General features: G+C 52.9%; 51 protein-coding genes, 2 tRNA genes, 1 pseudogene and 1 riboswitch (1 of these 55 running past the window's edge). Of the genes and pseudogenes, 26 read left to right on the forward strand and 28 right to left on the reverse strand.

Going from position 1 to position 57173, the window contains the following annotated elements; all coding sequences use genetic code 11:
- The first annotated feature begins 511 nt into the window (after window positions 1-511).
- On the forward strand, window positions 512-2143 hold the full coding sequence (locus ACF8D4_RS02815; protein ID WP_392464643.1) for a hypothetical protein: 1632 nt from the start codon (window positions 512-514) through the stop codon (window positions 2141-2143).
- Between the two features lie 397 nt (window positions 2144-2540).
- Here ACF8D4_RS02815 and ACF8D4_RS02820 read toward each other — a convergent pair whose 3' ends face one another.
- The 3 genes from ACF8D4_RS02820 to rtcR all read right to left on the reverse strand — a co-directional run bounded on the left by ACF8D4_RS02820 (window position 2541) and on the right by rtcR (window position 5843).
- Window positions 2541-2954: a hypothetical protein gene (locus ACF8D4_RS02820; RefSeq protein ID WP_096140938.1), complete on the reverse strand. Its 414-nt coding sequence runs from the start codon at window positions 2952-2954 to the stop codon at window positions 2541-2543.
- Window positions 2955-2966: 12 nt separating this feature from the next.
- A complete protein-coding gene (locus tag ACF8D4_RS02825; RefSeq protein ID WP_144215811.1) occupies window positions 2967-3518 on the reverse strand; it encodes a hypothetical protein in 552 nt (183 codons plus the stop codon).
- 711 nt (window positions 3519-4229) lie between these two features.
- A complete protein-coding gene (gene rtcR / locus ACF8D4_RS02830; protein ID WP_129978746.1) occupies window positions 4230-5843 on the reverse strand; it encodes an RNA repair transcriptional activator RtcR in 1614 nt (537 codons plus the stop codon).
- 260 nt (window positions 5844-6103) lie between these two features.
- Between rtcR and ACF8D4_RS02835 the strand changes: the two genes are divergently transcribed.
- The 8 genes from ACF8D4_RS02835 to ACF8D4_RS02870 all read left to right on the forward strand — a co-directional run bounded on the left by ACF8D4_RS02835 (window position 6104) and on the right by ACF8D4_RS02870 (window position 12416).
- A tRNA-Pro gene (locus ACF8D4_RS02835) sits at window positions 6104-6174 on the forward strand.
- Between the two features lies 1 nt (window position 6175).
- Window positions 6176-6245 (forward strand) — tRNA-Leu (locus ACF8D4_RS02840).
- 258 nt (window positions 6246-6503) lie between these two features.
- Window positions 6504-7673, forward strand: a complete 1170-nt coding sequence (locus ACF8D4_RS02845; protein WP_025009018.1) for a slipin family protein — start codon at window positions 6504-6506, stop codon at window positions 7671-7673.
- Window positions 7674-7742: 69 nt separating this feature from the next.
- Entirely contained in the window at window positions 7743-8969 is a 1227-nt protein-coding gene (locus ACF8D4_RS02850; RefSeq protein ID WP_025009019.1) for an RtcB family protein, read from the forward strand.
- A 3-nt stretch (window positions 8970-8972) separates the two neighbouring features.
- On the forward strand, window positions 8973-10010 hold the full coding sequence (gene rtcA / locus ACF8D4_RS02855) for an RNA 3'-terminal phosphate cyclase (RefSeq protein WP_208156624.1): 1038 nt from the start codon (window positions 8973-8975) through the stop codon (window positions 10008-10010).
- Between the two features lie 53 nt (window positions 10011-10063).
- On the forward strand, window positions 10064-10276 hold the full coding sequence (locus tag ACF8D4_RS02860; RefSeq protein WP_101059382.1) for a hypothetical protein: 213 nt from the start codon (window positions 10064-10066) through the stop codon (window positions 10274-10276).
- A 182-nt stretch (window positions 10277-10458) separates the two neighbouring features.
- Window positions 10459-11733 carry a serine hydrolase gene (locus ACF8D4_RS02865; RefSeq protein ID WP_208161384.1) on the forward strand — a complete coding sequence of 425 codons (1275 nt, stop codon included), beginning with the start codon at window positions 10459-10461 and terminating at the stop codon, window positions 11731-11733.
- 227 nt (window positions 11734-11960) lie between these two features.
- Window positions 11961-12416, forward strand: a complete 456-nt coding sequence (locus tag ACF8D4_RS02870; RefSeq protein ID WP_392466356.1) for a hypothetical protein — start codon at window positions 11961-11963, stop codon at window positions 12414-12416.
- A 119-nt stretch (window positions 12417-12535) separates the two neighbouring features.
- On the opposite strand, the gene ACF8D4_RS02875 is transcribed toward ACF8D4_RS02870, so the two are convergent.
- Window positions 12536-12934, reverse strand: coding sequence for a cupin domain-containing protein (locus ACF8D4_RS02875; RefSeq protein WP_345884881.1), 399 nt, complete (start codon window positions 12932-12934; stop codon window positions 12536-12538).
- Between the two features lie 102 nt (window positions 12935-13036).
- On the opposite strand from ACF8D4_RS02875, the gene ACF8D4_RS02880 reads away from it, so the two are divergent.
- Window positions 13037-13933 (forward strand): LysR family transcriptional regulator, encoded by an 897-nt coding sequence (locus ACF8D4_RS02880; RefSeq protein ID WP_392466353.1) that lies wholly within the window; start codon window positions 13037-13039, stop codon window positions 13931-13933.
- 66 nt (window positions 13934-13999) lie between these two features.
- Here ACF8D4_RS02880 and ACF8D4_RS02885 read toward each other — a convergent pair whose 3' ends face one another.
- Complete coding sequence (locus tag ACF8D4_RS02885) at window positions 14000-14935, reverse strand: LysR family transcriptional regulator (protein WP_167717125.1); 936 nt, start codon at window positions 14933-14935, stop codon at window positions 14000-14002.
- Window positions 14936-15107: 172 nt separating this feature from the next.
- On the opposite strand from ACF8D4_RS02885, the gene ACF8D4_RS02890 reads away from it, so the two are divergent.
- Together ACF8D4_RS02890 and ACF8D4_RS02895 are read left to right on the forward strand one after the other, a co-directional pair.
- A complete protein-coding gene (locus ACF8D4_RS02890) occupies window positions 15108-16397 on the forward strand; it encodes a DUF2254 domain-containing protein (protein ID WP_392466350.1) in 1290 nt (429 codons plus the stop codon).
- A 60-nt stretch (window positions 16398-16457) separates the two neighbouring features.
- Window positions 16458-17033 (forward strand): hypothetical protein, encoded by a 576-nt coding sequence (locus tag ACF8D4_RS02895; protein WP_045282972.1) that lies wholly within the window; start codon window positions 16458-16460, stop codon window positions 17031-17033.
- 83 nt (window positions 17034-17116) lie between these two features.
- Here ACF8D4_RS02895 and ACF8D4_RS02900 read toward each other — a convergent pair whose 3' ends face one another.
- A complete protein-coding gene (locus ACF8D4_RS02900; RefSeq protein WP_025009029.1) occupies window positions 17117-17353 on the reverse strand; it encodes a YdcH family protein in 237 nt (78 codons plus the stop codon).
- 1057 nt (window positions 17354-18410) lie between these two features.
- Window positions 18411-18878 carry an azurin gene (azu, locus tag ACF8D4_RS02905; protein WP_392466346.1) on the reverse strand — a complete coding sequence of 156 codons (468 nt, stop codon included), beginning with the start codon at window positions 18876-18878 and terminating at the stop codon, window positions 18411-18413.
- Window positions 18879-19086: 208 nt separating this feature from the next.
- On the opposite strand from azu, the gene ACF8D4_RS02910 reads away from it, so the two are divergent.
- On the forward strand, window positions 19087-19608 hold the full coding sequence (locus ACF8D4_RS02910; protein WP_051472831.1) for a DUF2059 domain-containing protein: 522 nt from the start codon (window positions 19087-19089) through the stop codon (window positions 19606-19608).
- Window positions 19609-19675: 67 nt separating this feature from the next.
- Here the strand turns inward: ACF8D4_RS02910 and rbsK are convergent, their stop codons facing one another.
- Window positions 19676-20581 carry a ribokinase gene (gene rbsK, locus ACF8D4_RS02915; RefSeq protein ID WP_392466343.1) on the reverse strand — a complete coding sequence of 302 codons (906 nt, stop codon included), beginning with the start codon at window positions 20579-20581 and terminating at the stop codon, window positions 19676-19678.
- A 3-nt stretch (window positions 20582-20584) separates the two neighbouring features.
- A complete protein-coding gene (gene rihA / locus ACF8D4_RS02920; protein ID WP_392466340.1) occupies window positions 20585-21523 on the reverse strand; it encodes a pyrimidine-specific ribonucleoside hydrolase RihA in 939 nt (312 codons plus the stop codon).
- A gap of 147 nt (window positions 21524-21670) precedes the next feature.
- Here rihA and ACF8D4_RS02925 point away from each other — a divergent pair, with 147 nt between their 5' ends.
- The 5 genes from ACF8D4_RS02925 (at window position 21671) to ACF8D4_RS02945 (ending at window position 27508) form a co-directional block, all read left to right on the forward strand.
- Complete coding sequence (locus tag ACF8D4_RS02925) at window positions 21671-22927, forward strand: DUF3592 domain-containing protein (protein ID WP_208134841.1); 1257 nt, start codon at window positions 21671-21673, stop codon at window positions 22925-22927.
- Between the two features lie 273 nt (window positions 22928-23200).
- Window positions 23201-23548, forward strand: a complete 348-nt coding sequence (locus tag ACF8D4_RS02930; RefSeq protein WP_025009034.1) for a DUF805 domain-containing protein — start codon at window positions 23201-23203, stop codon at window positions 23546-23548.
- Window positions 23549-23688: 140 nt separating this feature from the next.
- Window positions 23689-23882, forward strand: a riboswitch (cobalamin riboswitch).
- 91 nt (window positions 23883-23973) lie between these two features.
- Window positions 23974-25923: a TonB-dependent receptor gene (locus tag ACF8D4_RS02935; RefSeq protein ID WP_028780897.1), complete on the forward strand. Its 1950-nt coding sequence runs from the start codon at window positions 23974-23976 to the stop codon at window positions 25921-25923.
- Window positions 25924-26020: 97 nt separating this feature from the next.
- Window positions 26021-26641 carry a GDSL-type esterase/lipase family protein gene (locus ACF8D4_RS02940; RefSeq protein ID WP_037475231.1) on the forward strand — a complete coding sequence of 207 codons (621 nt, stop codon included), beginning with the start codon at window positions 26021-26023 and terminating at the stop codon, window positions 26639-26641.
- A 144-nt stretch (window positions 26642-26785) separates the two neighbouring features.
- Window positions 26786-27508 carry an HDOD domain-containing protein gene (locus ACF8D4_RS02945; RefSeq protein WP_123116846.1) on the forward strand — a complete coding sequence of 241 codons (723 nt, stop codon included), beginning with the start codon at window positions 26786-26788 and terminating at the stop codon, window positions 27506-27508.
- Between the two features lie 48 nt (window positions 27509-27556).
- Here ACF8D4_RS02945 and ACF8D4_RS02950 read toward each other — a convergent pair whose 3' ends face one another.
- Window positions 27557-28459, reverse strand: a complete 903-nt coding sequence (locus ACF8D4_RS02950) for a LysR family transcriptional regulator (RefSeq protein WP_025009037.1) — start codon at window positions 28457-28459, stop codon at window positions 27557-27559.
- 165 nt (window positions 28460-28624) lie between these two features.
- Here ACF8D4_RS02950 and metE point away from each other — a divergent pair, with 165 nt between their 5' ends.
- Entirely contained in the window at window positions 28625-30895 is a 2271-nt protein-coding gene (gene metE / locus ACF8D4_RS02955) for a 5-methyltetrahydropteroyltriglutamate--homocysteine S-methyltransferase (RefSeq protein ID WP_392466336.1), read from the forward strand.
- 74 nt (window positions 30896-30969) lie between these two features.
- Here the strand turns inward: metE and ACF8D4_RS02960 are convergent, their stop codons facing one another.
- Complete coding sequence (locus tag ACF8D4_RS02960; RefSeq protein WP_096140927.1) at window positions 30970-31296, reverse strand: hypothetical protein; 327 nt, start codon at window positions 31294-31296, stop codon at window positions 30970-30972.
- Between the two features lie 132 nt (window positions 31297-31428).
- Between ACF8D4_RS02960 and ACF8D4_RS02965 the strand changes: the two genes are divergently transcribed.
- Window positions 31429-31632: a dodecin gene (locus tag ACF8D4_RS02965; RefSeq protein ID WP_025009040.1), complete on the forward strand. Its 204-nt coding sequence runs from the start codon at window positions 31429-31431 to the stop codon at window positions 31630-31632.
- A gap of 8 nt (window positions 31633-31640) precedes the next feature.
- Here ACF8D4_RS02965 and queG read toward each other — a convergent pair whose 3' ends face one another.
- Window positions 31641-32822 carry a tRNA epoxyqueuosine(34) reductase QueG gene (gene queG / locus ACF8D4_RS02970; RefSeq protein ID WP_342197373.1) on the reverse strand — a complete coding sequence of 394 codons (1182 nt, stop codon included), beginning with the start codon at window positions 32820-32822 and terminating at the stop codon, window positions 31641-31643.
- 125 nt (window positions 32823-32947) lie between these two features.
- Here queG and ACF8D4_RS02975 point away from each other — a divergent pair, with 125 nt between their 5' ends.
- Window positions 32948-33769: a substrate-binding periplasmic protein gene (locus ACF8D4_RS02975; RefSeq protein ID WP_392466332.1), complete on the forward strand. Its 822-nt coding sequence runs from the start codon at window positions 32948-32950 to the stop codon at window positions 33767-33769.
- 23 nt (window positions 33770-33792) lie between these two features.
- Here the strand turns inward: ACF8D4_RS02975 and ACF8D4_RS02980 are convergent, their stop codons facing one another.
- Window positions 33793-35664 (reverse strand): tetratricopeptide repeat-containing diguanylate cyclase, encoded by a 1872-nt coding sequence (locus ACF8D4_RS02980; RefSeq protein ID WP_301560821.1) that lies wholly within the window; start codon window positions 35662-35664, stop codon window positions 33793-33795.
- A 249-nt stretch (window positions 35665-35913) separates the two neighbouring features.
- Here ACF8D4_RS02980 and ACF8D4_RS02985 point away from each other — a divergent pair, with 249 nt between their 5' ends.
- Window positions 35914-36351 (forward strand): DUF3069 domain-containing protein, encoded by a 438-nt coding sequence (locus tag ACF8D4_RS02985; RefSeq protein WP_301560820.1) that lies wholly within the window; start codon window positions 35914-35916, stop codon window positions 36349-36351.
- 45 nt (window positions 36352-36396) lie between these two features.
- On the opposite strand, the gene ACF8D4_RS02990 is transcribed toward ACF8D4_RS02985, so the two are convergent.
- From ACF8D4_RS02990 to ACF8D4_RS03010, 5 genes are all read right to left on the reverse strand, one after another.
- On the reverse strand, window positions 36397-38085 hold the full coding sequence (locus tag ACF8D4_RS02990) for an NAD-dependent malic enzyme (RefSeq protein WP_144132812.1): 1689 nt from the start codon (window positions 38083-38085) through the stop codon (window positions 36397-36399).
- A 225-nt stretch (window positions 38086-38310) separates the two neighbouring features.
- Window positions 38311-38775: a DUF1456 family protein gene (locus ACF8D4_RS02995; RefSeq protein WP_025009045.1), complete on the reverse strand. Its 465-nt coding sequence runs from the start codon at window positions 38773-38775 to the stop codon at window positions 38311-38313.
- A gap of 104 nt (window positions 38776-38879) precedes the next feature.
- Window positions 38880-40037, reverse strand: coding sequence for a serine hydrolase domain-containing protein (locus ACF8D4_RS03000; RefSeq protein WP_392466328.1), 1158 nt, complete (start codon window positions 40035-40037; stop codon window positions 38880-38882).
- Between the two features lie 9 nt (window positions 40038-40046).
- A complete protein-coding gene (locus ACF8D4_RS03005; RefSeq protein WP_345851284.1) occupies window positions 40047-41315 on the reverse strand; it encodes an Nramp family divalent metal transporter in 1269 nt (422 codons plus the stop codon).
- 8 nt (window positions 41316-41323) lie between these two features.
- Window positions 41324-41866, reverse strand: a complete 543-nt coding sequence (locus ACF8D4_RS03010) for a PH domain-containing protein (protein WP_345871253.1) — start codon at window positions 41864-41866, stop codon at window positions 41324-41326.
- A 434-nt stretch (window positions 41867-42300) separates the two neighbouring features.
- Between ACF8D4_RS03010 and ACF8D4_RS03015 the strand changes: the two are divergent.
- Together ACF8D4_RS03015 and ACF8D4_RS03020 are read left to right on the forward strand one after the other, a co-directional pair.
- A pseudogene (locus ACF8D4_RS03015) lies at window positions 42301-44883 on the forward strand (TonB-dependent receptor).
- Window positions 44884-45112: 229 nt separating this feature from the next.
- Entirely contained in the window at window positions 45113-45739 is a 627-nt protein-coding gene (locus tag ACF8D4_RS03020) for a glutathione S-transferase family protein (protein WP_392468301.1), read from the forward strand.
- 46 nt (window positions 45740-45785) lie between these two features.
- Here the strand turns inward: ACF8D4_RS03020 and ACF8D4_RS03025 are convergent, their stop codons facing one another.
- From ACF8D4_RS03025 to ACF8D4_RS03045, 5 genes are all read right to left on the reverse strand, one after another.
- A complete protein-coding gene (locus ACF8D4_RS03025) occupies window positions 45786-46289 on the reverse strand; it encodes a DUF4447 family protein (protein WP_025009049.1) in 504 nt (167 codons plus the stop codon).
- Between the two features lie 60 nt (window positions 46290-46349).
- Window positions 46350-46754 carry an SMI1/KNR4 family protein gene (locus tag ACF8D4_RS03030; RefSeq protein WP_025888807.1) on the reverse strand — a complete coding sequence of 135 codons (405 nt, stop codon included), beginning with the start codon at window positions 46752-46754 and terminating at the stop codon, window positions 46350-46352.
- Between the two features lie 68 nt (window positions 46755-46822).
- Complete coding sequence (locus ACF8D4_RS03035; protein ID WP_392468303.1) at window positions 46823-47605, reverse strand: RelA/SpoT domain-containing protein; 783 nt, start codon at window positions 47603-47605, stop codon at window positions 46823-46825.
- A gap of 142 nt (window positions 47606-47747) precedes the next feature.
- The gene (locus ACF8D4_RS03040) at window positions 47748-49847 is read right to left on the reverse strand and encodes a M13 family metallopeptidase (RefSeq protein WP_071237054.1); all 2100 of its coding nucleotides are present in this window, start codon (window positions 49845-49847) and stop codon (window positions 47748-47750) included.
- 190 nt (window positions 49848-50037) lie between these two features.
- On the reverse strand, window positions 50038-50556 hold the full coding sequence (locus ACF8D4_RS03045) for a sugar O-acetyltransferase (RefSeq protein WP_243757334.1): 519 nt from the start codon (window positions 50554-50556) through the stop codon (window positions 50038-50040).
- A 236-nt stretch (window positions 50557-50792) separates the two neighbouring features.
- On the opposite strand from ACF8D4_RS03045, the gene rsuA reads away from it, so the two are divergent.
- Window positions 50793-51485: a 16S rRNA pseudouridine(516) synthase RsuA gene (gene rsuA / locus ACF8D4_RS03050; protein WP_145839670.1), complete on the forward strand. Its 693-nt coding sequence runs from the start codon at window positions 50793-50795 to the stop codon at window positions 51483-51485.
- A 42-nt stretch (window positions 51486-51527) separates the two neighbouring features.
- On the opposite strand, the gene ACF8D4_RS03055 is transcribed toward rsuA, so the two are convergent.
- From ACF8D4_RS03055 to ACF8D4_RS03070, 4 genes are all read right to left on the reverse strand, one after another.
- Window positions 51528-52466: a DUF4097 domain-containing protein gene (locus ACF8D4_RS03055; protein WP_392466322.1), complete on the reverse strand. Its 939-nt coding sequence runs from the start codon at window positions 52464-52466 to the stop codon at window positions 51528-51530.
- Complete coding sequence (locus tag ACF8D4_RS03060) at window positions 52463-52984, reverse strand: hypothetical protein (protein WP_115389865.1); 522 nt, start codon at window positions 52982-52984, stop codon at window positions 52463-52465. The genes ACF8D4_RS03055 and ACF8D4_RS03060 overlap by 4 nt, the downstream gene beginning before the upstream one ends.
- Window positions 52981-53538 (reverse strand): RNA polymerase sigma factor, encoded by a 558-nt coding sequence (locus ACF8D4_RS03065; RefSeq protein WP_371873330.1) that lies wholly within the window; start codon window positions 53536-53538, stop codon window positions 52981-52983. The genes ACF8D4_RS03060 and ACF8D4_RS03065 overlap by 4 nt, the downstream gene beginning before the upstream one ends.
- A gap of 237 nt (window positions 53539-53775) precedes the next feature.
- Complete coding sequence (locus tag ACF8D4_RS03070; protein WP_261752792.1) at window positions 53776-54732, reverse strand: ornithine cyclodeaminase family protein; 957 nt, start codon at window positions 54730-54732, stop codon at window positions 53776-53778.
- Window positions 54733-55025: 293 nt separating this feature from the next.
- Here ACF8D4_RS03070 and ACF8D4_RS03075 point away from each other — a divergent pair, with 293 nt between their 5' ends.
- The gene (locus tag ACF8D4_RS03075; RefSeq protein WP_392468306.1) at window positions 55026-56888 is read left to right on the forward strand and encodes a methyl-accepting chemotaxis protein; all 1863 of its coding nucleotides are present in this window, start codon (window positions 55026-55028) and stop codon (window positions 56886-56888) included.
- 209 nt (window positions 56889-57097) lie between these two features.
- Here ACF8D4_RS03075 and ACF8D4_RS03080 read toward each other — a convergent pair whose 3' ends face one another.
- On the reverse strand, window positions 57098-57173 hold the 3' portion of the coding sequence (locus tag ACF8D4_RS03080) for a methyl-accepting chemotaxis protein (protein WP_071237049.1). 1547 nt of this gene lie beyond the right edge of the window; the window shows 76 of its 1623 coding nt (coding positions 1548-1623); the start codon falls outside the window, past its right edge — the gene reads right to left on this strand; its stop codon occupies window positions 57098-57100.

Here is a 57173-nt window from a genome sequence, read left to right on the forward strand (position 1 = left end):
ACCAGTAGAGTTCGAGAACCGATACCAAGAACGGCTGGGAAGTGTCTAGTTTATTGGTGGCGATTCACTTTACGGTAATCGCTTAGCTTAAAGAACTGAAAAATTTTGACCTTTCACCGAGATTAGTACCAGGGAGCCTCGGAGATTCAGCTAAAAAGCTTCCGACAATGCCTTCGCCGTCGTTGCAGATCCACAGCTCTGGCTTTACAAAGCGCTGTAAGTGGCTCCTGCGTACCATCCGGCCCTTTGAATACATGGCTAAAGTCGGTCGTCAGCTTGAGCCTGTTATCGATGGGTAAGCAGTTCAATATGGCTGCTGTTGTCATGGCAGACACCCGGTAGAACCTGTAGGACACAGAGGCAGGATTGATGATGTCGTTTGAGTTCATACTTTTGTTAAGAAAGCATTGCAGGGGGCTGCTTGCTGCACTTATCCTTGTTCTTACTCAAATTATATCAATACGTTACATAGCTATGTATTGAGCAAGGTTTTATACAAGGAACAGGATAAATGGAAACAGATGTGCTGGAGATTTTGCAGAACTTCCACTCTGATGGGCTTTTTGTTGCGCCCAACATACCCAGCAAGAAAGCTAAAAATGCAAGTGCATGTTATGGCATGTCATCATCGGTCGATATTTATGCCATAGTCGATTCTACGGTGTTTGGTTCTGCAAAAAATGGTCTGGCATTTACATCTGAAGGATTGTTTTGGAAAAATGACTGGACAACAACTTCTGCAAAAAACCACATGTCGTGGGAAGAGTTGATAAACACCAGTCAAGAGCATGCTGTTGACGGTTCAGATCTGTTGTTGGGGCAAGGCTGTGCTTTTGGTATGGCGGGTTCCGGTATGAAGCCCGCGGTTTTATTGAAACTATTGGAAAAACTGGCCCAAAAGATACAAGGCAATACAGGGGCGGCAGAAACTGCTGAAGTTTCGAATGTGGCACAAGCCTGCGTTACTGCTGAAAATCTTCCCCCTGAAGGCGTTACAACCGAGAGTGTTATTCCGGCAGCAGATGCAAATGGTGGCGTATCTATCACCAATACAACTCCGGCCAGTAATACAGCACCGGCGAGCGACAAAGCTGAAAGCGCTGCACCCGAAAGCCTTAAGCCTGACAAGCCGGAGCAGGAATCCAGTCCCAAGCCCGCTTTTGAAGGTAGCTATCAGCGGGAATACTTGGATATAGTTAACGCCGTGGCCAAGAGGCATCGTCTATCCCAACAAATCCAAATCGCGCCGGCTATCAAAGTCCACAAAGTCAGAAAAGTCATCGAAATATCAGAGGGTAAAATCGAACCTTACGATATCCTGATGATTGTGGATAACACCTTTATGCAAACAACCAAAGATTTTTTGGTTGTGACTCCTCATGCTATTTGGGCTAAAGGTACGCTGAGAAAGGTAGAGAGTTTTTCCTTAAGTGAAATTCGTAGTATTCGCTGTGATAAAAAAACTCTCTTTATTAATGACTATGACTTCCAGTACTTGGATCAGTTCTCTGAAAACGAAGTTTTGATACTGACGAATATGCTCGAAGAGCTAGTGGTCGCATTGCGTAAGTCCGACTCTGTATCGGCTGCTGACGAGCAGCTTCAATTACCTGCTGCTTTGGATACTTTGTTGTCCAACATATACGAAGTTGTATTGGATGATGTTGTTTCCGGCTTGAGGGATAAGGGATACCCTGAAAATAAGCAGTTGGTTACTTCGATGGTGGAATGTTGTTTTAGTATCTTTTTCATTGTTGACTCCCACTTAAAATATCGAAATCAGGATACAGCTGAATTGGTGGGGCAATATTTGCTTGCTCAAACTTTGTCTGGCTTATTTGCGTTAATGAGCATAGAACAGTTATGGAGCAATACAGAAGCGAAGTCCACCTATGTGATGATGCAATGCTCTGTGATCATTCGAACATGCCAGTACTTTGAAAGACAAGGAGCAGCGTTAAGGCCGAACCAAAACTGGTATTTGCAGCTTTTCCAAACCGTGATAGAAGCCAATACCCTGGAACAGGGGGCTGAACTCATTGACCAGGAGATGGGTAACCTCAGTGCCGATAGACAATTAGCCATTGATTGTGCGTTCAAGAGTGGTCAAGGTGTTAGGGAAATGTTTTGCGATGCTCTTTGATTATTTGGCTCCAGCTATCATAAATAGGTGTGATTAAAGCCTGGATGTGAAGCGGACAGGGCTGTTGAAATCGGCGTACAGCATTAGGTTTTTAGTGCTGTATGCTTTTTCAGGAGAGAAGGGGTATGGGAGGTCGTTCGAGACTAAACATACCTCATTACTGCTTTGGATAAACATATCGAGCTGGGAACTGAGCATGTTGTTTATCAGTCCAGGTGGTAGCCCATCAGAAAATTTGCCCGTCAAGCCGTGTTAAATGTGTGAGACAGGAATACTCAGTTGGTGCATAGCCAATAATCTGGGGCTGGGAGATGATAGCGTCAGGGCGCGGATAAAACGGAAACTGGGCCAGATTCGTGTGGCAGACCCAGAGTTCCAGGGTTAGGAGGTGGGTGAGCTAGTACAGCTTATCAAACCAAATATCGACCGCCCCCGCCTGTTGCAGTCCAGCCAAGAAATTGGTGTTGATAACAAGTTCTTTTTTATCCCACGCCAGTGGCGTGCCTTTTGCCGTGTGCTCATCCAGTGATGCCAGCTCAGGTAACAGTGCAAAATCAATGAAGGTATACTCAGTGCACACTTTATCCAGGTCATGCTCGGTATTAGGCGCGTTAAAATCCAATTCCCCCCACCAATGGGTGAGTTGCTCGAGCCATTTGTCATCGAGGTCTTCGATGATGTCGTCATAAATATACAGTGTTTTGATTTCACCAAAATGCATATAAACATCCGGTTGTGTGAACACCAATTTCGCTCGGTTTTCAGGTAGCACGGCCTCTACGGCGGCTTTTTCAAAAGGAATGAATGTCATACTGCATCCTTGTTAGGCAAACTGTTCGCAGGGTTTAAAGGTGGTGTTGATTGGGTTGGTGGCCATGATACGTTCGACGATGGAGCGATGGAACAGAATGCGTGCGGATTCTGCCATCATAAAAATGAGTCGCTGATTGAGCGGGGTTTGTGCGAGCAGAGCTTCATCCAGAACCAGTTTCTCCAATCCCGTCAGCCCACCCATTGAATCTATGTATGAGTACTCGGATTTTTCAACATCGGCGCATTTAAGTTCTTGCAGATAGTTGATAAACAGATAATCGCGGCGTCCGTTGGCATTAGTTATGTGCGCAGGCACCCAGTTGATACCATAGAGATATTGCAGACCCGCTTCCATCACTACGCGCTTGGACAGCGCGATCACTTTGGTGCGCACAAATTCAGGGGTTTGATATTCGTCTTCCGGTTTGTAGGTTTCATAGATACGAATGGGTTCAATCGGCGGGCGGGCGCACTCTTTATAATTGATATACCGCTTATCGTGATCACTCACCTCAGTCATCGCACAGGGACCACTGCTGGTAATTAAATAATATTCACTCATTTCCTATTTCCAATGTCTTGCTAACCAAGGCCTTGGTCATCAATTGTCTTTTGGCATTTAATTGTGTTGGTCAGGTGGATGTTTGTTCCAGTGTTTATATGTGGGTTTTTACTCTCGATTTACCATTGGCACACCTTCCCTAATAGCTGCGCGGCAGTTTTAGCAAAATCTGTGGCAACCCAATTGAAATCATCAATATGATCTCCCCATCGTTTGCATAAGTCACGAATCTTTTGTAAAAAATTCATGATCTTGTTCGTTATGGCTACATCTGCCCGGGTTCTTAAAAGACAGATGCTTCCATTGAGGAAACATCACCTTCTAAAGTTGACCTGCTTAGGTATTGAAGTGATGGAAAAGTTGAATTTCAGGCCGGATGAAAATCGCACTGGATTCGGCTGAGATAAGGGGTAGGCCTCTGGCTACAGGCTACAGGCTACAGGCTACAGGCTACAGGCAACGGGCAGTACCTCACTTATGTTGTCGTGCAATTCAGGTTTTACAAGTAAGCGCAGACTGACTCAGGTACCAAGGGGCCCTTTGAATAGACGACTAAAGTCCTTGTCAAGCTTGAGCTCGTCATCGATGGGATGTTTTAGCTATTCAAAAATGGCGGTTGTGGCTGCGAGAGCCAACGGGGCGCAGCTTATCTATCTATTTATTCTATTGGCGTGTCGGTGAGTCTGTTCAAACCTCTTGCATCCTATGATATCAGGCTAATTCTTTCCCCTTGGATTGTATCTTCGACCAAGTTAAGCCGAATTTTTGGAGATACTTTTGCAATCTTGTCGAGTCGTTGGTTTGAGCTTTCTTGGTTCTACTGACATCGAATAACTCTCTGCCGGCCGATGCCATGCTGCCGTGTTGCTTGCAGATATTTAAAACATAGTTGAGCTGATTGGCATCAAACTGATCCAACTGGGCAATTTCTTCATCTGCAAGATACTGCTTCAGCGTTTCTACCTGAGTATCGTGTGGAGAAGATTGCCAGAACTGCTCTAGTCGCGCGATTTCTTCTTTCACATCATCCACAGAGATCCTTGATGAGTCTGCCAATGTACACAATCTTGTGATGGCTGAACTTAGATCGCGGAAATTACCCGACCAAATAGCCCTGTTGGAAGTGGCAAAGTTTTCGAATGCAACCCTAGCCTCTTTATTGAATTGAATTCGCTGTCCGGTTTTTTGTTCGTAGAGTCTGACTTCGTAGTCAATATTGGCTGGAATGTCTTCTTTGCGATCTTTTAATGCGGGGAGTTCATAGGTCCACAAGTTGATCCTGGCCAGCAGATCTTCCCGAAAAAGGCCCTGATGGACTTGTGACTTCAGATTTCTATTTGTTCCGGCTATCAACTGAAAGTCGCTGGATACCGGTTGATCACTGCCCACAGGATGAAAAGTCTTGTTTTCAATTGCGTGCAGCAGCATGGCTTGTTCTTCCAGCCCGAGCTCACCTATTTCATCTAGAAATAACATGCCTTTATTTGCTGTCAGAAGGTATCCACGGCGTTCTTTTTGCGCCCCGGTAAAGGCTCCTTTGGTGTGACCAAACAATGCTGCCATGGCATTTTCGCCTCTCAGCGTTGCACAGTTTACCGATACCAGCTCTCCTTCCAACATTGAGCGCTTTTTCTTCAGCTGAAAAATACGGGTAGCAAGTTGACTCTTGCCGGCACCGGTTGGGCCTGTGAGCAACATAGGATCGCTGGAGCGGATCGCGACCTTTTCGATTTGCGTAATCAGCCGGTTAAATGCCGCATTTTTCGTCTCTATACCACTCTTAAGAAACTCTTTTCCTTCGAGGTGTTCCTTGTCGAAGCGTGTCGCCAGTTGGTCGTACTTGGAAAGGTCCAAATCAATGATCTGGGTTTTTCCTATAGCCTTATTTTTATTGCCTCTATCCGGTGAGGTTTGTATCAAGCGGCCGGGAAAGTGGCCGCTCTCTGTCAGCAGGAAAATACATATCTGCAGAACATGGGTACCTGTGGTGATATGGAATAGATAGTCGTTCCGGTCGGTATCGAATACCTGTTGGTGGCACCAATCATAGAGTTTTGAGTAAGCCTCTTCAAAATCCCAGGGATCATTGAAGTTCACATTGTGTAATTCGACTTCTGTTTCCGGTGAAATGCTGCCAATATCGGCCGCAACACTGCTGGCCAATCTTTTACTGTGGTTGTCATGAAGCATGTGCAGTTGGCTGACAATCAAATCTTCTTGGCTGCATAAGCTGACATTGGGGCGCCACTTGGCCCATCTATCACTTCCTTTCCCTGTGTAATCCAATTGAGTGCCAACCAAACTTACGACCACAGTGCGCTTCATTGATTGTGATATCCATATTGATATGTTTGTATCCATTTAATTACTTTTTTTGTTTTCGGTCAACCTGGTAGTAAATCAGGGTTTATGAGTTGCGAAAATTATTTATTTTTAATAATCATGGTGTTATGAATTTTGTTTTTAGTTGGTACCTAAGTTGGCACATTGATTGATATAGATAACTTGTCTGATTAAGTGGTTGTGATTCAAAGGTCACACCGGTGCGCTGAACACTGTGACTGCGTATGCCTAATCAAATGCACTATTAAGTAGCTCAGCTGGAAGAGCAGCGAAGTGGATTCGTCGGTCATGGGTTCGATTCCCATCTTAATAGGATTTAAGTAGCTCAGAGGGTAGAGCAGCGGCGTAATGTCGTAGTCGAAGGTTCGAATCCTTCCTTAAATACAGGTAGCTCAAATTGGTAGAGCATCGAAGTGTTAATTCGATTGTTGTGGGTTCAAATCCCGCCCTAAATTCAAATTGCAAGAATCAAGGTTAGCGAGTCGTTTTTGCCAATGACTGATAAACGCTAAAGATGGACCAATGGTAGCCAGCAGGATGCTCCCTGCCATTTAGAAATCAGGTGCCTTTCTCAGTTAAGCAATGAACTCTTGCTAACTCCACTTACTTCCGGGTAAGTGAAAGGATAAAAGGAAATTAACTATGTTTAAAAAACTCTCAATAAGAAAAACGGTTACAGTCGCTGAAAACCAAAGGGTATTGATGTTTAAAAATCAAATGCTGGCGGATGTACTTATGCCCGGGAAGCACAAAATTTGGGATATTAAAGATGATCTGGAATTCATTACCTTTGATATCAATACGCTCTACTTTGCTGAAAAAAATGCCGACAGACTTTACCGAAGCAGCGATGCTCTGCGTAAACACATCTCGCATTGGAAACTGTCGAGCAATGAAGTGGGATTGCTCTATGTGGACGATCTGCTGCAAGGCATTGTTGCACCGGGTGAGCACCTTTACCTGTGGAAAGACGCGGGGGAATTGAGGTTGGATACCCTCTCAATTGAGGAAAATCTGCAAGTTGATGAAAAGCTGCTCTTCTTGATCAATCGTGCGGGAGCCAATACCGCTACAAGATTGATCAGAAGCAACCGTACAGTGGCGATTAAGCCGATTGCGGATATCTCTGTCGCCAAAGACCATATCGGCTTGTTGTATGTAAATGGTCGATTCATACGCAGGTTAGAGCCGGGGCAGCACGCATTTTGGCAGTTCAATCACACGATTGAAGTGAAGCCCTTTGATTGCCGGACGCAGATGCTGGAGATTTCAGGCCAGGAAATCTTGAGTAAAGACAGGGTGAGCCTGCGGATTAATCTTAGCGCGAGCATTAGATTGCAGGATGCCGAACTTGCTGCCCGCAGCGTGGATAAGGTGGATGACTTTGTCTACAAAACATTGCAACTGGCGTTACGGGAAGCGGTTGGCACTAAGTCCCTGGACGATATTCTGTTGGATAAGTTGTATGTCAATGAAACAGTTAAGGAACTGGTTTCAGATCAGCTTACTGCTATAGGTATCTCACTGGTCAATGTGGGCGTGAAGGACATTATTCTGCCCGGAGAGATGAAGGCGATATTGAATCAGGTGGTGGAAGCACAAAAAGCGGCGGAAGCCAATGTGATCAAGCGCCGCGAAGAAACATCGGCCACCAGAAGTTTGCACAACACTGCCAAGGTGATGGAAAACAATCCTACCTTGATGCGGTTGAAGGAGCTTGAAGCACTCGAGAAAGTGTCGGACAAGATAGGCAACCTGACGGTTTACGGCGGCCTGGAAGGGCTTATGAATGGCATAGTGAAAATTGCCTGACGGGAAGGGCTGTGGCGAAGAGGATGCCGCAGCCCGCTGAGAAATGGATTGGAAGTAAAGGAATCAGTAATGTGTAGTAATTACAACGTTATAGAAAGCAAGGGACGGGCAACGATTAAAGCGTGGACCAAGGGAGTTCCTTTTGAAGACAAGGCTCTGGAGCAGTTGAACAACATTGCTGCTATGCCTTTGGTACATTCACACATAGCGGTTATGCCGGATGTCCATATGGGCAAGGGGGCAACCATTGGCAGCGTAATACCATCGGTGGATGCCGTTATTCCCGCTGCCGTTGGTGTCGATATTGGCTGCGGCATGGTAGCCGTCAAAACGACCTTATCCGCCAGTCAGCTTCCGGATAATTTGGCTGGAATAAGAAGTGCCTTTGAGGCCGCTATCCCCCATGGCCGAACCGGAAGAGCCAGAGGGGCAAGGGACAGAGGTGCCTGGCACAATGTTCCTGAGCTGGTGGCCGAGGAATGGAAAAAACTGGCAACCAGGTTCGAGCGAATTTGTGAAAAGCACCCGGCAATAAAGAAGAGTAATAACCTGAACCACTTAGGCACTATGGGTACAGGCAATCACTTTCTTGAGCTCTGTTTGGACGAAAATAATGCCGTGTGGATTATGTTGCATTCAGGCAGTCGCGGTGTGGGCAACCGGATAGGTACCTATTTTATCGAACTGGCCAGGAAAGAGATGCAGCGCCATCAGATTAACTTGCCCGATATGGATTTGGCTTATCTGGAAGAGGGGAGTGAGTATTTTGATGACTATGTCGAGGCCGTGGAGTGGGCGCAGGATTATGCGGCGAAAAACCGTGAAATCATGATGTTCAATGCGATTGCAGCCTTAAGAAAGCAGATCCCGACAGGGTTTTCGACAGCGGAATTGGCGGTGAATTGCCATCACAACTATATCTCCCGGGAGCGGCATTTCGGTAAAGACTGCTATGTCACCCGTAAAGGTGCCGTTCGAGCCGAAAAGGGCGAAATGGGGATTATTCCAGGCAGTATGGGGGCTCGTTCCTTTATTGTCAGGGGCTTGGGAAACCCCGAAAGTTTCAATAGCTGCAGTCACGGTGCCGGGCGGGTAATGTCCAGAACCCAGGCGAAAAAGGTATATAAGGTCAAAGATCAAATTGAAGCCACTCAAGGGGTGGAGTGCCGTAAAGATGCGGCAGTCATTGATGAGATACCTCATGCCTACAAGGATATAGATAAGGTCATGGAAGCGCAGAAAGATTTGGTTGAAGTGGTTTACACCTTGAAGCAAGTTGTGTGCGTTAAGGGGTAAATCATGCCGTATTTAGTGATAGATGGGGCGCAGGGAGAAGGCGGTGGTCAGGTGTTAAGGACAGCATTGACCCTGTCTATTTTGACTCAGCGGCCAATCGAAATAGTCAATATTCGAGCCAAGCGTAAGAAACCCGGATTGCTGCGCCAACACCTGACCTCGGTATTGGCGGCACAAGCGATATGTGAGGCGAGCACAGAAGGGGTGGAACTGGGCTCCAGCCGGATACGGTTTTCGCCCGGTGAGGTTTTGCCCGGCGATTATCGCTTCGCCATTGGCACAGCAGGAAGCACAGTGTTGGTGTGCCAAACCATTTTGCCGGTTTTGGCGCTGGCGAAGGCAGGCTCCAAGGTCGAGTTTGAAGGTGGCACGCACAATGGAATGTCGCCCTCGCTGTGTTTTCTGGAGCAGTCCTATTTGCCGCTGTTAAAGCTGATGGGCATCGACTGCAAAATTGTGAAGTCTTCGCTTGGGTTTTACCCGGTAGGTGGTGGCAAGTGGCAGATAGAGATAAAGCCGGCAAAAGTCTTGAGCCCAATTAGGCTCATGGAGCCTGGAAGTGAGTCTGCAAAAAAACCGGAAAACTGCGGGCTTCATGCACTTGTCAGCCAGTTACCTGTGTCTATTGGGCAAAGAGAAGTGGCTGCAGCAAAAACGGTTCTGGGGTGGAGCGCATCGTCAGGCATAATCACGGATGTGGACTCCATAGGGCCAGGTAATAGCTTTCAGTTAACAATCCAGGGTAAGACACATACCAACCTGTTTGAAGTGGTTGGTGAGCAGGGCCTCTCGGCAGAGCGCGTGGCCAAGCGATGTGCGGGGCGGGTAAATAAGTTTGTTAGCGCCGAAGCAGCAGTGGAAGAGCAACTGGCGGATCAGTTACTCATTCCCATGGCCTTGGCTGGAAAGGGCAGTTACACGACCAGTAAACCGAGCCTGCACACAAGCACCAATATTGAGGTCATCAAGCAGTTTATGGATATCAATATTAGGGCTGAACAGCAAAATGAGCTGTGTTGGCAAATTAGCATAAGCAGCTGAACTACCGTGGAGGCTAGCAGCCAGGCGGGCGAAAAATAAAAGGAGAATAGAGCATGTCAGGTGAACGTATCACCCATGATGGTGAAAGAGAGCGTTGCCCAGTACATGGGCATACCAGGCGCTTATCCCGCAAGGAAATCAGCGAGATCAAGCATGCTGTCGAGGTGGCCAATTCACAGGCCAAGCGCAGTGGCAAGAAGCCCAAGGAGCCGCAAATCGGCTTGTTCAGTTGTAAATGCAACTGCTTCTACGTCAAAGTTGATTAGTCGCTGTAGCTGAGTTTGTTAAACAGCCTGGCAGCGGGACCTTTTGCTCCCGGCAATACTCGCCATATTTCTCTCACAACAACTTGAACCCACTGCCAAAGCCCACTAGGTTAGTGTGGTGCAATGGAAGGCGGGATAGTCTAGCTCGCCGGTATGCGATAACAGATAGGGAGAGGCTGTTTATGTTCAATCGAGTGTTGAGTCGGGAGTGCTTGGGAGCCAGGCCCTTTGGCAATAAGGTGGTCGTCAGCGCCAAGAGGTTTTGGGCTTATCTGCCTATCCATGCGTCTATCTTGGTCTCTGTGAGTTTGCTGAGCGCCTGCAATTCGGATTCACAAGAAGTGGTGCTCAATCCTGTCGACACGGCCAAGATGCAACAGACGGTGGAACAACTGGCCAAGGAGATGCTGGTGCCCGGCGCCGTGGTGATTCTGCGAACGCCTAGGGGCGACTTTAAAACCGCCTATGGGGTAACCCGTTATGGCGGCAGTGAAGCGACCGACTTTGATCAGCATGTCAGGGTGGGCTCCAATACCAAGACCTGGGTCGGTACCGTGATTTTGCAGATGGCGCAGCAAGGGCGACTGCAAATGAGTGACACTGTCTCCATGTATCTCGACAATGTGCCAAACGGTGAGTCGATCACCATAGAACATTTGCTTACTATGCGCAGCGGTCTTTTCAATTACAGCACCACGCTCGAGTTGAATCAGACGCTTGATGAGCAGCCAACCAAGGTGTGGACTCAGACTGAGCTGCTGGCAATGAGTTTTGCCCATAAGCCAGGTTTTGCCCCCGGCAGCGCATTTGAATACTCCAATACCAATACCGTCTTGCTGGGACTGATCGCCGAGCAAATCGATGGCAAGCCGCTGGCGGCTGTGATGCAGCAGAGGTTGTTTGCCCCCTTGGGTCTTGAGCGGACTCTGTTTCCCGATATCCATTCGAATACTCTTCCCACGCCCTTGGCGCGGGGTTATATGTATGGCACCAATGTGTTGACTATGGATCCGCCTTATATGCTGCCCGAAAAGATGCAGCGAGAAGCCAGAGAGGGCATTCTGGCACCCATAGATCAAACCGAGGCCAATCCTTCCTGGGGCTGGGCGGCAGGCGCCGGGATCTCCAGTGCCAATGAGTTGGCAACCTGGGTAGAGGCTTTGGTCGCCGGAGAACTGCTGGATGCCGATTGGCAGCGAAGGCGTCTGGATAGTGTCAGGCCGATAGATCCCGATAATCCCAACACTGCCTATTATGGCCTGGGGATCGCCAAGTTTGGCAGCCTCTATGGTCATACTGGTGAGCTGCCCGGCTATAACTCCTTTATGGGGCATGATCCTGTCAACAAGGTGACTCTGGTGGTTTGGACCAACCTGGCACCGGCGGTGGATGGCAAAGATCCGGCTACCACCATAGCGGCGGCCCTAATTAACATGCTCTATATTCCATCCAGTTAGCATTAAACCCTGCGCCGGGGAAAGAGAGCCTCCCCGGCAAACCTCCTGATTGGCCTCTTCCAATTTGCGCCATAAAGCTATCGCCTGGCATGATTTTATGCCTTGCAGTTTTCAGTGTTCCCCTTGGGTAGCAGTGCTGTAAATCATTGGTAATGATTTGTTCTTAATACAAAATATCTCTATCATTGCCGCTCGACTGTTGGCTGGAAACGTTTAGAAGGGAATCCATGAAAGAACTTGTCAGGGAAAACAAACGGCCGGACTTCAGGCTGTTGCAAAGCTTTGTTGTTCGTACTTTGGTGGGCGCTATGTTCGCCTACTATCTGGTGTATCTCGCCAATGAGCCTTTTGAGCATCAGTTGGCCTATATCGCCGTGTGCGTGCTGTTGTCGCTGCTGATGGACTATTTAACAGCCAGAAGCAAAGGCGCGTTGGAGGTCAAACTGGTTGAAGGCAAGTTAGTCTTGCTTGGGGTCACCATAGAGATAGCCCAGATAGAACAGGTACTTTACTGCCAGAGCAAGCGCTTTGAACACCAACTGACGTTTCGTTTCAAGGATCGCACCTATCAGGACTTTGAGCTGTCCGAGCCGTCATTGATAGCCGACTTGCAACTCTACTATTTTTTGCTGGATAACCAATTGCCGGTGAAAATGCTGGACAATTCCGAGCGCCTCAACTGAAGCGCCGGCACCAGCCTTGGCTGCACCCTATATCAAGCCTATTACCCGTGTGAAGGGTATTATTCAGGTGAACGCCATTATCCGGATATCGCTTCAACCGGGTCGAAAACCGCTCGGCATCAAGCCTGATATTCATCATCAGTGACTTTTTCCATCCAGATGGCAGCCGGTGCTGTCTCCGATGCTTCGGCTACGGCCACATGGCTCATGGCCCTGTCTTGGCTGGCCCCGTGCCAGTGTTTTTCGTTGGCTGCAATCCATACGGTATCACCGGCTTCAATCATTTGTTTCGACTCACCGGCTTTTTGGATCCAACCCCTTCCCTCCGTGACATACAAGAGTTGCCCGGCGCCGTGGGCATGCCAGGCGGTGCGGGCACCGGGCTCGAAGGTGACCAGTGCGGCACCGATACGCGATGGGCTGCCGGGTTCAAAGTGATTATCGATTCTTACCCGACCGGAGAAGGTGGCTTCCGGGCCCTGAAGGGATTGGCTGGCGGCATTTTTGATGATTTTCATGATCTGTTCCTGTGTAGATGAGGACTTGCATTCGATCTTAGCCGCGCAGATTATGTAACTTAAATGATATGTCAGTATTGGATTTATATTTGAGATTCATATATGAGACGCGAAGAGCTGGGGGATTTATGGGTGTTTCAGGCGGTAGTTGAAGAGGGCAGCTTTACTCGCGCCGCGGCCAGGTTGGGGACATCACAATCCTCTGTCAGCCATACCATAAGGCGCCTGGAGCAGCGCCTCAATGTACAACTGTTGAATCGAACCACCCGCAGCGTGGCTGCCACTGAGGCTGGGCAGCAGTTGCTGCAGACCCTAAGGCCTGCCTTTGGTCAGATAGCCGAGCAGTTGGAGCGACTCAACAGTTTCAGGCAGGAGATCAGCGGCCGCATTCGGCTTACCGCCACCAAGTTTGCCGCCGAGTCGATATTGCTGCCGGTGGTTAATCGCTTACTGGCGCAGCATCCACAGCTGCAAATCGAGGTTTCTGTGGATCAACAACTGCTTGATTTGGCCGCTCAAGGTTTTGATGCCGGGGTACGATTGGGCGAACAGGTAGCCAAAGACATGGTTGCCGTGCGTATCAGCCCGGATCTGCGTATGCTGGTGGCGGGTTCGCCGGATTACTTTTCCCGCCATGCAAAGCCGACCATCCCCCAGGACTTGACCGGGCATAATTGCATTAATCTGCGTCTTCCCACTTCGGGCGGCTTGTATGTGTGGGAGTTTGCCAAAGAGGGCCGCGAGCTGAATGTGCGGGTAAGCGGCCAGCTTATCTGCAATGAACCAGATTTGGTGACCAAGGCAGCCATTGCCGGTGCCGGGCTCTGTTTTCAACCTGAGGATGCGTTGGCACCGGCGATAACGGCCGGTGAACTGCTCCCGGTGTTGGAAGATTGGTGCCCGCGGTTTGCCGGTTATCACCTCTATTTTCCGAGTGGGCGTCAGCACTCGGCCGCCTTTAGATTACTGATTGATGCGCTCAAGTATTCAGGCGCGTAATTGAACCGTTACTGTATTGACCTGCAGACCCGGGCGTTGTTGTATAAGGCGAATTCTGGCGACGCTTCATTGCTGATTGGCCGGGATTACTGTGTCGGCAATCATCTGCCTCAGCCATTTGTGGGCAGGGTCTTGATTGAAGTGCTTGTGCCACAACAACACGTACGCACCGGGCACCAGATCTATCGGCACTTCCAGCGTCGCCAACTCAACATGTTGCAGCGCCTGGGCCGCATATTTGGCCGGCGCGCAGAGGATTAACTCGCTGTGGCGACACAGCTCCAGCGCAGTGGGAAAGTCGGTGATATTGGCGCGGATCCGCCGGGTCTTGTGCTTCAGCGCCAACACATCGTCCAACAACCAATGTTCGATTCCGCCAAAGGCTACCTGCAGATGCTCGAAGCTGAGAAAACGCTCCAGGTTCCAGTCGCCCTCGAGCGCAGGATGATCCGGCGGCAGCAGGCAGATGGGTTTGTCGCGAGTCAGCTCCAGATACTCGAGTTCATCCGGCAGGCTGTTGATATGCATCAGCGAGCGCGGATCCCACTCGCGGCAGCCTATGGCAAAGTCCAGCTCGCAGCGCAGCAGCTGCTCCATGGTGCCCGGGTACCAGGTCTTGCAGTTGATATCCAGCCCGGGAGCCTGGCGTAGCAAGGAAGGCATAAAATGCGGCAGCGTGAGGGAGTAGGCGGTTTCCACCAAGTGCATACGAAACTGACGTTCACTGGCGGCGGGGTCAAACTCGTCCGGTAGCGTCAGCCGCTCGGCCAATCTGAGCCATTGCTGCAGCTCTGGCCCCAGAGCCAGCGCTCTGGGAGTGGGTTTGAGGCCGAAGGCGCTGCGTTCAAACAGCGGGTCATTGAACAACTCCCGCAGGCGATTAAGCTGCTTGCTGACGGCCGATTGACTCAGGTGCAACCGCCTGGCCGCGCCGGTAACGCTTTGTTCTTCCAGCAGGACTTCCAATACCGGAAGCAGGTTGAGATCGACTTTCATTATTATCCTGGCCGCAGGGTAGAAGCTTAAGGGAAGGTGCTAATAGTTCCTGGTGACGTTCTGGCTTGCACTATAAGACTTGTTTGCACCTTCCCAAGTCTAACAGCTTGATCTGCCTGTCCAAAGAACAAAAGGCTGCTATTCTGGCCAGGGAGAGAGTCATCAAAGGAGTGGAATTATGCTGAGTAAATGGGGCTGGCGGCTGTTGCAATTGAGCCGCAAACTCTGGATGCGCACTGTGCTGTTTGCGATTCTGGCCGTGGTTACCGCATTGCTGGCGATAGTGGTGCAGGGGGTTATTCCCCCTTCGCTGTCGGGCATGATAGGTGCAGATGCGGTGGACAAGCTGCTCAATATCCTCGCCTCCAGCATGTTGGCCGTGACCACCTTTTCCCTGAGTGTGATGATTTCCGCCTATGGCGCAGCCACCAGCAATATTTCCCCCAGAGCCACCAAGCTGTTGATGGAAGATTCCACTGCCCAGCAGGCGCTGGCTACCTTTGTCGGCTCCTTTGTTTTCAGCATAGTGGGCATTATCGCCCTCAGTACCGGTGTCTATGGCGAAGAGGGGCGGGTGGTACTATTTCTGGTGACTGTGGCCGTGGTGGTATTGATAGTGGCCACCATTCTGGTGTGGATCAATCATTTGTCCAAGCTAGGCCGGGTAGGGGAAACCACAGACAGGATTGAAAAGGCGGCCGGAGCGGCTATCCAGCGGCGCTGTGAGCATCCCTGGCTGGACGGGCGGCGCCTGGCATCCGATGAGGATATTCCCAAAGGGGCTTTAGCTCTCTATCCGGCCGACACAGGCTATGTGCAGCATGTGGATCTCGGCAGCATCAATCAATGGGCCGAAGATTACGGCGCCGAAGCCTATATCACGTCATTGCCAGGTGCCTTTGTCCATCAGGGACGGCCCCTGCTGTGGCTGAGTTTTCAGGCTGAGGATGGCGGTGTCGATGACGCTCAGTTGCAGCCACTGCACAAGGCTTTTACCGTGGCCAATGAACGTTCTTTCGATCAAGACCCTCGCTTTGGGTTGTCGGTATTGGCCGAAGTGGCATCGAGGGCCTTGTCGGCGGCGGTGAATGATCCTGGCACAGCGATAGATGTGATTGGTCGCGGAGTCAGATTAATAGCCAAATGGCAGGTGACTGATGAGCAGAATCTGCCGGCGCCTGAGACTATTCCCTATCCCAGAGTTTGGATGCTGCCGATACGTCTTGAAGAACTGTTCGATGACTTCTTTATGCCGATAGCCCGGGATGGTGCGGCGCTGGTGGAGATTCACATTCGGCTGCAAAAAGCCTTTCAAGCCTTGTCCAACCGGGCGGAGTTTAGCGAGGTGTGTCGCAAACACTCCGAGCTGGCGCTGGCCAGAGCCGAACAGGTACTGACGTTTGAACCAGATGTTACACTGCTTCGGAAGCTTGCCGCCGAGCTACAGCAAGAGCCAGGTAACGGATAGCTGGCGTAGAACTCAGCTTGCGGCTATGCTATTCGCGGACTTTTTTATCAGGGAAAGATAATGAAACCTTCAAATCTATTACTTGTTGCCTCATTGGCATTGGCAGCGCCGCTGCAGGCTGCCGAAGATCCTGCCGTAGCCGAAGCCATTGAGGCCGGGTTACAACATTACCGCAAGGGTGAATTGAGCCAGGCCAGTTCACAACTGGATTATGCCTCAACCCTTATCCGGCAGCAGCGGGCCGGAGAAGTCGTAGGGGTATTTCCCGAGCCATTGCCGGGTTGGCAAGCCGATGACCCTTCAAGCGATACAGGTGGCATGATGTTGGGCGGGGGCATAAATGCCAGCCGCCACTACTACAAAGAAGACAGTGCGCAACTGGAGATAGAGCTGGTGCTCGACTCCCCCCTATTGCAGTCTGTTATGGCCATGCTGACCAATCCATCTATGATAGCCATGAGCGGCGGCAAGCTGGTCAAGGTTCAGGGGCATAACGCCATGCTGAATACTGAATCCGGTGAGGCAGAGCTGACTGTGATAGTCAATGGCAATGCCATGTTCACTCTCTCGGGGGAAGGGGTTAAAGCCAGTGAATTGCAGGAGTTTGCCAACGCCCTGCATCTGGATAGGCTTTAAGATCCGGCTCGGAATCGAGCTAATCAGGATTTGATCATGGGCCCCTGCGGTTTAAGCTGCAAGGGCCTCTGTATTTGGGGTTATCAGCGCAGTAACTGCTGATAGAGCCAGGACTTGAGTTCGGCGCGGCGCAGTTTCAACTGGTTGAAACGTTCTTCTGCCGTGGGGACACAGTTTTCTTCCAATCCACGGATCTCATGGTCGAGGTCGTGATACTCGGCTGCCAGCTCGCGAAAGTGAGGATCGTTTTCCTTGAGTTGATGGATTTTCTGTTTGTGCTCCGGAAACTCCAGGATCAGCGCATGGTTTTCGCCCAACATAAGCTCTCTCCTTCAAATAGTGCCTGGCCGAAACAGGCTCAAGCCTTGATTCCTACTCTACCCAGCGGCGCTTTGTCTGTCATCCGCAGAAAGTCGACAAATAACCATAATCCTGTTTAGTGGCAAGTGACCGCAATTTGCAACAACGCCAGCGGCGGCTCCAAAGGGAGGGGAATTGCTGCAATTCTGCAAGCATATCGTTGTTTGACATTGCTTCTATGTCCACAGAAATACGCCCATTTTCCGGGCACAGGCGGAACTGTGACCGTCGAAAACAAGGATGTTTTCGACCGCATTTGTTCCAGACAAATGTCGGCATACACTCCATCCATGGAGATAAGAGATGTACTCGCAGCGAGTCACAGAATCGCCTGTGCATAAGCCTGCGGCAGGCAATGGGAGGCCGTCCGTCGCTGGAAGCCCTGCCAATACTAATTAGTAACTTTTAGTTAGAAGCCATGATAGCCGCTGTGCCAGCGGCCTAAAGTCGTGGTGTTCCACACCACACCGGACAAGGGGCTTTGCTTGTCCAAAGCCCCTTGCATCCCCAAGGACACCCCGACGTAGCCGAAATCCCCGCTGGCTTATGAAGCAAATTGGCTACACTCAGGACTCGCATCCCTGCTCGACCTTCGAGCCTCGACATCCCTGTCTCGACTACGCCAATTTGCAACAACGCCAGCGGCGGCTCCGAAGGGGATTGGTGCAATTCTGCAATCATAGCTTTGCTAGAAATTGCTTATATACCTGCAGACATACGCCTCATTTTCAGGCACAGGCGGAACTGTGACCGTCGAAAACAAGGATGTTTTCGTCGAGGCTACAGGGACGTATTAACGCCGTGTCACAGGATCGCCTGTGCAAGAGCTCACCGCAGGTGATAGGCCATGGCTGGAAACCAAGCCGATATTGATAGGTGATTTCATCCATAAGGCCAAGACAGGCAAGTTGTCACCGGGTTCCCGGACTCACTTGGCGAAAAGGCGGCTATTGGGTCTTGCGAAGGAGGAATGGAGATGTTTCTTTGGGCCCTGATTCGGGCCCAAAGCGCGCAGCCTTAGCCTTTGATGCTGAAGCTGCCTTGCATCACGGCCCAGTGGCCGGGGAAGGAGCAGAAGAAGTTGTAGCTGTCTTCCGGTGTCATGCCTTCGGTGCTGAAGCTGATGCTGACAGATTCGCCGCCACCAACCAGAGGAGTGTGGGCAATCACCCGCTCGTCACCGGCTTTGACATAGGCGGCATCGGCGCCGGCTGCCATACCATCAGTAGCAATGCCCTGCATGTCGGCGCTCTTGCTCAGAACCCAGTTATGGCCCATGGCTGTCACTGGCAGGGTGCCGGAATGAGTCAATGTCAGTTCTACCGTCTTGCAACTGGCGGGAACGCTTAATTCCTTGGTATCAAATTGCATCGCATCGTTGGCTGTGATGGTCAGGCTGCATTCGTCGGCGCTGGCAGTGCTGCTGATAACGGCGCCGGCTCCCAACAGGGCAATACCCGCGAGTCTCTTGGTTAACTTATTCATTTTCAATTCCTTTTCTGGTTTTAGGGTCGATATTTCTCTCGACAGCACGAGAGCCCCGCAGGCTCCCGCCTGGGTCAATCATAACGGCATTTACCTTAAATGAGAATTAATCTCAGAATTTTAACTGTCAGCTGAGGTTGGAGCTGCTGACAGTCTCTTGGGCTGTGATAGACTGACAGCCGAATCAATACTTGCCACGGAGGCACTCATGAAAGGTCCTGGTTTTTTGTCATCTCTTGTTCTGGGCGGCATATTGCTCAGCAGCCCTTTGGCGTTGGCCGATGACAGCGCTCGCCGGGCTCAGGTGGAGCAGTTACTGCTGGAAATGCAGATGGACTCCATGATGGACACGGCTTATACCCAGATGGAAATGATGATTTTGGGCATGCAACAACAGTTCAATATCAAGGAGAGTGAAAAGCCTTTATTTGAAGAGTTTGCCCGCAAGAGTACGCAGATCTTCAAGCAGGAGCTGGGCTGGGACAAGCTGAAGCAACCGTTGACCGATATTTATGTCAAGCATTACAGCGACAAGGAAATTGCCGATATGCTGGCGTTTTATGCCAGTGATACTGGGCGCTCCATGGTCGCCAAGATGCCAGCCGTGATGCAGGAGTCCATGATGGTGACTCAATCACTGAGCCAGGGGCTGCTGCCTAAGATGGAGCAGCTGCAGCAGGAGTTTGCCACCAAGCTTCAGGCCCACAGAGAGGCCAATCCAGGCGAATAATTTGACTGGCAGCCAGCATAAAAAACGGGAGTCTATGACTCCCGTTTTTGTGGCGGTAACGGCGTGATTACAGCTCGCGGCGGTAGGGAATTCCGCGCTGGGCGCCATGACGGGTCACGGCTATGGAAGCGGCCTTATTGGCAAAATCCACCGCTTGTTCCATGTCCAGCCCTTCACTTAAAGCCACCATCAGGGCACCGTTGAAGGTGTCTCCTGCGGCCACAGTATCAAGTACCTTGACCGGGTAGCTAGGCACCAGGCCCTCAAACTCGGGATGACGCACATAGGCGCCGCGGCTGCCGAGGGTGATCACCGCGGCGCCAACCCCTTTGGCTTGCAGAGCGGCTGCGGCTTTGGCTGCGCCGGCTTCATCTTCCACCTTGATACCGGTAAGGGCTTCTGCCTCAGTTTCGTTGGGAGTGATGATATCCACCAAGGCCAGCACATCGTCAGCCAGCGTGCTGGCGGGGGCCGGGTTGAGAATTGTCACTGTGTCTTGTTGCTTGGCCAGTTGCAGCGCGGCTTTGACCGATTCCAACGGCGTTTCCAGCTGTGCCAGCAGGTAACTGGCGCCTTCGAACAGCTCTTGATGACAGTGAACATCGGCTGGCTCCAGGCTGGCGTTGGCGCCGGCGGCCACCCCAATACAGTTTTCACCGCCATCGCCGATGAAAATCATTGCGCTGCCGGTTGCCATTTCCGGCACTTTCTTCAAGCCCTGAGGATGAATGCCATCGTCCAACCAACTCTTGATCATGGTATCGGCGATGGCGTCGTCCCCAAGATGGCAGATAAAGTCCACTCGGGTGCCAGGCTGCACCAGTCTGGCTACAGCAACTGCCTGATTGGCGCCTTTGCCACCGTGTTCCAAACGGTAGCTGCGGCTCATCAATGTTTGCCCTGGCTCGGGCAAGTGACTGAATTCCATCACATGATCGGCATTGGCACTGCCGATTATCACTAGTCTACTCATGTATTAATCCTGATAGGCGTAGAGGCTTTCAACCAGCAGATCCACAAAGCCTTCACGATCCAGATGCATCAGCACCTTGGCGTTGGCGGGCTTGCCGGTTAAGTGATAGCGGTCGACAACCGTCATCCCTACAGTCAGCTCGCTCTGGGTTTCGATGGCAACATGGCAGTCCAAGCCGATGAACAACTCAGGCTTGAGCAGCCAGGCTATGGTGCAGGGGTCATGCAGCGGCGCGCCATCAAAGCCCCACTTGGGATCCTTGTGGTAGATAACAAAGAATTCCAGCAGATCGGCAACACACTTGGCAACCTTGTTGGGAATCGCGCGGAAACGGGCTACATCCTCTTCCATGATCTGCGCCTCATGGGTCACGTCCAGACCGGCCATGACGATGGGGATCCCTGACTTGAACACCATGTCGGCCGCTTCAGGATCAACAAAAATGTTGAATTCGGCGGCAGGGGTCCAGTTACCGACACCGGCGGCGCCACCCATCAGCACTATCTGCTCAATACGGGACTTGAGTTCGGGATAGGCGCTCAGGAAAATAGCGATATTGGTCAAGGGGCCCGTGGGCACCAGAGTCACCGGCTGGCTGCTTTGGCGGATTTTCTCTGCCATCAGTTCCCAGGCCATCATCGGCTGAGGTTCAAAGGCTGGATCCGGCAGTTCTGGGCCATCGAGCCCGGATTCACCGTGAACACTGTCGGCAATGACCAGCTCCCTTGCCAATGGCTTGGGGGCGCCGCTGGCCACAGGAATATCGGTTCTGCCCAGCAGAGTAAGCACTCGCATGGCGTTGTTGAGTGTTTTTTCCTGGGTTTGGTTACCGGCGCTGGTGGTCACGGCCAGCAGATCCAGCTCGGGGTTGGCCAGGGCCAGGATCAAGGCGATGGCATCATCATGGCCGGGATCGCAGTCGAGAATGATAGGGCGTTTCATGCTGTTACTCCTTTAGCAATTTGCCCGAGCATAGCATGACTCTTTGGCGCGCGCAGAACCGGATGGCAAACTGTGAAGTGTTCCTCAACTGATTGCTGAAATCTGCTACAATCCGCGGCCTTAAAGGATTGAATCAAAGGGGACCCGGTGGGAAAGATACGGGCAATCTGGGAAGATCTGATAATTATCGGCCTTTTTGCGCTTGCCGGCGGGCTGTTCTCGGCTCTAGGGCTCTATTTTGTCAAAGAGAGTGTCCAATCCTGGTATGAAGTGAATATCCTGCTCGAGCGAGGCGTCGAGACCCAAGGCTATATTGCCCGGCGTGAGCAACACTATGTGTCCCCTGGGCGCTGGGGTTTTGGCCGTTATGAGTGGGATTGTCTGCTGTATTATCAGTTGCCGAACGGCAGTGAGTATCAGATCTGGGATCCCCCAGGCCTGCTTTGCGATTCGAGAAGCGTCGGTGAAGCCGTGATCCTTTGGCATTTGCCTGAGGAACCAGGCATAGCGCGCACCGATATCCAGTACTATCGAGAACAGCAAAATACCTGGCTCGAGCTGTGGGGGATTCTAATCGCGCTATTGCCGCTGGCCATTGGCGGAAAGTTTGTGGGTAAAACGGTCCAGTGTTTGCGCTTTCTTCGGGCTCGGGAGCGGTTGTCGCCAATAGTTGAGCAGTTACTGGAGGCCGATAACCCCGCCGAGTTACTGGCATTGCTTGAAGCCAACCGGGCCAGCCCGGCCAGTAGCTATTTGGGACGGCAGGCCCTTGGCTATATCGCCGCCAGACCTGAATGGCAGGTGCGTTTTCTTGCCTGGTTTGTGCCTGTGTGCCTCAAGTGGGAGCCGCCAAGTAAAGGCGAGGGCGTCTCTGGCCTCGAACTTTCACTGCAATTGGCGCTCGGCCGCCGCTACCCTGAGTTTACCCTGGCACTGCTCGATGGCATTCGCAGCCTGTTTTTAGAGCATGAACTGGCGAAGATGGTCTTCTCCCAGCACCTGGCCGAGCTGCAACGCAAACCCTGGAGTGCTGAAATTCAAAAGCAATTCAACGCCTTGTTGCTGGAGCGGCAAATGCCTTTGAGCAACAAAGGATTTGCCCACACCGAATTGAGCCGCTTGGTTTGCCTGGAATGGCTTTTTAACAACCTGGAATCGCTGCCCGATGTTTGGTTCAGCGCTGCTGCAGCCTTGCTCAAGGCGCTCGCAGCGCAGCGGCCACTGAATCCTTTGAGCCGTAAACAGCGTAAAAAACAAGCGCTGCATTGGCGCTATATTCTTGGCAGCCTGGCATCCAAGTTTAACTCAGGGGCAATAGGTCGAAAGCGTCAGACACAGCTGGCACAGATTGAAACCGATATCCAGGTGCTGGCCGCCAGCCGTGGTTTTACGCTGAGCAGATAAGATGAAAAAGCGCCGGCTGGCTGTTCATGGCTATTTATGGCTATGAATATGGTGATATTTGTAAACCAATGACGACTGACAGGGTGAGATATCTCTGATTTTGTGGCGGATGGAAGGTAAATCTCTTTTCTGTCACTTTGCAGTTCATTCAGGTATGTTAAAATTGTTTGCTGTTTCAGGGAGTAAGAAACTCTGATGAAACTTTGGTCGCCTTAAGCCATTCAATAATTGGTGCGGCGTTATCGGATCTTGGATCTGTTATTGGGAGAAAACATGGAACATTTCATCGGAGCCATCAAAAAATACGCCGACTTTACCGGTCGGGCCCGTCGGACAGAATACTGGATGTTCACTCTGTTCTATATCATTTTCAGCCTGGTTGTCAGTGCTATTGACTATGCGCTGGGTACCACAGTGCTGGGGCTGATTTATTCTTTGGGCCTGTTGTTGCCCTCTATTGCGGTTGCCGCGCGTCGTCTGCACGACACTGACCGCAGTGGTTGGTGGCAGTTGTTGGCATTTATCCCTATCATAGGTTGGATAGTGTTGCTGGTCTTCTACTGCCAGGACAGCGAAGTGGGTGACAACCGCTTTGGCAGTAACCCCAAAGAGCTGGGTTAAGATAATGGAAAGGGAGCCTCGGCTCCCTTTTTGTTTTTAGGGTAAATCTGCGGCGGTCAGTCGTCGTCAAAATTAGACATTCATCCATATAGACGTCTATAATGCCCGCTCTCGGCTAGGCCGGGAATGACAGCACAGTATTTCAGTCAACCTCTCGTGGTGCCCCGGAATGAAAGACCGGGGATAATCGGGAAGCCGGTGAGAATCCGGCACTGCCCCCGCAACGGTAAATGGTGAGAGACAGGCGCGCCCAAGTGGCGTCATAAAAGCCGGGTCTTGCGCGGTCAACCGCATAGCCAAAGTCCGGAGACCGGCCCTGGAGGTATTTCGATGATTTCGGTGGGCAGATCTCGAAATGCGGCAGCCAAGGGGCTCTCCCTGCCGTGGCACTCTTGCCCCGTTTCCCTTTCAGGAGTCAAAGGAAAATGGGTTTCAAACTAAATCATCTCGCGCTGCTCTGCGGTGCATTTACCTCGGTTCCCGTCATGGCGAGTGCTACAACCCAGGCCGTGGATGAACAGCTGGTGGTCATTGGCCGTCAGGATGACACGCCGCTCAATATTGCCGCCAATGTGGTGGTCATAGATGCCGCCGATATTCAGCAAAGCGGTGCCAGTAATCTGAGCGAGTTGCTGCGTGGCCGCAGTGGCATTCAAATATCGGACAATAACTCAGGGCCTGTGCTGGCGATGCGCGGTTTCTCTTCCAGCCAAGCGGTGAATAACACCCTGATACTGATAGATGGTCGCCGACTCAACAATATCGATATTGCCGCCCCCAGCCTGAGTGCCATTGCGGTCAATCAGATTGAAAGGGTAGAGATCCTTTCCGGCAGCGCCGGGGTGCTCTATGGTGATCAGGCAGTCGGCGGAGTGATCAATATTATCACCAAGGCGCCCAGTGCCAGCGGTGGCAACCTGACCCTCTCCGGTGGCAGTTTTGACACCTACGAAGGCCGTGGGGATCTGTCCGGCGCCATCAATGACAACTGGCGTTACTATTTGGCTGCTGCTTACAACGAGAGCGACAACTACCGTAGAAACAATGCCAACGAAACCGGTTCTGTGCTGGGGCGTCTGCAATATGATTCAGAGTTGACCAACTTCTTTGTCGAAGGCAGTTACTACGATAACAAGCGCCAGACTCCAGGCTCACTGACCCTGGCTCAGTTTGAAGCCGACCCACGCCAGGCGACATCGACGCCGGGTGATTACAACCATGAGATGACTTCTGCCTGGCGTGCTCATCTCCAGCGCCAGGTGCACGCCAACTGGGCCCTGGCTGCGGACCTCAACTACAGTGATACTCTGGTGTCCAGTGTCAGCTATGGCAGCCCAGGTCGTAACGAGCGCTCGCTGTTGGAATTCAATCCCAAGGCGCTGGGGCGTTATCAGACCCGCAATGGTGAACTGAGCATAGTCATAGGCGCCGATATTCAACGGGGTGAAACCGAGTTCGATCTCAGTTATATGCAGCGCAGCAATACCCAAACCATGACCAGCACCTATCTACAGGCCAATGTGCCGCTGACCAACAGCCTGAGCTATGTGGTGGGCGGGCGCTATGCCAAGGTCAAGGATGAACTCAAGGACGGTCAGATTTACCCCAATGGCATAGATTTGGATGAAGACGCTCACGCGCTCGAGTTGGGGCTCAACTATCGGCCGCTGGAAGGCCACAGATTCTATCTTCGCGGTGATGAGAGTTTCCGTTTCGCCAAGGTCGATGAGCAAGCTTATACGCCGCCAACAGTCGTCGGCCTCAAGCCGCAGACCGGCCGTTCCATTGAAGCCGGCTGGGATTGGACCTTGAGCAACCAGAGTCTGCGTCTGAACCTGTACCGACTGTCGCTGGAAGATGAAATTGTCTTTGACCCCAGTGCTGATATGCCTATCGGCGGTGCTTTCCCCGGCGCCAACGTCAACGCCGATGCTTCCCGCCGTTATGGCGCCAGCCTCGACTGGGACTGGCAGCTCAATGAAATGCTGCAGTTGGGACTTGAGTACAACTATATCGATGCCGAATTTACTGAAGGCGCCAACAAAGGCAAATCTCTCTCCTGGGTGGCCGAGCATTCCGGGCGTATCTACACCAGTGTGGACTTTGGTCAGCACTGGCAGCTGTTTGTCGAGGGGCAGTATCTGGGTGATAGATATATGGAGGGTGACAATGGCAATCAGCACGATAAACTGGACAGCTATTGGCTGGGGAATATCGCCCTCAACTACAGCCGAGATGCCTGGCTTGCCAGCCTGAGGGTCGACAACCTGTTTGACAAGCAATACGCCAGCTCAGGTTATTTCAGTACTTGGGGCGATGGTTATTACTCGGGTAGCGGCCGTGCGCTGAGATTCAGCGTCAGCTATCGCTTCTGATAGCATAGAAAGCCGGGGGTTCCCGGCTTTTTTCTGCTCGTATTTCTATCTGTTTTAGTTGGAAAGTAGTCACCGACAAGGAGGCAAGAGTCGAAATATGAAAGCTGATTTTAGATATGGTTTGAGAGGCGTGGCCATAGCCCTGTTGTCGCTGCTTTTGCTGGCTTGCTCCGAGCCCAAGCTGGCATATATCGGCAGCAATGGCAAACTGCTGGCCTTCGGTGACAGCCTGACCCAAGGCGTTGGTGCCAAGGCCGGGCAGGATTATCCCAGCCGTCTGGCCGAGTTGTGCCGTTGTGAGGTGATCAACGCCGGGATTTCCGGTGAGCAATCTGCTGCCGGGCTTGAGCGTTTGCCGGCACTGCTGGATGAAACCAAGCCGGATCTGCTTATTTTGCTCGAAGGCGGTAACGATATTCTCCGCGGTCGTAGCCAGGTGCAATTGGCGCAAAACATTGAGGCCATGTTACTTGAGGCCAAAGCCCGGCAAATTCCGGTAGTGCTGCTGGCTGTGCCGCAAAAGAGCCTGCTGCTGTCCCCCCTGCCTTTGTATGCCGAACTGGCCGACAAGCACGGCGCCATCTTGCTGGAACAGACTCTGTCCGAGCTGCTGCGTTCAAACGAGCTCAAGTCCGATACTGTGCATCTCAATCAACAGGGGTATTCGCGTTTGGCACAAGTCATCTTTACCAGGCTGCAGGAGGCGGGCGCTTTTTGATGCTACTTTTTGATTCTGTTTGGCAAAAACCGGGCTAATTATCGATTCAACTTGACCCTGGTGGGCGTTTTATGGGTAAATTCTCTGCCATAATAAATGGCAATAGTGCCTCCATAATAAATAACAACAGGTTTAAAGAATCACATGACAGATCTTGAGCAGCAGGTTTTTACTCAAGTGCGTGCCATTATTGCCAACGAAGAGCAGGTGATAGGGCGCCGCGGCATCCTGATCCCGCTTAAGAAGGCCATTATTGCTGATGGCGATATTCGCAATGTGATCGATATTGTCGCGACCGATCCCGCTCTGGCAGCTCATCTGCTGTGGCGCAGCAATAACGCGCTCTCTCCTTCCGTTCAGCCAAACCGCAGCCTCAAGGATGCATTGGTGCGTCTGGGACAGGTCAATATCTACCGTTATGCCTTTAGCTTTTATCTCAAAGAGCGGCTCGATGAACTGCCGCAGCCATACCGTAAACTGGTACTTGGCTATTGGCGCCTGACCGAGTCCGTGGCGACCGAGTCGGTGGACAGCTTGCATCAGATGCAAGGGGTGCAGATAGACGCGGATGAAGTGCAGACTCTGGCACTGTTCAGCGTCTTTGGTCAGATTATTGCCCTGACGGCGTTTGCCTATCTCAACGCCGAAGCCGAGCAGTGCTTCCCGCTGGGCATTATCAAGACCCTGATAGATACCCAGCAGCAGACGCTGACGGTGGAAGCTTTTGAATCTCTGGGGTTGGATGATGAGCTGCAAAGCGAGTTTATGGTCGCCCATAACCTGAGACAGACCCGGGATCCCAATTCACCCGGACTGGTACTGAGAAGGGTATTGTCGCAGCGCGGTCTGCTGCTGAATCCTCTCTAGATGCTTTGTGACTGCCGCCGACTTTCAGGGACGGTGGCAGCCGCTCAGTCAGTGTCTGTCTTGACGCTGTAATCCCTCTTTGGCAATCAATTCCAGCAGCCTTTGCAGCTGCACTCTATTGCTGCTGTCGCGGCGGTAGGCACCGAACAGCGGCCGTTTCAGGCCTTCCTGCCCCAGTTTCACCGAGGTCAGGCTCAAGCCCTGGGCTTCGGTCAGTGACCAGTTGGGCAAGGCCGCAACCCCTTCTTTACAGGCGATGCGTTGCAGCAACACATTGGTGAGATCACAGCGTTTTTGTGGGCCGGGCACCACTCCGGCCGGCTCGAGGAAGTGACGGAAAATATCCAGCCTTTCCAGCGGTACCGGATAACTGATAATAGGTTCCCTGGCCAGTTGTTGCGGCAAAATATAGCTGTTGCCTGCCAGAGGGTGATCTTTGGCCATCACCAGTCTCACTTCAAAATCAAACAGATGCTGATAGGCAAGGGCATGGCCGGGCACAGGATCTGAGGTCAGCACTATATCCAGCTCACCGGTTTCCAGCGCATTGAGAGAGTCGAACAGATGGCGGCTGGAGAGATCCAGATTGGCATCCGGATAAGACTGATGAAAGGCTTCCATTACAGGCATCAGCCAGCGAAAACAGCTGTGACACTCAATACCCACCTTCAAGGGACCGCTGCTTCCAGATAGACCGCGTTTGAGCACAAATTCGGTTTCCTGTACCCGGGGCAGTATCTCTTCTGCCAGGGTCAGCAGGCGACTGCCCTCAAGCGTGAAGGTCAGAGGTTTGCTTTTGCGAACAAATACCTGGGAGTTAATCCGGGTCTCCAACTCTTTAATCTGGTGCGACAGCGCCGATTGAGTGACAAAACGTTTCTTCGCCGCGCCGGCCAGACTGCCACTTTCTTTCAGTGCTATCAGAGTACGAAGGTGTCTCAGTTCTATCATTTCCTCTCCACATGAATGCCGCTCATGTTGCCCTTGAATTCAATTCGGTTGCCTGTGCTGAGACTAGCACAATAAACTTCTAGACGTCCAGACGCCCAGTTTGATTTGTTGTGTTTCGGCGTCGCCAGTCACTTGCTGCACAGTTTATAGAGGATGGTATACATTATGCAATTAAATAGTCTTGGCTTTCCCCGTATCGGACGTCGACGTGAACTCAAGTTTGCTTTGGAGAAATATTGGCGCGGTGAGTCCAGCGTGGCCGAATTAGAGAGTGTTGCCAGGGAGCTTAGGCGTACCCACTGGCAGTGGCAGGCCGATGCCGGGGTGGCGCAGCTGCCGGTCGGTGACTTTGCTTACTATGATCAGGTGCTGACCCTTAGTGCGACTCTGGGGGTAATCCCCGAGCGTCACCGTGACGGCGGCGCTGTCAATCTCGATACCCTGTTCCGGATTGCCCGTGGCCGAGCGCCCAGCGGCAAGCATGCACCGGCGTCTGAAATGACCAAGTACTTCAACACCAACTACCATTATCTGGTGCCTGAGCTCAGCGAAGATCAACGCTTCGATATCGCCTGGGAACAGTTGTTTGAAGAGGTGACCGAGGCTCAGGCGCTGGGTCACACTGCCAAGCCGGTACTCTTGGGGCCGGTCACTTTCCTGTATCTGTCCAAGACAGCGGGCTCAGAGTTCGACCGTTTGACACTGCTGCCGGCGCTGCTTGAATGTTATCAAGCCATTCTGGCCCGATTTGCCGCCCAGGGCGTTGAATGGGTGCAATTGGATGAACCTGCGCTGGCACTTGAGCTGGATAACAACTGGCAACAGGCCTTCCATCAGGCCTACGGCGTGCTCAAGTCGGCGCCGCTCAGGCTGTTGCTGGCAACCTATTACGGCACTGTAGCCCATCATCAAAGTCTGTTGTCGGCACTGCCGGTGGCGGGTATTCACCTGGATCTGGTCACCGCGCCCGAGCAGTTGCAGGCCTTTGTCGGGGCATTGGCGCCTGAACAGGTGTTATCGGTTGGGGTAATCAGTGGCCGTAACGTCTGGGCCGCCGATCTGGATCTTGTGGCCGAGCAGTTGGCGCCACTGGCGCGTGATTTGGGAGACAGGCTCTGGCTCGCCACTTCCTGCTCCCTGTTGCATACCCCGGTGGATCTTGAGGTGGAGACCGTGCTGGCGCCCGAGCTTAAAAGTCTGCTGGCATTCGCCAGGCAAAAACTCACCGAGTTGCAGGAGCTCAAGGCGCTTTTGGCGGCGCCTGAGACGGAAAGCGCCAAAGCTGTGGTCGCCCGTTGCCGAAGTCGGCGCGCGGCCAGGGCGCAGGGGCGTAATCAACAACTCAGTGCCAGAATCGATGCGCTGAGCGCGGCCGATTATGACCGAAACCATGAGTTTGAGGTGCGCAGACAAGCCCAGCAGGCCAGGTTCAAGTTGCCTTTGTTGCCGACGACTACCATAGGTTCATTCCCGCAAACGGCAACCATTCGTAACCTTCGCAGCCGCTGGCGCAAGGGTGAGTTGGACGATGCTGTGTACACAGAGCAACTGCAACAGGTGACCCGAGATACCATAGAACGTCAGCTCAAGCTGGGAATAGATGTGCTGGTACACGGTGAAGCCGAGCGCAACGACATGGTGGAATACTTTGGTGAACAGCTAAACGGTGTTGGTTTTACCAAACATGGCTGGGTGCAGAGCTATGGTTCCCGCTGCGTCAAGCCACCGCTGATCTACGCCGATGTGACCCGTCCCAAGGCGATGACAGTTGACTGGGCCGAATATGCCCAGAGTCTTACCGACAAGCCGGTGAAAGGCATGCTGACCGGTCCCGTGACTATATTGCATTGGTCCTTTGCCCGCGAGGATATCAGCCGCGAACAGATAGCGACTCAGTTGGCCCTGGCGATACGCGATGAAGTGGTGGCATTGGAGCAGGCGGGCATAGGCATTATCCAGATTGATGAACCGGCTTTTAGGGAAGGCTTGCCGCTTAAACGCAGCGATTGGGCCCATTATCTCGATTGGGCCGTGGCCGCTTTCAAGCTCAGCGCCGCCGGTGTCAGAGACGAGACCCAAATTCACACCCATATGTGCTACAGCGAATTCAACGACACTATTGCGGCAATTGCCGCCATGGATGCCGATGTGATCACCATAGAAACATCGCGCTCAAGGATGGAGTTGTTGAATGCCTTCGAAGACTTTGACTATCCCAATGAAATCGGCCCTGGGGTTTATGATATTCACTCCCCCAATATTCCAACAGTGGAGGCCATGGTAAGCCTGATTGAAAAGGCGGCGCAGAAAATTCCTCTGCGTCAGCTCTGGGTCAACCCGGATTGCGGCTTGAAGACCCGTAACTGGGAAGAAGTCGAACCGGCTTTGAAGAACATGGTTGATGCCACCAGGGAGTTGCGACGTCGACTCGGGTGATAAAACTCTGTGGTTAATAATAGTCAGGGGCGCAATGCGCCCCTGATGTTGATTGACTTCAACGCGGTAAAGATTCAACTCATGCTTATTCCCAGTATCATCAGGCCCACAGTGCCCAGGATGATCAAGCTTGAAAAGATTGTGCCCAGAATGGCGAAGATTTTCTGGCGCTCTTTTTGTACCAGGCCACCAATACCCAACCCCAAAGACACCAGACAGACCAACATCATAAAGATGATCATTAACCCCACAAGAACCGCTTCCATGGAGTTTTCATCCATGCCGCCCGGTGTTGTTGTTTCCAGGGTTCCGGCAACAATAAAAGTAATAAACAGGGCTATTCCACTCAATATGCTGGTGACAAATGAGGCTATCCCTGGACCTGAATGTTTTAATTGCATGGCAATCCCTTGATTTTTTCTGATGGTTATCCAACTGAGAAATATACAGAAACCAAGGGAAATATGCCATCGGCCATTTCTGTCTATACTCAGGTCACCAACCGGACTCAGATAACTATCAGGAGAAGCCCCATGAGCCATGTATACAAGATAATAGAACTGACAGGTTCATCCCCCATCAGCTCGGACGAAGCGGTCAAGAATGCCATCGCTGCGGCCAGTCAGTCGCTGCACAATCTGCGTTGGTTTGAAGTGATAGATACCCGCGGACATCTGGAGGCCGGTGTTATCGCTCATTGGCAGGTCACCATCAAGGTGGGTTTTACCCTGGATTAGGCTTGAATTCAGGCGTCTCTTGGCAAACCCTTTTCCACTATCCGGATCAGGCGCCCCGTCTTGCGGGCGGGAATGGGCGCTGTGTCGTTGGCGCTGAGTTTTTCTGCCTGCTGCGCCAGTGCCCACTCTATGTGTTCTGCGACCAGTTCAGAGGCATCTGTCAGTCGCTCCTGCAAGGCAGCAACTATGGTTTCACTGCCGGGCGCATTGCCCAGTGCCACCGCAATATTGCGCAGCCAGCGTTCATGGCCTATGCGACGAATGGCGCTGCCTTCGGTGTTTTTCAAAAACTCGGTCTCGCTCCAGGCAAACAGCTCCAGCAGTTTGGGTTGCTTCAGTTGTGGCCTTAGATGAAAGTCAGTCTCTGTGGTCAAAGGCGCGGCGCGGTTGATGGGGCATACCAGCTGGCAGTCATCACAGCCGTAGATGCGATTGCCGAGCAGTGGCCGAAACTCCAGTGGAATGCTGCCGGCCAGCTCTATGGTGAGGTAGGAGATACAGCGGCGCCCATCGACCACATAAGGCTCGACTATGGCGCCGGTTGGGCAACTTGTGATGCAGGCGACGCAGGTGTTGCAGCCTCCGGCTGTGGCGACATCCATGGGCAGCGGCAGGTTCACCAGCAGCTCTCCGAGGAAAAACCAACTGCCGGCCTCATGGTTGAGGATCAGTGAGTGTTTACCTGTCCAGCCGATCCCGGCCTTTTCTGCCAGCGGCCGTTCCAGAATGGGAGCCGAGTCGACGAAGGGCCGAAAGCCACAGCCTTCAAGTTGCAGGGTTTTGAGCGCTTCATCTATGCGCTCGCCCAACTTTTTCAAGCGATTACGCATCAGCTTGTGATAGTCGCGGCCGCCGGCATAACGGGAGATATAGCCAAGGTTAGGGTCTTTGAGATTGAGGGCAAACCCGGCTTGTGGCGGTAAGTAGTCCATCCGTACTGAGATGACTCTTAAAGTGCCGGGATGCAGTTCGGCCGGGCGGGCCCGCATCATACCGTGGCTGGCCATATAGCCCATCTCACCGTGATAGCCCTTATCGAGCCAGGCCTGTAGCCTGGGCTCTTCGCGGCTGAGATCTGTATCCGTTATTCCCACTTGAGCAAAACCCAGCTCTTTGCCCCAGGCTTTTATGTTGCGGGCAAGCTTGCCAAGCATACCGGGATCAAATTGTGGTGGTTGAGAAGCTGACATGAACAGAGGCTGACCGGGGAAAAGCCATGATTATATCAGTAAAGCAGAATTGCTCACAGTTGCCGTAAACGGCGATTTCGACTGTTGTCGGTGCTATGCTTGAAGAAATTGAGGGGGGAGAGTATATGCCGGGAATCGAAACCTTGCTCAGGGGCTGCGTGATAGTGTTCTGTTGTAGCTTTGCCAACTTGGCTTTGGCCGGTAACGAGCCTACTGAGGCCGAGCCGCCCGCACTCAGGCTGCTGACCGAAACCTGGCCTCCCATGAGCTATGAGCGCCATGGTCGCGTTGATGGTTATGCGGTGGCCCTGGTGAGGGCCTTGCACCATCAGGTGGCTGCCTCTGACAAAGAGCCTGTGATAGAAGTGTTGCCTTGGGCCAGGGCGATGAATATCGCAAACCAGGAGCCTAACGTCTTGCTGTTTGCCACTTCCATTAATGAACAGCGGCGGCAGGAATTTGATTTTGTTGGCCCTATTGCCGAAACCCGCATTCAGCTCTATGCCCGCATGGATGATGATTTTACCCCGGCAGACCTGTCACATGCGGTAGCGGTGGGTAATATTGCCCTTTACCGCAACTCCCCGGCGCAGATCTTGTTGAAGTCTGTTCCGGATGAGCAGTTACTGAACTCAGGTTTTCCTCAGTATTCGGCCAGGCAGTTGTTGCATAAGCGGGTGCGTTATTGGTGTCAGGCGGATATCGCGGTTCAGGGCGTCTTGCGACAATTGGGCCAGACACAGGCGGCGGTGCGCCCCGTATTGGAACTGGCGCACTTGCGCCTCTATTTGGCGTTCTCCGACGGTACGTCTCCTGAACGGGTCGAAGCCTGGCACAAGGCGCTATTGGCATTGCAGAAAACGGGCGAATTTGACGCGCTCTACCATAAGTGGTTTGGTGCCGAGCCCTCTTTACGTCAGGCGGAAGTGCTCTGGCGCGTTCAGTGATTTGCAATAACCACTGTGCTCATTCAGGCGGTTTCGACCCGGTTGCGACCTCGATTCTTGGCGCAATAGAGGGCATCATCGGCCTGTTTCAACAGCTCGGAGAACTGCAGTTCCTCACCCAGAGTCGCTACCCCGGCACTTATCGTTACTCTGGGCTCACCGACTAGCCCTTCCGGGCGTGATTCGGCTATGGTTTGGCGCAGACGCTCGGCGATTTTTAAACACTCTTCATGGGCTGTTTCCGGCAACAACAGCAGAAACTCTTCACCGCCAATCCGCCCCAGCAGATCTTGTTCGCGGATCAGGGTTTGGCTCAGACTTGCCAGATGTTGTAAGACCTTATCGCCACCATCGTGACCAAACTGATCATTGATATCCTTGAAGTTATCGGCATCAAACAACACAAGTGAAAAAGGCGTGTCGCTATCTCGCGCCTGATTGAACATAGCTTCACCCTTGTGATAGGTATAACGCCGGTTCGCCAATTGGGTGAGGTGATCCGTATGGGCTATCTTCTGGAATTTGCGTGATTTACTGGTCTGCTTAAAGGCCATCACCGCAGTGATTATGATAATGATGCTGGCCAGAACCAGCACAGCCAACTGCAACAGACGGTTTTGCTGCAGTATCTGCACCTCTTGCTCTTTCAGGCGTTCGCTTTCCAGCAGACGTTGGTTTTCTTTTGCCATGCGATCGGCATTGAAGCGGGTACGCATCTCTGTGGTGCGGTAAGATTGCAGTTTGTTATCCAGCTCGTGGTGCAGGGCGATATACAGCCTGAGCACTTTGAGCGATTCCTGCCATAGCCCTTGGGCGGCAAATACTTCGCTCTTGAGCAGGTAGAGTTCGGCCAAGCCGCGATCATTGTTGATATTCCTGAAACTTTTTTCGGCCTTGATCAAGGGGGCCATCGCCTGTTCAGGCTGGCCTTGGCGCAACAGCACATCGGCGCTGTAGAGTTGCATAAAGCTGTAGAAGCCACCCATCTGCTCAGTCACAAATGGCCTGGCACGCTCCAGCGCCTGTTTGGCGTCTTCGACTCTGCCGAGCTTCAACAGGGAGCCGGCCATATTGACCGAGACTCCCGCGGCTTCCACCGTGACTCCTTGCTGCTTGAGATAGTCGTATGATTGTTGGAACTTGGCCACGGCGCCTTCAAAATCACCCAGTTCTTCGAGGGCGATGGCCATTTCGCCATTGATAATATAGGCCTGCTCTTCGTGACCACTTTGGCGATAGGCCTGCTCCAGTTGGCGGTAATAGTTGAGCGCACTTTGTGGATCGCCGAAACGGCGGAAACTGGTGGCGAGGTCGGCCAGGTTATACAGACCCCAATAATCCAGCTTGAGCTTTTCATAAAGTTGTTGAGCGGTCAGCAGATCTTCCAGCGCCATGGCAAAGTTGCCCTGAAAGGAATACATGGCTCCGCGCAGACTGCGGGCATCGGCGATCAGGCGATGATCTTCGAGTTGATAGGCTTGCTGCAGGGCTTGGTCATAGTCGGCTTTGGCCTGTTCCATATTGCCTTTGAGTTGAGAGTACCAGCCATGGCAAAGGCGAAAGTCGGTTAAGGCTTCAGGGTAGGCTTGGTTTTCAGCCGCTTGTGCCTGATTGACGGCATAGTCTATGGCTGCATCTATGTTGGCGTTGTCGTTGGCATCAAAGCTCCAGCAGCGGGCGCGCCTGAGCCTGGCCTGTCTGTCCAGATCGTCCTTTGCCAGCAATTGGGCTATCTGATCCAGAGTTTGTTCTACTTCGGCAACATTGTTGACCTGCCCATCTTCCAGCTGTTTGAACAGCTGATCAGCCTTGGGATTATCCAGTGCCAAGGCGTGGGGAACCATGCTGGCCAGAAGCAGCACTGTGATGGCTGATTTCAGAAAGTATGACTTCACGCTGACCGATAGACAGATGTTTAGATAATGTTATTAAGCATACGCACCAGGGCTCAGGCTGACCAGTAATAAATCGTTAAATTTGCAGGTAAGTAGAGCTGCATCAATCGCTTGCCGGTAGGGGGGAATTCGGTTACCGACTTGTTTTCGCCGTATTTGCTCCTCGGTTCCTTGATACCAACTTCAGATGGATTGCCCTTTATTGCCGGTGCTATACTCGCCGCCAATCGCTTTTAGACGGAAAAAACCATGACCCAAGTTGATGCTCAATACCGGCAGCAGGCGCGAAGCGCCGCCATCAATATCTGCTCTCAGGTACTGCCTATGGATAAGTTGCCCACGGCGCTGAAAGAAGCCTATGACAATCTGTTTGAAGAATTGCTGGATGATAAGCCGTCCGAGTTCAAACAGGCTTGGGACAAGTTGCCGCCAAGTGCCGCCAAGTTACTGCCGAGAGCCGATTTTCACGGCTTTTTTATCGCGTCGGCCTGGTTGCAACTGAGTTTGATGGCCCAGGATATCGCCCAGTTGGCGGATACCGACGAGGCCATTGCCGAGAAGGAGTACGGTGGCATGTTTGAGCGTATTTCACAGTCGGCTCTCAAGGAGAGTGTACGCAAGTTGAAAAAGGCCCGTACTGACAGGCGTTTACTCAACAGTATCCGAGATGTGATAGCCAATGGCTGAATAAAAAACCGGCATAAAGCCGGTTTTTTATGGGCACGGACGCTCTTAGAAGGAAGTACGTTTGTAGCGGCGATACTCAGGCTGCCAGAAATTGCTTTCTATGGCCTGCAACAGCAGCTCATCGGAAGTCGGCAATGCATGACCCTGTTCGATGGCGACCTTGCCGACGGCAAAGGCGATGTGCTTGCTGACCTTCTGGATCTCTTCCAGCTTAGGCAGCAGAGAACCACTGCCGTTGAGTGCCAGCGGCGAGCATTCCGCCAGAGCGCGGCTGGAGGCCATCAGCATCTCATCAGAGACCCGCTTGGCACCACTGGCCAATACCCCAAGGCCTATGCCGGGGAAGATATAGCTGTTGTTGCACTGGGCGATTTCATAGGTCTGATTGTCTATGACCACAGGCTCAAAGGGACTGCCGGTGGCAACCAGTGCCTGGCCATTGGTCCAATGCAAAATATCCTTGGGCGTGGCTTCAACCCGGCTGGTGGGGTTGGACAGCGGGAACACTATCGGTCTTGGGCAGTGGCTGTGCATGGCGCGGATGATCTCCTCGCTGAACAGCCCTGGGGCGCCGGAAACCCCGATAAGCACAGTCGGCTTGCCGTTGTTGACCACATCCAGCAATGAGATGTTGTCACCGAAGTTGCTCCATTGCTGCAGCTCTTCGCGCTTTTGCGCCAGTTTCTGTTGGAATGGCAACAGGTTGGGCATATTGTCCTGCAACAGTCCCCAGCGATCGACCATAAACACCTGACGTCTGGCTTGCTCATCACTGATCCCTTCGGAAACCATCTGAGCAATAATCGCTTCGGCGATGCCACAGCCTGCGCTGCCGGCGCCGAGGAAGGCAACTCTTTGCTGGCTCAACTGAGTGCCGGCGGCCTTACAGGCGGCGAGCAGTGAGCCAACTGTGATGGCGGCGGTTCCCTGAATGTCATCATTGAAACAGCAGTATTTATCCTTGTAACGCTCCAGCAGCGGCATGGCGTTTTTCTGGGCGAAGTCTTCAAACTGGATCAAGGCATCGGGCCAGCGGCGATGAACCGCCTGCATAAAGGCTTCAATAAATTCCAGATATTCTTCACCGCCTATGCGCTGGTGGCGCCAACCCATATACATGGGATCTTCCAGCAGATGCGGGTTATCTGTTCCCACATCCAGGGTAATGGGCAGAGTGTAAGCCGGGCTGATGCCGCCGCAACTGGTGTAGAGCGACAGCTTTCCAATCGGGATCCCCATGCCGCCGATCCCCTGATCGCCCAGCCCCAAAATACGCTCACCGTCGGTAACCACTATCACCTTCACCTTGTGACGGGTGGAGTTGTTGAGGATGTCGTCGATGCGATCCTTGTTCGGATAGGAGATAAACAGGCCGCGGTTACGGCGGTAGTCTTTGGAGAAGCGTTCACAGGCCAACCCGACGGTTGGGGTGTAGATGATAGGCATCATCTCTGTGATGTGGTTCTGAACCAGACGATAGAAGAGGGTCTCGTTGGTGTCCTGGATGTTGCGCAGATAGATATGCTTGTCCAGATCATTGCTGAAGTTCTTGAACTGATCGTAGGCACGTGAGGCCTGCTCTTCGATCGTTTCAATCACGTAGGGCACCAGGCCTTCGAGGTTGAAGAAAATACGCTCTTCCTCGGTAAATGCACTACCTTTGTTGATCAACGGCGCTTCGAGAATAGCCGGACCGGCAAAAGGCAGATATAAGGGGCGTTTATTATCGTCCATGGCTAACCTTTTATGTTCTTTGCTTGTGGATGATGGGCTGTGATCTAAATCCGCATAGGTTACCACGAAATGTGATCTTTGTTGCCTGTAGGCGAGGGCTTGAGCAAAAATTTTGTTTAAAACGCGGCAAACCGGGTTGGCCTGAGCCTAAGAGGGTAACGACACAAAACAAAGAACCAGGCGGATGCCTGGTTCCAAAGGAGATATCAGCTGTTGCTTGTTGGCTTACTTACCGCGGTATTTAAGTGACAAGCCCTTGATAAAGTTACGCATCAACTGATCACCACAGTAGCGGTAATGCTTGTGCTCAGGATTGCGGAACAGGGCGCTCAGCTCAGCCTTGCCGATGCGGAAGTTGGCCAGTTCAAGAATGGCAATAATATCTTCTTCTTTCAGTTCCAAGGCGATTCTGAGTTTCTTGAAGATGATGTTGTTGTTCAGGCTGGGCAGCGGCTGCGGAATGCCACTGCCGGGACGCAGGCCGCGTTTGTCGATGATCACGGCATCGAGAAACTGGCACAGGGTACGATCGTCACAGGGACGGAACCCTTCTTCATCTTCTTTCTTGAGCAGGCCGGCCAGCTCAGCTTCACTCATTTCACGCTTCATTTTGGCGTAGAGACGCAATACCTTGGAGTCGTTGAAATTAAAGACAAAGCGCAAGCGGCGCAGAATATCGTTGTTGGTCATGAATGTCCCTGGGCCGGTTTGACTCCCGGCTTAGTTTTAACACTGTCTGGCGATTGACTTAGGTGCGTTAGGCGCGGAGGCTCCGCAATATTGCGGCATTATACCTAAAAGCCGGGCAGATTTGCCGCTTTTTCCAGTGGACAGTTCGCGGCCGTTTCGCGCACCGCCTGTCGCAGCTTGTCGTGAAGGGCGAACACCCGGCCTATATCTTTGAGTGACCAAGAGGTGTTTTCCAGCACCACCAGATTGAAGCCCGAGTCCGGATAATAAATCGCAGTGCTGATATAACCCGCTATGTAACCACTGTGGCTGAACTCCAGGGGCAACTCAGGGCTCAGTTGTATTCCGGCGGCATAATTCAACTCGCCCCAACGATGGGGGCGTTTGCCTCTCGGTGCCAGCAACTGCAAATAGCCGCCACGGCTAAGCAGTTGCCCCTGATGCAGAGCCTGCTGAAAATCGGCAAAGGCAGAGGCGGAGCCAATAAGGGCGCCGCTGGCCAGTAGCTTATCTGTGAGAGTCAACTGCTCGGCCACACTTTCAAAGCCGCTGTCTGTCTCGGTTCTTCCTATCGCCAGATTGGGTAACTGTTCCTGAATACTTTCAATACTGCCGGTGCGGGCCTTGAGCTCAAGCCCCTCGGCATCAAAGAAGCGCTGCAGCAATTGGGTACTGCTGCCTTCACGCTTGAGGATCTCGGCCAGCAGCCAATAATTGTCATTGCTGTATTTAAAATCGCTGCCAGGGGTGAACAGCAAGGCTTGTCCTTGGATGCCTATGCCGGATGTGTGGCTCAGCAACATGGCAACTGTGATGGCCGGATCCAGTTCGGCCTCTTTGCCGAGCAGGGCAGCGCTGTCATTGAGCTTGAAATCGCCTATTTCTATCGCCCGCATCACCAAGACGGCAAACACTTGCTTTGACAGTGAACCCAGCACAAATTGGCTATCAGAGGTGATGGGTTTGCCTTGGCTTTCCCCAGCCGCATGACTCAGCAGTGTCTTTTTACCTTGCCTCAACTCGATTACGCCGCTGAAGGGCAGGGGGTTTTGCTTGATTATCAGCAGCAGCTGTCGTGTCAGCTCTTCGCTGTGGCAGACAGATGGCGCCGAACCCTTGCCCGGTGCCGGCTCTTGTTCGGATCTCGGCGCAGCGCTTAGGCTAAGAGTGAATCCCAGCAGGCAGGCCATGCTCATGCCTTTGACTGTCGATGAGAGTTTTAGCCCTAAAAAGCGCGGCTGCGCCAGCGGTGAGGAGTTCATGCAACTTCCTTATTTGATGTAGAAATACCAATAGATAAACAGCAACGCAAAGCCAAACAGGTAACTGAGTCCCAGCCAGCCCCAGAGTTGCATGCCCCTGCCGTAACGAGCCTCAGTCGGCAGGGTTTTGGAGCTCATCAGCCGTAGATTCAACCAGGCAAAGATGCAGGTGGTCATAAAGGCCTGGATCATCACCAATTCCAACAGTGATAACAAGGCGCCCTTGAAGAACAGGATCAGCAGCAAGGCCAGCAGCGACATAACCAGCATGATCCCCGCCAGGCGTTTACCGCTGGGGCGGCGCTCAAGCAGCAGGCGCCAACCGGCATCCAGGGTGCGGCTGTAACCATCGAGCACAGTGACAGTGGTGGAGAAAATACACAGCAGCGCCACCAAGGCGATAAGCATACGGCTCCACTCCCCGAGCACGCTGGCGTAGAGGGAGATCAACTGCCCGGCAAACTGGGCTCCCGAGTCGGCAAAGGAGGTTCCCGAGCCATGCATGACACCGGCCCCCAGACTGAGAAACACCAGTGCCAGCAGGGCGGTGAGCCAATAGCCGATATCGAAATCCAACCTGGCCTGGGCAGCGCTCAGAGCGGCTTGCTGTTGATTGATGCGCTGTTTCTCCAGCAGCCACAGTGAGTTCCAGGCGCTGACTTCAATCGGTGCCGGCATCCAGCCCATCATGGCGATCAAAAACCCAAGATAGGCCCATTGCCAGGGAGAGGGAGAGACGAAGTCTTTATCCAGCACAGACTCCACCCCCAGCATCATGGCAGCGGCTGTCAGAGTGCCCAGGGTCAACAGCGCCATCACAACTTTGGTCATGCGATCAAGCAGGCTGTAGCGCCCAAGCAACAACAGCAGCAAACTGGCGCAGAGCACGATAAAAGACAGAATATCTATGCCGAGCGGCACAAACTGAGTCAGCATGGCGGCACTCAGCATGCTGACCCCGGCGGTGCTGGCAATGGCGGCAACAAGATTGAGCAGGCTGAACAGCCACAGATAGCCTTTTCCTTGCCTGAGATAGCCCTCAAGCAGACTCTCGCCGGTCGCCGCCGTGTATCTGGCTCCGGCGGCAAAGAAGGGATATTTGAGCAGATTGACCAGCACCACCAGCCAGGCCAACTGCCAGCCAAATTCGGCGCCTGCGCGGGTTGAAGCCACCAGATGCGAGGCGCCTATGGCCGCTGCGGCCACCAGAACGCCCGGGCCCATGGCGGCCATTAAGTGCCTAAGGTGAGTGAAAGAAAAACCTTTTAGATTCAGCATGGTGTCATTCATGGCGCGCTCTTTTCCCGGGCCAGTAAGGATTCGATATTGACCAGCGAGGAGCGGATCTCCCTGAGTAACATCAGCTGCTCATGGTTGCTGTCATGTCCATTTGAGCTTGGCTCCTTGTGATCCAAACGCTCTTTTTGTGCCAGCACAGCGGCGCGAAATCCGTCGGCATCGACTATGCCAACCAGGCTTATCAGGGCGTCATTGCCGGATTGTCCAGCGGTTTCCACCTTGAGTTTCTTCAGACCGAACAGGCGCATCAGTGGCCCCTGAATAAGCGCCATGTCGGTGATTTTATCCAAGGGCACAGTATTTTCGGTGCGGGTCAGCAGGCCGCGGCGCACCACTAGCTTACGCTCGGTCAGCTCGGCGCTCATGTTGGCGATATAGCGGCGTGTGCCCCACAAGCCAATGGGCAGCCATAGCAGCAACAAGGGAATGCCGACAATACTGAGGCAGAGAGCTAGGGAAGGTGCGAAGAAGTCCTCGTGGCACTCTGGCTTGCACAGCAATTGGCGTTCAAGGCATCTGACTGAAGGCATGCCGGGGCCTGTCGAAGTCGGATAACGCAGAGAGCCGGTTGCTGTGCAAGCCCCAAAGGGCGTGGCTTACAGGCCTGCCTGCTGTGTTGTGCTTCTTGCAAAGGACTTGGGCCATTTGCTGCGAACCACGCCTTGCATCCAGGCCTGTAAGCCGACGCAGAGCACACATGGGACTTGTTTGCACCTTCCCGACTCCAGACATCAACCAATAGAGTCCGAGATTATCGGCAAAGCGGGCCTGAAGCAGTGGCGCGGCGGCTGTGGACATGGCGACTTCCTATATCAGTAAAATCAAATTTACCCCAGTTAGAGGCATTGACTTTAGATATTAAAGAGTTAAGTTGAATTGGTAAATGTTATAAAAATATGACAACACGGAAGTTTGTAGTCGTGGTTGTTTTTCCAAAAAACAACTGAAGAAATTAGGGATGATCATGAACAGACCTCACCTCACCCTGAGTGCCTGCGCCGCGGCACTTGCCTTGACCTCTGCCGGTGAATCCTTCGCGGCCGAGGAGTCTGTGGAGCGTATCGAAGTCACAGGCTCGCGGATCAAACGTACCGATATGGAAGGCCCATCGCCCATTCAATCCATAGGCAAAGAAGATATTGCCAACATGGGTTACGATAACCTGCAGCAGTTGCTGGAAAGGATGCCGGCGGCCGGGGCCGGCACTTTCTCTACCCGCGGCAACAGCCAGGACTCTACCGCCAACGGTGCCGCCGCCATCAGCCTGCGTGGCATGGGGCCGGATGCGACCCTGGTGCTGATCAATGGTCGCCGGGTTTCCATCAGTGCCTTTGCCGAAGGGGTCAGCAATTCTTTTGTCGATATCAACAGCATTCCCGTATCGGCCATTGAGCGGATAGATATACTCAAGGACGGCGCCTCGGCCATCTATGGCTCGGATGCCATCGCCGGGGTGGTCAACATAGTGCTGAGGAAAAACATCGAAGGCATTGAAGTCAATCTCGGCTATGGCGCCACAGATGGCCCCAATTACAACGAAAAGACCGCCAGTCTGGTGTGGGGCACCATGAGTGACAAGGGTAGCGCGTCTGTGATCCTGGATTATTTCAGCAACTCGACCCTGAGTGCCGATGAGATGGGGCAGTTTGGTACCGCCAATCAGTCGCCCTGGGGCGGGGAGGATTTCCGTTCTTCCCGGGGTTTTCCGGGGTATTTCTATGTCAATGGCGTCAAGACCATAGATCCGGCTTGTCCGGCCGATTCCGCCACATCGAGCGGCAGCTGCCTATTCGATTATGGCCCCTATAACTTGGTGATCCCCGAGGCCGAGCGCATAGGCGCCATAGGTCAGTTTGAGTATCACCTGAGTGACTCCCTGACCGCCTTTTTGGAGCTGGCGGCTCAGCACAATACCTCCAAGGCCGGTGGAGCCGCCACACCGCTGGATGAAACTGCAGGTTTGACGGTTCCCGGTTCACATCCCAACAATCCTTTTGGTCAGGAGATTGACATAGGCCGCTTCCGCACAGTGGATGCCGGTCCCCGCCGCTGGGATATCGAGTCCGACAGCTTGAGATTGGTGGCCGGTCTGCGCGGCAGCTTCAAGGAGTGGGACTGGGAAGTCTCGGCCCAAAAGGGGCGCAGTGAGTCGACCCAGACAGGGGGTCGCAGCCAGGGCTGGGTGCGGGTGGACTATCTGTAGGAGCAAATCAATCTCGGCAACTACAACCCCTTTGGCGGCACCATCAACTCACCCGAAGTGATAGATGCCATTACCACCAGTCTGGTGCGTCAGGGCAAGTCACATATTACCGCCTATGATGCCAGTATTTCGGGGCATGCCTTTACCCTGGCAGACAGGGATATCATGCTGGCCGCCGGGATGGAATATCGAGAAGAGGATGTTAGCGATGTGCCCGATGAGCAGTTCCAGCGCGGGCTTATCTTCGGGACTGAAGCGGTTTCCGCCGCGGCCGAGCGCGATCAGTATGCCGCCTACCTGGAGTTTTCCATTCCGGTGACCGACAGCTTCGAGCTGCAACTGGCGGGGCGCTACGATCATTACAGCGACTTTGGCTCCACCACCAATCCCAAGGTGGCGTTCCATTGGGGCATGACAGAAGACTTGAGCATGCGCGCCTCCTGGGCCCAGGGGTTCCGGGCACCATCGCTGGCCCAGATAGGCCTGGGCCCTTCGGAAAAGAGTAACTTCTTTAAAGATACCTATGCCTGCGCCGCTCAGGGTATCTCAGAGGCCGACTGTGAGGTGCTGGATTACAACACGGTATTTGCCGGTAACCCGGATCTGGATGCCGAGGAGTCGGAAACCTGGAACATAGGCATGATCTGGGCGCCGAGCCAGAAGTTCGATATCGGCTTCGATATTTGGAACATCACCCAGGACAACAAGATAGACGAGCAGCCTCTGGGCGATATCTATGCCGCCAACTGTAATGATCAAAACAGCGCTATCTGTGTGCGTCTGCCCCCCGCCGGTGGCGAGCCGCTCGGGGTGCTTGATGTGATTCACTCAAGCTTTGTTAACTTAAGCTCCCAGGAGGCACAGGGCCTGGATATCTCGGCTCACTACGGCCTGGAACTGGACAGCTATGGCGATCTTAAGTTTGGCCTTGAGTGGAGCTATCTGGACAAGTTTGAAAAGGACGGCCTGGATTATACCGGCGAATATGAGTATCCCCAGTACCGCTGGCTGGCCAGCACTAACTGGACCATGGGCGACTTTGCCGCCAACCTCAATGTCAGCTACATAGGCGAATTTGAAGATACGCCGGACATCAACTTCGACGGCGCCCTCGACTTTACCGAGAACAAGTCACGTATGGTGGATGCCCAGTTCCTGGTGGACTTGCAGGCTTCCTACCGTTTCAACGAGATGTTCAAGTGGACGCTCGGGGTCAACAACCTGTTGGATGAAGAGCCGCCGTTTGCCATAGGCGATGGCGATGCGGATCTCTATGGCTATGTGATGTCTGTGCATAACCCCAGAGGCCGTTTCATCTACACCAAGGTCAGTCTTAACTTCTGAGGCAGGCACCCGGCCCTTGATGGCAAACTGGCAAGGGCCGGATGCTAGAGAGTTGAGATAAGAGGTGAGAGATAAGAGCCGAGAAATAAGGACAGAGTGACAAGCTTGAGGCAGTGGGAGTATCTTGTTGTTGTTGACCTTATCATTATGGCGCCTGCGGGCGCCTTTTCTGCCACCATACCTGCGTTAGCCATTGCTTATGGCGACAGGGCAATTTAAGGAAAGTAATATGATTCGACTCTATGGCACGCCGCGAAGCCGGGCGCTGCGGGTTTCCTGGTTGTTGGAAGAGCTGGAACTGCCCTGGGAGTTTCACTTTGTTGATATGGCCAAGCAGCAGAACCGCACTCCTGAGTTCCTGGCGCTTAATCCCTGCGGCAAAATCCCCGTGCTCGAGGATGACGGTCTGGTATTGACCGAATCGGCGGCCATTATGCTCTATCTGGCCGAGCGTTACGGTGAGGGGCGTCTGTTGCCCAAGCCAGGCACGGCAGCCTCCGGGCATCATCATCAATGGTTGAGCTTTGTGATAACCGAGTTGGAGCAGCCGTTGTGGACCATGGGCAAGCACAGGTTTGCCTTGCCGGAGGAGCAGCGGGTGGCGGCGATTCAAGCCACTGCCGTATGGGAGTTCAACAAGGCCGCGGCCATTGCCGAGCAGTGGCTGCCTGATAGCCCATTTTTGCTCGGTGATGAATTTACTGTGGCCGATATACTGCTGGCCCATACCCTGAACTGGGCCACCATTTTTGAGCAGCAGATCCCGCCAAAACTGGCGGCTTACCGAGACAGGCTTAACCTGCGTCCGGCAATGAAAAAGGCGCTGGACAAAGCCAGCGCCAATTTAACTGATTAATTCAAACTCTGGTTTCAAAGCCGCGGTATTTCAGGGCCGTGATATTTCAGAGCTGCGCGGCCGCCCACTTGGCGCGGCTTTCGCGGCTCTCACCCAGCCCGCCTTGCTGCTCTCTGAAGGCCTTGTAGGATTCCACATCCAATGGCACCAGGCTGATATCCACTTCCAGCACCAGTTTGCACTCTTTCTTGATCCGCCAGGCGGCGGTGTTGTACAGCTCAGTGAGTGGCAACGAGCTTAAAAACTCAGGGTTGTACTGGATGTAAATCGCCTGGGTGGGATAAACCACAAAGGCCAAACGGCGCTTGGGTTCTTTCTTGAACATGGCCTCGATACCATCACAGGTGTTCAGCACCTGCATTTCGATAATATCGTCGATTTCCAGCAGTTTTTTCTGGGCCAGTTCGCTTACCTGCGCCTCGCCCGTTTCCCAGGAGAGCAACTCGGCTTCATCGACTTTCAGCAACTCGGCGGCCTGGGCGGTACCCAAGCCAAGAGATTGGCGCAGGCACTGAAACTCGATGGCGTTGAGCGGATATTGTTTGGACATAATGCTTCCTGTTTTTTCTATGTGTCTGATGGCGGGGCGCCCTGGGCATGCCGGCCTGTGTCAGCTTTGCAGCCAGACGTCTTCGACCCATTGCCAGAATGACTCCCAGCAATCTTCTTCATCCAGGCCGTCCTGGTTCCAGAAGTAGACCACACCTTCCTGATCTATGCAGTAAAAGTCATCGCCGGTTTGGCAAATGGCAATCAGATCTCTGGGCATTCCCAGCGACCAGGCATAGGAGGTCACTTCCGGCAGATAGGTGTGGGAGTGGGGATCGGCAGCGGTCACCGGCTCCAGGCTGCCATAGATAACATCACTGGCATGCAGCAGATATTCTTTCAGCTCCGAAGGCAGAGGGATGAGTATCTGCTCTTCGATATCCACCAGATCGTCAAAGCCGGGCAGATCCAGCGGTACGGGAACCTGCTCTGACAGTTCCTGCAGTTGCTCTATGATTTCATGCATGATTTTACGCTTTGGCCGAGGGTCAATGCGCTGGAGTATAGCGGCTTGTTGGCCGCTGACAAGCTTTGTCAGGCGACTATGGTATTTTCTATACCAAGAGTCTGAGTTTGTTGGCGTTTATAACCCAACCAAGCCTTGTGGTACAGCTTGTGTGATTCCTGGCGCAGCTTCTGGATCCTTGCCAGTTCCAGCTCGCTTAAAGGCCTTTGCTCGCGGGCAGCCTTATGTTCCATCGCCTGCACCTCTTCATAGACTTGGTGCTCGGCGCCGTTTTTGATGGCGGCAATCTCCCTTAAGTGCAACTGGACTTCGGCAATCAGGCCACTTTTCGGCAGCTGCAGCAGCAGGTTGATATCCCGATAACCGGAGGCCTTGGGCTGGGCAAACCTGTCTTTGACCTGCAGCACATTGGCCTGATGATTCAGGGTGTCAAAGGCCAGCTGCAGGTCATCAAGGTTGTCGGCTATCAGGGTGGCTCGCACCAGATCTGTCAGGGCGGCGGGGTTGTTATTCAGCTTGTGTGCCACCTTGGCTTCGGCCCGTTGACGCTCTTTCACCTTGGCCAGTTGCAGCTCGGTCTGGCTCTGATTGGCTACCTGTGACAGGAGACTGTGCAATTCATTTTGTGCCATCGGTGCCTGCTGATAGAGGGCATTGAGGCTGGAAACGGGCTGCCTTGGGGCGCTGAAGCTTTGTTTCTTGAGGGCATTGAATGGGATGGCCGAGTTTTGGCGCAGGCTGTAACTGCTGTCTTCTCTCAGTTCAGCTTCATATTCTGAAGGCTGAGCGTAGGCGGTGCGCGCCGAAAGCAGTAACAGGAAAACCAGGAAAGTGCGGAATAATCGGGTCATGGGGCCTCGCATCCAGAATGACTTCTAAGTGGCTTTGACTCCAATGTAGCACTTGGCTCTGAACCCTTGCTGAACCTCAAATGAAACTTTATTCATCTAAAAAGAAAGGCGCCTTGAGGCGCCTTTCTGAGCAAGCGTAAAATTACCAGATTTTCACGCGCTGGGCCGGTTCAATATACATGCCGTCACCTGGCTTCACGTCAAATGTGCTGTAGAACTGCGGCATATTGGACAGTGAACCTATGGCGCGGAACTTGGCCGGTGAATGAGGATCTGTGGCCACTCGGTTGCGCATGGCTTCCTCTTTGATCTTGGCGCGCCAGATTTGAGCGAATCCGAGGAAGAAGCGTTCATCACCGCTCAGACCATCGATTACCGGAGCCTCTTTGCCCGCCAAGGATTTTTTGTAGGCCTTGTAGGCTATGGTGACACCAGAGAGATCGCCGATGTTTTCACCCAGGGTCAGACTGCCGTTAACGTGCAGGTCGTCAAACACATAGTAGCCGTCATACTGGGCGATTAGCGCCTTACCGCGGGCGGCAAACTCTTTCAGATCCTGCTCGGTCCACCAGTCGCGCATATTGCCTTCGCCGTCGAACTTGGCACCCTGATCGTCAAAGCCGTGACCCATCTCATGGCCGATAACCGCACCTATACCACCATAGTTGACGGCATCGTCGGCAGCCATATTAAAGAAAGGTGGCTGCAAGATGGCGGCCGGGAACACGATTTCGTTCATGGTCGGGTTGTAGTAGGCGTTGACGGTTTGTGGCGTCATGTGCCATTCGCCTTTGTCTATAGGACTGCCCAACTTGGCCAGTTGCTTCTGATGTTCCACTTCACCGGCGCGGATCTCGTTACCGACCAGGTCGTCAGCCTTGATAGTCAGCTTGCTGTAGTCTTCCCACTTGTCGGGGTAGCCGATTTTCGGGTTGAACTTGGCCAGTTTTTCCTTGGCGGCGACTTTGGTGTCTGCGCCCATCCACTCCAGTTCATCTATGCTGTCAGCGTAGGCACCGCGCAGGTTTTCCACCAAATGCTCCATCCGCTCCTTGGCTTCAGGGGCGAAGTGGCGCTTGACGTATACTTTACCCACGACTTCACCCAGCAGGCTGTTGACCTTGGCTACACCGCGCTTCCAACGAGGTTCCTGTTCTTGCTGACCGTTGAGTGTCTTGGCGAAGAACTCGAAGTTTTCTTTATCCAGCGGCTCGCTCAGATCTGAGGCGAAGTGGGTCAACAGCTGCCAGCGCATATATGTCTTCCAGGTCGCCAGATCTGTGTCTTTGACTATCTGGTTCAGACCTTCGATAAAGCTGGGCTGATTAATGATGATATCGGCTTGCTTGTCGGCGCCAAGCGCAGTCAGGTAGGCGTTCCAGTCGATATCCGGCGCCAATGTTGACAGTTCTTTGACCTCAAATTTGTTGTAGGTCTTGGTGCTGTCACGGCTTTCAACCACATCCCAATGCTTGGCGGCAATAGCGGTTTCCAGCTTCATGATGGCTTCGGCGCTTTGTTGTGGCTCGGCAAAACCGGCCAGGGTGAACATCTTGGCGATATGCTCAACAAAGGCCTTGCGGATGTTGACGAAACGCTCACCTTCGTTGAAGTAATAGTCTTTCTCAGGCAGGCTCAGGCCGTATTGCCAGATATGGGTGGCATAGCGGCTGGAGTCCTTGGCATCAACATCGATATAGAAGGCCATGGGCGTGCCGCCACCGAGAATTTGGCTCTTGCCGAAGTAGGCCGCCAGTGCTTGCTTGTCTTTGATGGCATCTATGATTGCCAGCTCGCTCTCCAGTGGCTTGATCCCCAACTGGTTGAGCGTATCGCTGTCCATAAAGGAGCGGTAAAGATCGGCCACTTTTTGCTCGTCGCTGCCGGGCTTGAGATCTTTGCTCTGCGCCACTTCTTCAATAATGGCTTTGACATCGTCACGGGATTTTTCCCTGAGGTCATAGAAAGCGCCTGTGCTGGTGCGATCTGCCGGGATCTCTGTGTTCTTGATCCAGCCGCCGTTGACATAGGTATAGAAGTCATCCTGAGGACGAACAGACTTGTCAAAGTTGGCAAATTCAATCCCCGAGCCAAGGGCTTGGCTGACGGCGGCGGCAGTTGCGGTTTTGGCGACTTCCGGCTGTTTGGCTGTTTCAGCCTGGGTCTCAGCCGTTTTGTCATTACAGGCAGATAGGCCTGCGATGAGTGAGGCACACAATCCCCCAATGAGTACTTTTCTCATGCTGTTTCCTTTTCTTTGTTCTTTGGTGTCCCGCGAGGGGACATTTTTATCAGATTGGCTGCACACCCGTTTGTTCGGGAAAAACCGCAGTGATGCCTATGTTAAGGCCTGTGTGGGAATGTAAACAAGTCCCGCAGCGATGACAGCGAGCCTCGGCGCCGCAGGAGTTGTAAGCAAAGGTTACAGGCGCTTATTTGAGTGAGCGTTTGACCCTCGCTGGATTTCCGGCCACCAGGGTGCCGGAGGGTACATCCTTGGTGACCACGCTGCCTGCTGCGACGACAGCCTCGTCACCTATGTGCACGCCTGGCAATATGATGGCGCCACCCCCGATCCAGACCCGCTCACCTATATGTATGGCGCGGGCGGTTTCCAGCCCGGCAATGCGGGGAGTTGCCTCCAGCGGGTGGGTTGCCGTATAGCACTGCACATTGGGGCCCAGCATGCTGTTGGCGCCGATTGTGATGGGGGCATTGTCCTGCAAAGTGGCGTTGGTATTGATAAATACTCCGGATGCCAGTTGCAGATTGATGCCATAACTGACAAAGAATGGCGTGCAGATCATGGCATTCGGTGCCAGATTGGGCAGTAGTCCTGGAGGAATATGGCCATCGGGATCCAGATTGGCTTTGCGGTTTAGCCCTTGCTGTTTGGCACGAAAACGCAGCAGTTCAGGATCCACACAGCAATATTCCTCGCCGCTGATCATCTTGTGATAAATTTTCGCCAAGGCCGGGTTGTCGGTTTCAGTCAAGGAATTATTGGCGGCTTGAGAGTCTTGAATATCGGTCTGCATATTAGGCTAGATGGCCTTATCGTGAGGTGGATATCCTGAGTCTGCCGCCGGTGTAGCTGGTACGCAAGCAAGTCTTTGCCCTTTAGTCCGTCAGGCTCCATAATGGCGCGCAATTGTCACGGCATAAACTCAAGAGGTTGGATAGCCAAGTGCGTTTAGATAAATTTATCTGTGAGTCTACAGAGCTGACCCGTTCCATGGCCAAGAAGGCGCTGCACCGCGGTGAAATCAGTGTCGATGGTGAAATCGTCAAGGACTCCAGCTTCAAGGTGCGTGATGGCATGAGAGTGTGTTTCGATGGTGAACCTATCAGCTTGATAGGCAACAGATATCTGATGTTGCATAAGCCGGTCGATACCATCTGCTCAACCGTGGATGAAGTCTATCCTTCGGTCATCAGTCTACTGGAGATAGAAAAGCCCGAGAGCCTGCATATTGCCGGGCGCCTGGATGCCGATACCACGGGCTTGGTGTTGATTACCGATGATGGTCAGTGGTCGCACAAGCTAACCTCTCCCAAGAAGGAATGCGGCAAACGCTACCGGGTGTGGCTGGCCACCCCTGTTACTGAAGACTTGATCCCGCAATTTGCCGCCGGCCTGGCGCTGCACCGGGAAGAGGGGCTGACCCGGCCGGCGCAGCTGCAGCTGATTAGCCCGACCGAAGTCTTGTTGACCATTACCGAAGGCAAATATCATCAGGTGAAACGTATGTTTGCCGCTGTGGGCAACAAAGTGGAAGCCCTGCATCGTGAGTCAATCGGCGCCATAGAGCTGGATAGTGAACTGAAACCTGGTGAGTGGCGTTATCTGACCGAAGCCGAGATAGCCTCGGTAGGCTGAAGAAAAGGCACCAAGGCTATCGCCTTGGTGCGATACAGCTGATTATTGCTGCAGTTTAATCCGGCCGCTGATGGTGTTGATATTGACATCGGCCTGGCCGGAACCGCTTTGGAACTGCAGCGATTCAGCCTTGGTGTACTTGGCTTTTTTCGGTGAGTCCTGAGTCAGTTGGTTGTCAATCTTGCCACCTGGGCCACCGCTGATATCAAAGGCGGCATTCGGCAGTTTGGCAAACTTGAGTTCAATATCGCCACTGACGCTATCGACATTGGCATTGCCGGCCAGGCTTTGCATGGCAATACTCAAGTCGCCACTGACGGTTCTGGCCTTGAGCGACTCGGGAGCCTTCAGGGTCAACTGACTCTTGCCCGAGACCTGATCCAGCTCCACTTCAATGGCATCACTCTCCGCGTTCAGTTCGCCGCTCACCAGGCGATAACTCACCTTGCCCAGACTCTGTTTATCCTCAATGTCGCCGGAAACGGTTTCCAGATACAGTTCACCCTGGCTCCTCTGGGTGTGGATACTGCCGGAAACCGTGGTCAGTTGCAGATTGCCTTTGAGATCCAGGCCCTTGATATCACCACTGACATTGGCCGAGCTGATCTCACCCTCCAATCCTTGCAGGTCATAATCGGCGGAAACGCCTTTAAGCTTCATATTGACTGTGGCGGGCAGAAAGATCTCCAGCTTTGAGCCGTCTTTGTCCCGGCTGTTATAGCTCTTTGGCAGCTTGTCTTCGATAACAAAGCTGCCGCCCTGCTGACCAAACACCAGGCCTTCACTGAGCTCATCCAGCTTGCCCTTGATGGCGACTTCAGCCTTGTCCCAACTGCGGATCTTCACCTCTCCCCGCTGGATCTTGATATTCAATTTAGCTCCGGACTCCAGCGCCGCGCTTTGATCGACCTTCTCGGCCGCCTGCAATACCGGGTTCAGCAGCAGGGCTGAGGAGAGTAGGGTTAGTGATATCTTGTTCATATGCTGATTCCTTGTTGGTCGAGTTGAGTGGGCAGTTGTTCACCCCGGGTGAGCAGCTCTATCTCCCTTTGCTGTACCCAAAGCCAGAGTTGCCAAAGTTGTTGATCGGTCGGGTCTTGTTTTAGTGCCTGGAATATCTGCGTTGCGGCTTCCCTGAGTTCATCTATGCCGCGACTGAGCGGCGTGGTCATGCTGACCTTTTGCCATTGGCCGAAATTGACACTGGCTTCCAGTTGTTTCACCTGTTGTTGGTGTTGATACTGCAACTGCTCCAGCATGGCCAGCATCTGTGGGTCGACGTGGCTTTGGGTTTGCTGCAATCCCTGATAGCCGAGCAGGGACACCAACAGCAGGCTGCAGGCGATAGCCAGATTGCGCCAGCCGTTGCTGGATTTTGCGGCCTTGGGTGGCTGAGATTGTTCCAGCCTTGCGGCGATTTCAGGCCAGAGGTCGCGCTCGGGTGTTTTTTCCCGTGGCAGTTGTTCTATCAGTTGTTCCAATGTTGGCTGCTTGTTCATGACAACATCTCCTGAAGCAAGTTTCTTGCCCTGTGGTACTGCGCCTTGCTGGTGCCGGTACTTGTGCCCATCATGGCGGCTATCTCTTCATGGCTGTAGCCCTCAATGGCAAACAGCACAAACACGACTCTGGCCCGCTCGGGTAACTTGAGGATCTTGCGCTCCAACACAGAGGTTTCCTCCGTGTGGGTTGTGGTCGACTCTTCTGTGTCTGCCTCTGTGGTCACAGGTAGAAATCTGGCCCAGAAGCTGCGCTGTTTTTTCAAACTACTCAGTGCCTGATTGACGCTCAGGCTGTGCAGCCAGGTACTGAATTTGCTTTCACCGCGGAATTGGTCCAGCTTCTCCCAGGCACGGATAAAGCAGTCCTGGGTCATCTCTTCTGCCAGTGGCACCTGGCCAGCCAGGTGCAAACACAGTGCATAGACTCTGCCATGGTGCAGACGGTAGAGCTCGGCGAAGGCAAGCTTGTCCCCCAAACGGGCACGCTGCACCAGCGGGAAGTCCACTTCTTGCTGGTATCTGGTTTCTGTCAGCTGCGGGCTGGCATTCACTGGGCTGTCCTTAATGGTTTGGGCGAGTCATGGTAATTGGATAGTTTGACCCGCTTAAAAGGTTTAAAAAAGAATTAAAAAAATCCTCCAGTATTTTGCTTACTGAAGGATTATATTTAAAAATCATTGTTAATCAATATATTAGGTTTTGTTGCTGACTGTCAATTATCCTCTGTTTCCACGGTTTAATTCTGTTGCAGTTATTTGGCCGAGTCCAATGACCGGGAGCGGGCAGGTTCAAGTGTTATCGCCTGGATACAGGGTGCGATACACCAGATTGGCGGCCGATAAATCTCCCAAGGCGCTGCCAACACTCTTGAACAGGGTGATTTCCTCGCGGTTTTGTCTGCCGCTGTGTTCTGCGCGGCAAAGCTCGGCCAGCTCGGCGCTAACCTGCTCCAGGTGGAATACGCCTTCGGCCTTGGGGAGCAGCAGTTCTCCGGCCTCGGCAAACACATTGCTGCGGTTATCGACAAAGACCTGAGATCTGAGCATCAGCTCGGTATCGCACTCCCGCGCATCCTGATGATGATTGCCTACCAGATCGACATGGGTACCGGGTGTTACCCAGTTGCCATCAAACAGAGGCACGGGGCTGCCGGTGGCGCAGCTGATGATATCGGCGTTGGCAACATCCCGCTCTATCTCCTCGCAAAAACTGAGTCGGATATCCGGGCGTTTAGCACCTATCTGTTCCATTACCCTGGCAGCCTTATCCCGGCTGCGGCCCCGGATAGCGATTTCGGTTATCGGTCTGACGGCGGCATGAGCCAGTGCCATATAGCTTGCCAGATTACCAGTGCCGAACAGCAACAGGTGACTGGCATCTTCCCGTGCCAGTGAAGCAGCGGCCAAGGCCGAGACGGCCGCTGTACGCCAGTAGGTAATGCTGGTGCCATCAAGTAAAGCCAAGGGTTCCCCTGTTTCCCGGCTGAATAACAGTATCTGCGAGTAGAGGCTCTTGAGCTCGGCGTTGCGACTGGGGTTTTCCGGAAAGTAACTGAATGCCTTGACGGCAATTGCCGAATCATCCCAAGCCGGTAGTACGGCGAAGGCATCCTTGCTGCTGTTGTCCAGCGGGTAAAGGTTTCGCTTGGGAAGATCGGGGGCGTTGGCAAAGCTATGTTTGAGGGCGGTTATCAGGGATGGGAAATCCAACACCTGTTGGATTTGCTCTGCTGGAATGATTTTCATGGTGTTGCGCTTCCTTGTGTGCATTTTAAATTTTTGAATACTGTATGCAATTGTTGTTTGAAAGGCAAAAACCCTCATGAAAGACAGATGCTTGGCGCTTTCGGTTTTTTTGACTCAGTTAATAGAATTTTTTTTAGTTTTTTTTGCACTGTGACAAGGCTAGTGACTGTTTTTCAATAGGTTAATCATTGACAATATAAGGTGACATTTTTGTTACCGGATTAACTCAGCTAACACGGCAACAGAATTGCGACTATTTTTTTAGAGTGACTGTTTTTTATTGAGGTAACACCATGCTTATTCGCCACAAGTTGTTACTGAGTGCCGCTGTTTCGATAGGCGCCTTGGTATTGATGTTTGCACTGCAGCAATATTCCAGCTCGGTGCAGACTGAACTGTCCATCGCCATCCAGAAAGTGGTTGAGCTGGACAAAGAAGTATTAAGCATGCGCAAGAATGAAAAGGATTTTTTTGGCCGCCAGGATCTCAAGTATGTCGAGATACATCAGCAGGAAGCACAGGCCACGGCGCAGTTGATGCAAGAGTTGGCGGTCATCTTCAAGGAGTATGATCTCCCCGAGGCACCGATAAACAGCTTTAACCGTGATTTGGCCAGCTACCGACAGTTGTTTGCCGGTGTGGTGAAATTGCAACAGGAGATAGGCCTGGATCCCAAGAGTGGCCTCTACGGTGAGTTACGCTCTGCGGTGCACAATGTCGAAAGCTTGGTGGCAGAACATAACGTGCCAGAGCTTATGGTGTTGATGCTGCAACTGAGGCGTAACGAGAAAGACTTTATGTTGCTGCGGGATCTCAGCTACCTCAATAAGTTTGATAGCAATATTGAACGCTTCAATGAAGCCTTGAGCGCCAGTTTGCTGGACTACAGTGTTCGTAGCAATATTGAGCAACTGATGAGCAAGTACCAGCAAAGCTTCAAGAGTTTGGTGGCCAAGGAACAGCAGCTGGGACTCGACGAGTCCAAGGGCATGATGGGGCAGCTGCGAGAGGCGATCTTTGCCACGGAAAGCTCATCCACCAAGCTGAGAGAGTTGGCGATAGCCAAGGTGGAAAACGAGCAGCAGAACAGCTTCATGCTGGGATTGGCGCTGTTTGGCCTGATCGCCTTGGTGCTGGTGATTAGCACTGTGGTGATTATCCGCAGCATCATGGGGCCGGTCGAGCGTATCACAGGCATTATTTCCCGCATTGAGCAGCAAAAAGATCTGTCACTACGCTGCGATGTGGGCTCCAACGATGAACTGGGCATGATAGGACGTCATTTCAACAGCATGGTGGAGAGTTTCCAGAAGCTGATCGAGCAGGTTATCGAATCTGTTGATGCCATGCGCCAGTCCTGTGAAGAGCTGTCCCGCAATGCCATCAGCGCCTCGGAAGGTGTGTCCAAGCAGCTGAATGAAACCGATATGGTTGCCACAGCGATCACCGAGATGGGCGCCACCATAGACGAGATTGCCAAGAATACCGAACTGGCCGCCAGTAAGGCGGGGCAGACCTACCACAATGCCCAGGAAGGCCAGATTGGCGTTGAGGATACCATCAGCAAGATCCAGTCTTTGGCACAGCAGTTGGATGACTCGGCCAATGTGGTGGCCGAGCTTGAAAAAGACAGTCAAACCATAGGCAGCGTACTGGATGTGATCCGCGGTATCGCCGAACAAACCAATCTGTTGGCACTGAACGCTGCCATTGAGGCGGCCAGGGCCGGTGAGCAAGGCCGGGGTTTTGCTGTGGTGGCCGATGAGGTGCGCAGTCTGGCGATGCGAACTCAGGAGTCGACCGAAGAGATTGCCAGCATCATTCAAACCCTGCAGAGCCGTACCCATTCGATTGTGGATATCATGGAGCAGAGTCAGAAGCAGGGCGGTGAGAGTGCCCAACAGGCGGCCAGTGCCGGCACCTTGTTGGCGCAGATCAATGCCGATGTCACCAATATCATGGACATGAGCACTCAGATAGCCGCCGCCATTGAAGAGCAGAGTATGGTGGCCGCCGAGGTGAACAAGAACGTGGTGGTGATCCGCGATATTGCCGAGGAATCGGCTCAGGCGGCAGAAGAGAATGCCACTGCATCCGATGAGGTTCGCCACCGCGCCGATTACCTGCATCAGGCGGTGAGCCAATTCAAAATCTAGCTTTCCAGGCACAGGCGAAAACCGCGGCATGTCCGCGGTTTTGTTTTAGTTGCAGTCGTAGTCTTTAGCGGTTGTGGCTCTTTTTTGCTCTGCTGTGCAGACGGCTTTTTTCGAGGAATCTGTCAGGAATGGCGGCAAAGGTTTTTGGTTTACAAAAGGCTTGGAGCTGGCAGGGAATAAAAAATAGGCCCCGAAGGGCCCTCAGCGAGTTAGAGACGGAAGCGGGCCACTTCGGCGCGCATGTTTTCCGCCAGATGGCTTAAGTTGCTGACCGACTCGGTCAAC

Origin of the sequence: Shewanella sp. YQ_9 (assembly GCF_043103185.1) — a bacterium.
In the GTDB taxonomy this organism is placed as follows: domain Bacteria; phylum Pseudomonadota; class Gammaproteobacteria; order Enterobacterales; family Shewanellaceae; genus Shewanella; species Shewanella algae.

Coding starts and splice junctions, on each gene's coding strand:
- ACF8D4_RS02930 (WP_025009034.1), top strand. CDS start 23,201: ATGGAACATTTCATCGGAGCCATCAAAAAATACGCCGACTTTACCGGT.
- ACF8D4_RS02850 (WP_025009019.1), top strand. CDS start 7,743: ATGTGTAGTAATTACAACGTTATAGAAAGCAAGGGACGGGCAACGATT.
- ACF8D4_RS02880 (WP_392466353.1), top strand. CDS start 13,037: ATGAGACGCGAAGAGCTGGGGGATTTATGGGTGTTTCAGGCGGTAGTT.
- ACF8D4_RS02950 (WP_025009037.1), bottom strand. CDS start 28,459: ATGATAGAACTGAGACACCTTCGTACTCTGATAGCACTGAAAGAAAGT.
- ACF8D4_RS02870 (WP_392466356.1), top strand. CDS start 11,961: ATGAAAGAACTTGTCAGGGAAAACAAACGGCCGGACTTCAGGCTGTTG.
- ACF8D4_RS02865 (WP_208161384.1), top strand. CDS start 10,459: ATGTTCAATCGAGTGTTGAGTCGGGAGTGCTTGGGAGCCAGGCCCTTT.
- ACF8D4_RS03055 (WP_392466322.1), bottom strand. CDS start 52,466: ATGAACAAGATATCACTAACCCTACTCTCCTCAGCCCTGCTGCTGAAC.
- ACF8D4_RS03060 (WP_115389865.1), bottom strand. CDS start 52,984: ATGAACAAGCAGCCAACATTGGAACAACTGATAGAACAACTGCCACGG.
- rihA (WP_392466340.1), bottom strand. CDS start 21,523: ATGAAACGCCCTATCATTCTCGACTGCGATCCCGGCCATGATGATGCC.
- ACF8D4_RS03035 (WP_392468303.1), bottom strand. CDS start 47,605: ATGACCCGATTATTCCGCACTTTCCTGGTTTTCCTGTTACTGCTTTCG.
- ACF8D4_RS02910 (WP_051472831.1), top strand. CDS start 19,087: ATGAAAGGTCCTGGTTTTTTGTCATCTCTTGTTCTGGGCGGCATATTG.
- ACF8D4_RS02975 (WP_392466332.1), top strand. CDS start 32,948: ATGCCGGGAATCGAAACCTTGCTCAGGGGCTGCGTGATAGTGTTCTGT.
- rtcR (WP_129978746.1), bottom strand. CDS start 5,843: ATGAAGCGCACTGTGGTCGTAAGTTTGGTTGGCACTCAATTGGATTAC.
- metE (WP_392466336.1), top strand. CDS start 28,625: ATGCAATTAAATAGTCTTGGCTTTCCCCGTATCGGACGTCGACGTGAA.
- ACF8D4_RS03075 (WP_392468306.1), top strand. CDS start 55,026: ATGCTTATTCGCCACAAGTTGTTACTGAGTGCCGCTGTTTCGATAGGC.
- ACF8D4_RS03020 (WP_392468301.1), top strand. CDS start 45,113: ATGATTCGACTCTATGGCACGCCGCGAAGCCGGGCGCTGCGGGTTTCC.
- ACF8D4_RS03040 (WP_071237054.1), bottom strand. CDS start 49,847: ATGAGAAAAGTACTCATTGGGGGATTGTGTGCCTCACTCATCGCAGGC.
- ACF8D4_RS02935 (WP_028780897.1), top strand. CDS start 23,974: ATGGGTTTCAAACTAAATCATCTCGCGCTGCTCTGCGGTGCATTTACC.
- ACF8D4_RS02985 (WP_301560820.1), top strand. CDS start 35,914: ATGACCCAAGTTGATGCTCAATACCGGCAGCAGGCGCGAAGCGCCGCC.
- ACF8D4_RS02815 (WP_392464643.1), top strand. CDS start 512: ATGGAAACAGATGTGCTGGAGATTTTGCAGAACTTCCACTCTGATGGG.
- ACF8D4_RS02900 (WP_025009029.1), bottom strand. CDS start 17,353: ATGTTGGGCGAAAACCATGCGCTGATCCTGGAGTTTCCGGAGCACAAA.
- ACF8D4_RS02960 (WP_096140927.1), bottom strand. CDS start 31,296: ATGCAATTAAAACATTCAGGTCCAGGGATAGCCTCATTTGTCACCAGC.
- ACF8D4_RS02845 (WP_025009018.1), top strand. CDS start 6,504: ATGTTTAAAAAACTCTCAATAAGAAAAACGGTTACAGTCGCTGAAAAC.
- ACF8D4_RS02860 (WP_101059382.1), top strand. CDS start 10,064: ATGTCAGGTGAACGTATCACCCATGATGGTGAAAGAGAGCGTTGCCCA.
- ACF8D4_RS03070 (WP_261752792.1), bottom strand. CDS start 54,732: ATGAAAATCATTCCAGCAGAGCAAATCCAACAGGTGTTGGATTTCCCA.
- ACF8D4_RS02995 (WP_025009045.1), bottom strand. CDS start 38,775: ATGACCAACAACGATATTCTGCGCCGCTTGCGCTTTGTCTTTAATTTC.
- ACF8D4_RS02990 (WP_144132812.1), bottom strand. CDS start 38,085: ATGGACGATAATAAACGCCCCTTATATCTGCCTTTTGCCGGTCCGGCT.
- ACF8D4_RS02965 (WP_025009040.1), top strand. CDS start 31,429: ATGAGCCATGTATACAAGATAATAGAACTGACAGGTTCATCCCCCATC.
- ACF8D4_RS02820 (WP_096140938.1), bottom strand. CDS start 2,954: ATGACATTCATTCCTTTTGAAAAAGCCGCCGTAGAGGCCGTGCTACCT.
- ACF8D4_RS03000 (WP_392466328.1), bottom strand. CDS start 40,037: ATGAACTCCTCACCGCTGGCGCAGCCGCGCTTTTTAGGGCTAAAACTC.
- ACF8D4_RS02945 (WP_123116846.1), top strand. CDS start 26,786: ATGACAGATCTTGAGCAGCAGGTTTTTACTCAAGTGCGTGCCATTATT.
- queG (WP_342197373.1), bottom strand. CDS start 32,822: ATGTCAGCTTCTCAACCACCACAATTTGATCCCGGTATGCTTGGCAAG.
- ACF8D4_RS02890 (WP_392466350.1), top strand. CDS start 15,108: ATGCTGAGTAAATGGGGCTGGCGGCTGTTGCAATTGAGCCGCAAACTC.
- ACF8D4_RS02895 (WP_045282972.1), top strand. CDS start 16,458: ATGAAACCTTCAAATCTATTACTTGTTGCCTCATTGGCATTGGCAGCG.
- azu (WP_392466346.1), bottom strand. CDS start 18,878: ATGAATAAGTTAACCAAGAGACTCGCGGGTATTGCCCTGTTGGGAGCC.
- ACF8D4_RS02875 (WP_345884881.1), bottom strand. CDS start 12,934: ATGAAAATCATCAAAAATGCCGCCAGCCAATCCCTTCAGGGCCCGGAA.
- ACF8D4_RS03025 (WP_025009049.1), bottom strand. CDS start 46,289: ATGTCCAAACAATATCCGCTCAACGCCATCGAGTTTCAGTGCCTGCGC.
- rtcA (WP_208156624.1), top strand. CDS start 8,973: ATGCCGTATTTAGTGATAGATGGGGCGCAGGGAGAAGGCGGTGGTCAG.
- ACF8D4_RS03010 (WP_345871253.1), bottom strand. CDS start 41,866: ATGCCTTCAGTCAGATGCCTTGAACGCCAATTGCTGTGCAAGCCAGAG.
- ACF8D4_RS03030 (WP_025888807.1), bottom strand. CDS start 46,754: ATGCATGAAATCATAGAGCAACTGCAGGAACTGTCAGAGCAGGTTCCC.
- ACF8D4_RS02825 (WP_144215811.1), bottom strand. CDS start 3,518: ATGAGTGAATATTATTTAATTACCAGCAGTGGTCCCTGTGCGATGACT.
- ACF8D4_RS02940 (WP_037475231.1), top strand. CDS start 26,021: ATGAAAGCTGATTTTAGATATGGTTTGAGAGGCGTGGCCATAGCCCTG.
- ACF8D4_RS03045 (WP_243757334.1), bottom strand. CDS start 50,556: ATGATCAGCGGCGAGGAATATTGCTGTGTGGATCCTGAACTGCTGCGT.
- ACF8D4_RS03005 (WP_345851284.1), bottom strand. CDS start 41,315: ATGCTGAATCTAAAAGGTTTTTCTTTCACTCACCTTAGGCACTTAATG.
- rbsK (WP_392466343.1), bottom strand. CDS start 20,581: ATGAGTAGACTAGTGATAATCGGCAGTGCCAATGCCGATCATGTGATG.